Origin of the sequence: Paraburkholderia sp. RL17-381-BIF-C, assembly GCF_046026435.1 — a bacterium.
Taxonomy (GTDB): Bacteria; Pseudomonadota; Gammaproteobacteria; order Burkholderiales; family Burkholderiaceae; genus Paraburkholderia.
In genome coordinates this window covers 1-57671 of sequence record NZ_JARESX010000011.1, presented here as the reverse complement: position 1 = coordinate 57671, position 57671 = coordinate 1, and the positions used below count along the sequence as shown (strand labels likewise).

Sequence of the window (57671 nt, the reverse complement as noted above, 5' to 3'; positions counted from 1 at the left end):
CAATGCGCCGTGGATCGTCCTGTCGAATTCGCTCGGCGCCGATCTGTCCATGTGGGCGCCGCAAGTCGTGGCGCTGTCGAAACACTTTCGCGTGCTGCGCTACGACACGCGCGGCCACGGCCATTCGGAAGCGCCAAAAGGCCCCTATACGATCGAGCAACTCACCGGCGACGTGCTCGGCCTGATGGACACGCTGAAGATCGCCCGCGCGAATTTCTGCGGACTGTCGATGGGCGGCCTGACTGGCGTTGCGTTGGCGGCGCGTCACGCGGATCGTATCGAGCGCGTCGTGCTGTGCAATACGGCCGCGCGCATCGGTTCGCCGGAAGTGTGGGTGCCGCGCGCCGCGAAAGCGCGCAACGAAGGCATGGCCGCGCTGGCCGATGCCGTTCTGCCGCGCTGGTTCACGGCGGACTATATCGAGCGCGAGCCGGTGGTGCTGGCCATGATTCGCGACGTGTTCACGCACACCGACAAGGAAGGCTACGCGTCGAATTGCGATGCGATCGACGCAGCCGACCTGCGCCCCGAGGCACCCGGCATCAAGGTGCCCGCGCTGGTGATCAGCGGCACGCACGATCTGGCCGCCACGCCGGCGCAAGGCCGCGAACTGGCGCAGGCGATAGCGGGCGCGCGTTACGTGGAACTGGACGCCTCGCATATTTCGAATATCGAGAAAGCCGACGCTTTCACGAAGACCGTGATCGACTTCCTGACGGAGCAGAAATGAACGACGAAGACCGTTACGAAGCCGGGCTCGGTGTGCGCCGTGCGGTGCTCGGCAGTGCGCACGTCGACCGGTCGCTTGCGAACCGTACTGAACTGACGGAAGAGTTTCAGAATTTCATCACGCGCTATGCGTGGGGCGAAATCTGGACGCGCGACGGTTTGCCGCGCCACACGCGCAGCCTGCTGACCATCGCGATGATGGTCGCGCTCAACCGCAGCGAAGAGCTCGCCTTGCATCTGCGGGCCGCGAAGAATAACGGTGTGACGCGTGAGCAGATCAAGGAAGTGCTGCTGCAAACCGCGATCTATTGCGGTGTGCCGGCGGCGAATTCGGCGTTTCACCTGGCGGACAAATTGTTTCGTGAGGATGATGCCGCGGCCGCGCAGCCGTAAGCAATGCAATCAAGATGACGTGCCAGGCAGCGTGCGAATGCACGCTGCTTCCGAACATCGACGATGTTCGATTTCATCCGGCCTGCAACGGGCTGTGATACGGATACCTGGTATCCGGCGGGCGTTCGACATGAACGCCGCGCACTGCGGGATTCGGTCGCATTCCACTTCTCTCGATTTTTGCAGAAAATTCCTGCGCAGAAGTCGAATATTCCCGCAACCGTTTCTGACTTTCTTCTTTGCGCCTCATCATTTTCTAAGGTTTTAGTCGACCCAATTCGTTGACAATACGAATGCTGGTGAGCTTTCGGTTATTAATCTTTTGCACATTTTAGATGCGAATTTAACTACTTCAAGATAGTGATATTCGTTCGCGCGAGTTTGGCAAGACCGTAGGGTTATTCAAGAGCAATGGAGCAGGCACCGACTGGCGAAATCCCGGCAGGTTCATTCGTCGCCGCATGATTTGCCTCTTCGTTGACCGTTAAATCAGCCGGCGCTGTTCAAGGCGATCTGCCAATATGAGCTTTACCTATAAACACGATGGTCGCGAGGAATCTCATCCTCGTGCTCATTTTCGCGATCTTTTGTTGGTTCCCTGGCAGCAACGCCAGCTTATCGTCGCGCTAACCAGGCGGGATATATTGAGCCGATATCGCGGATCGGTAATGGGACTGGCGTGGTCTATCGTTCAGCCGTTGATCATGCTCGCCATGTACACGGTTGTTTTCGGCACGCTGTTGAAATCGCGCTGGCCAGGAACTGACACTAGTTTTCAGTTCGCGGTGATTCTGTTCGTGGGCCTCATTCTGTTCAATTTCTTCGCCGAGTGCCTGAATAGAGCGCCGACCATTATCACGACCAACGCGAACTACGTCACGAAGGTCGTCTTTCCTCTTGAAATCCTGCCGTGGATTACCGTCGCCTCGGCGGCATTTCACTTCATGACGAGTCTTGTCGTCTGGGTTGTCTTCGCGCTGTGCGTATACGGAAAGCTTCAATGGACGATCGTCTTTTTGCCGGCGCTCTTCATTCCGCTCGCGTTTGTCGGCGTGGGTGTGGGTTGGCTGTTCGCCGCCACCGGCGTCTACGTGCGTGACCTGACCTATGTCACCACGCTGCTTTCATCCCTGTTGATGTTCCTGTCGCCGGTTTTCTACGCGCTCGATACTTTGACGCCCGCTTTCAGGGCACTCATTCTGGCCAATCCGCTAACTTTCATCATCGAGCAGGCACGAGCGGTCATGATCGCGGGCGAGTTGCCTGACTTTGCGGGGATCGCGATCTATCTGCCATGCAGCATCGCTTTCGCGTGGATCTGTCTGGCCTGGTTCCAGAAGACACGCGAAGGATTCGCGGACGTTCTGTAAAGGCCGAAGCTCATGGAAATGAATCAGGTTGGCAAGCCTGAAACCACGATTCAGGTAACAGGTGCCTCGAAGCGTTTCGACATATACGAAACGCCGCTCGACCGTCTCAAGCATATCGTCTTCCCAAAACGCACCGGGTATTCGCGGGAATTCTGGGCGCTTCGGGACGTTTCGCTCTCGGTCACACGCGGCGAAACGGTCGGCATCATTGGGCGCAACGGGTCCGGCAAGTCCACGCTATTGCAGATAATTTGCGGAACACTGCGCCCCACCCAGGGTGACATCGCGATCAACGGTCGCGTGGCGGCGCTGCTCGAATTGGGAGCCGGTTTCAATCTGGAGTTTTCCGGTCGGGAAAACGTCTATCTGAACGCCGCCATGCTGGGAATGACTGCCGACCAGATCGATCGGAAATTCGCCAGCATCGAGCAGTTCGCGGAAATTGGCGATTTCATCGATCAGCCGGTCAAAACTTATTCGAGCGGCATGTATGTGCGCCTCGCGTTTGCCGTGGCCATTCACGTCGACCCGGCGGTCTTGATCATCGACGAAGCCCTTGCCGTGGGCGACGCGCGCTTCCAGGCCAAATGCTTCAACAAGATCAAGGAACTCAAGGAATCAGGCGTCACGATTCTTTTCGTGTCGCATGACGTCGGCTCGGTGCGAACCTTGTGTGAGCGTGCCGTCTGGCTCGATGGTGGGCGGGTTCGGATGGCGGGCAACGCGTTCGCCGTTACCGCGCAATACACGCAGTTCATGTCCGAAGGACTCGGCGAAAGCGGAGCGATCGGAGTGTCTGGTCAGTCGGCAGACAGCGCGGCCGGTGTTGAGGAAGAAGCGAAGCAGAACGATCAGGCCGCGGAAAGCGCGGGGCGGCTCGCCTCAACTGCCAGTGACGAACCGATCAACCATTGGGGAACGCACGTCGGATCGATCGTGTCTGCGCAGGTCCTGAACTCGGCCGGTCGGCACCAAAGCGTGTTCACGGCATTCGAGCCGATGATCATCCGCCTGGCGATCCAGATTCCTGGAGGCATCGATCGCCGCGCGCTGAGCGTGGCTTTCTCCATCAAGGATACGAAAGGCACGGATCTGATCGTCCGGACCACTCACGACGAGAAAGGCATCGACTTCGATTTCGAAGGCAGTGAGTTCGGCATCGAGTTTCGCCTGAGAAACCAGCTCAACACAGGCCGGTATCTGCTCGTGGCGGCCCTCGAAGACCGGTCTGCCGCAGTGCCGCAGTACTACGAGTACATCGAGGGCGCCTGCTATTTCTCTTCCTATGTTGAAAGCGATAGATACGGGCTGTTCCTGCCGGATATCACAGAAGAAATACGCATGGAAGAAACGCCTTCAGACAGGCGGTGACGGCATCAGAAAGAGCAATTGGAATAACGGCGACTCGAGAGGTTGGCCATGGACAGACAAGAAGCAATGCCAAACGTAATGCGGAGACAAAACCTCGCATCGGTCACGAAGCGGAGCACTTCGGTCTCCGATGCGGAGGCTCTCAGCACGCAACACGAGAAGATTGCAGAGGACCAGCGTCTCGCGCGCAGAGACCGGTACACACTGGCGAAGCGGTTGTCGGACGCGCTGTCGGAAATCCATAGTCTCAAGCGCTCGCTGAACGACGTGTCGAGCGAGCTTGTGCGCGAGGTTCGCGAGCGCGAGCGTGTGCAGGGCTCCCTTGGCGAAATTTTCGAAAGCAGTTCGTGGAAGTTGACCGCGCCAATGCGACGGATTGCGAGCGCGGTTTATGCGCTGGCGGCGCGCGGCAAGACGCAGACGCCGGCGGTTGCCGTTGTACCCATGCATGACGTCCTGCCCGTGGCCGGCGGAGACTACGAAGTCCATACACGCGCCCAGGCGGCGTACTTTGGGAACTACGCGAAGGAACCCTCGAAACAAAGAAGGCACCAGATCAGCCGCCTGCTTACGGCGCATCCGGACCGCCAAGGTGTGGTGCTGTGCCCGGTTGCCTACGACCTTTCGCTCAAGCAGCGTCCCGACCACCTCATGGCCGAGTTCGCAAAGGCGGGCTATCTTTGCGTGATGCTGGAGTACGGCGGGCCTTATCCCGTGATCCAGCCCAAGTCAAACAACCTGTACGTGTCCAACATGGTCGAGGATTTCCTCGGCTATTTTCAGGACGAGCCGGTCACGCTCTATCTTCACTGGCCGGGTTTCAAGTACGTCGCCGAAATCTGCCGTGCCGCACTGACGATTTACGATGTTCTCGACGACCTGACCATCTTCGCGAACTATTCCGACGTCATGCGTTGCGACCATGAGGTCTTGCTGCAGATCGCGAATGTGTGCCTGTTCTCGTCGAATCGGCTGTACGAGGCGAACCGCGCGAAGGTCACGAATGCGCTGCTGCTGGAAAACGGCGTTTATCCGGAAGACTTCGTTCACGGCGAGCGCGAGCGATGCGACGTACCGGCGAAGCTGTACGAGATGGTGGCGAACCGGAAGGTTGTCGGCTACCACGGTGCAATTTCCGAGTTGCTCGATTTTGATTTGCTCGACGAAATCGTGCGACTCGACGGCGTGGTGATGCTGTTCGTCGGTCCTGTCGTCGCTTTCGAGCCGCAATACAGCGTCGAGGTTCAGGAGCGCATGGCGCGTCTGAAGACGTTCGACAATTTCATTCACCTCGGCCCGAAACCGTATGCCGAACTGAAGCACTATCTCGCCTGGATCGATGTCGGTATTGTGCCGTTCGTTGTCAGCGAGAAAACCGATCCCGTTTCGCCGCTGAAGCTGTTCGAGTATCTGGCCGCCGGGAAACCGGTGATCGGCACGCCGACCCGGACCATCAGGGAATACGAACATGCCATTATCGTCGCCTCGGGAATCGACTTCGTCGACGCAGTGGCGAGCGGCCAGTGGTCCACCGCGTACACGGAGGCGTCCGCAGAGGTTGCGAACGCGCACGCCTGGCCGGTGCTTCACGCGCCGTTGCTCAGACAGGTCGACGCCGGGAACGTGACGAGGCTGACGGCTGCTTGCGCGCGGCGTACGGTGAAGGTGGACATCATCAACGTCAACTTCTACGACTGGAACGGCGAAACCGTCTATAAGGGCGGGGCGGAACGCTACGTCTACGACCTCGCAGTCGTGCTGCATGGCATGGGCTGCGAGGTTCGTCTGCTGCAGAACGCCCGCGAGCCGTTCGAGCGCGATTTTCGAGGCGTCAAGGTAGTCGGGATCAATGCCGCCGACAACCTGGATTTCGACGCGATGTCTGGCAAATACGCCCAATTCTGCGCGGATGTCGATCTCATTATCGCTTCACCGACTGAACTTGCCGCGTCGCTCGGGAAAAACAAGCGCGTCATCTCGATCAACCACGGCATTCATTGGGACGGAGCCTCCAATAACCTCGCCACATTTGACCGGGCACGCTATGAACCGTTGTTCCGCGCGCTGCGCAACAGCGACCAATGCGTGTGTGTCGATACGAATTTTATCAACTGGGTGCGAACCTATGACTGGGCGCTCGCCAATACACTCACGTACGTCCCGAACTACGTCGATCTCGAGTCTTTCAGGAGCCATCCGAAGAACTTCGAGACAGAGGAGTTATGCGTTCTGCTGCCGCGCCGGCTTTATGAAGCGCGCGGTCTCTATCTGACCATCAACGCGTTCGATCTTTTGTTTTCGCGGCGCCCGGATATCCGCCTGGTCCTGTGCGGTCAGGCGATCGACCACGATGCGCAAGCGGTGAAAGCGTTCATGGCGCGTCATCCGCACAGGGTGACGTGGATCGAATACGACATGGAGGACATGTACAAAGCCTATGTCGACAGCCATATCGTGCTGGTCCCGACCATGTATTCGGAAGGAACCTCCCTATCCTGTATCGAGGCGCTGGCGACCAATAACGCGGTCATAGCGACCAACGTCGGCGGACTGCCGAACCTGATCGTCGACGGGTACAACGGCAAGCTGATCCGTGCGGACTATATCGAGCTTGCGGCCGCTATCGAAGAACTGGCCGACGATCGAACGAGGCTCGCGAGACTCGCGGCGCACGGACTCGAGTCCTCGGCCGCGTTTGCCAAGCAGGAATGGGAAAAGCGCTGGCGCGAAGTCATCGAAAGCACGCTGACTGTCGACTAGGCATCTTTGCCCCCTATCGCGAACGTCCGCGCATTCGATCGAATGAGCAGACCAACAGGCCTTGTAATGACAGACATCAACTCAAAGCAATACTGGGACCATCGTTTTTCGACGGACTGGGTCTCTGCCGGCGGACATGGCCAAACGCGATTTTTCGCGACGATTGCGGCCACGCTGATGCCGGACTGGTTCAAGGACCTGGTGTTGCGCGAGCAATGGAAGATTTGCGACTGGGGTTGTGCGGAGGGGCAGGGCGTAGATGAACTGAGCAAATGGCTTGGCGTGAACTCGATCACCGGAGTCGATATTTCGGAAGTGGCGATCGAGAAGGCCCGGGCCTCTTTTCCCCATGGGTGTTTCAAAGCGCAGTCTCTCGACGAGCTAGACGACTACGACGTCATTTTTTCGTCGAATACGCTTGAGCATTTCGACCGCCCGTTCGATGTTGTCGCACGGCTTGCGGAGCACACCAGGCGTTTTCTGGTTCTGCTTCTGCCGTTTCAGGAATATGACCGGATCCCCGAGCATTTCTTCACGTTCGACCTGGCCAACATTCCCGTCTGTCCGGTGCCCGGTTTCGCCGCGGTGGCGTGCCGCGTCGTCGACACGGCGAGAATCAATATCAACTACTGGAACGGGAAGCAGATATTGCTCGTCTACGCGCGGCTCTCGGCGCTCGGAGACACTCGGCCCGATCTGCGCAATTTCTTTGTTGGCGACGATACTTACGAGGCATTTGCGCGAAAGCGCAGTGAAGGCATTGCCCAGATGCACGCCTTAGAGAGGGAGCAGTTCGCGGCACAGCTTGCTCAAACTCATAGCGAGCGTGCTGCGACGACCGCCCGTCTCGAATCGACAGAGAACACGCTGCAGCAAGTATGCGCAGAACTCGACGCAGAGAAGCTAAAGCTGAAGCGCTTGCAAGAGACGCTCTCCGAACGGGATCAAGCACTCGACGAATTGCAGCAAGCACTCAGCGAGCGGGAGCAGACAGTCCGCGAACTAACACGAGCAATCACCGAACGCGACCAGACAATGGGCGAAGCGAGCCAGGAACGCCGCGCTCTGTCTGCGGAGATTGCTTCGCTTCATGCGTGCATCGAAAAATACAAGATCGACGGCGAACATTGCGCGGCGCTTCTTACCGAAGTCCGAGCGCATGCGGACGCGGTCGAGAGGCAATTGAACACGACGCTGCGCTCGAAGACCTGGCGGCTCAGAAGCGCGATCCGCCGGTTGGTCGGTAGAGCCTGACCGTGCAAAAACACACCATCGACTGCGACTCCCCATCCTTTATCAAGTCCCCATACCGGAAAACGCCGTGAAAAAACGTAAGATCATCGTCACTATCGGAACGCGTCCCGAAGCTGTGAAAATGGCGCCGCTCGTCAAGCGGTTGCAGCGCGAAGAGTGGGCGGACTGCCGCGTCCTGGCAACGGCGCAGCATCGCGGCATGCTCGATCAGGTGTTGCGTCTGTTCGAGATCAAAGCCGATATCGACCTCGATATCATGCAACCCAATCAGTCGCTACCCATGCTGACTTCACGGCTCATGGTTCGCCTCGATGAGGTGCTTGCCGCCGAACAGCCCGACGTGCTGCTCGCGCAGGGCGATACGACCACTGTTCTGACGGCAGCGCTCGCATCCTTTTACCGGCGCGTGCCGGTCGGGCATGTCGAAGCCGGACTGAGAACCGGTGATCTGTCGAATCCGTTTCCGGAAGAAATGAATCGTGTGGTCGCAACCCGGCTTGCGCGCTGGCATTTCGCACCGACGGAGACCGCGAAACAGAATCTCCTCACAGAAGGCATCGATGCAGCGAGCGTGTTCGTCACCGGCAACACGGTCATCGACGCGTTGCTGGACGTGGCCGCGCGTTGCGATGGTGCAACGCCTTTCAAGGGCGATAGCCGGCTGATTCTAGTGACGTCGCACCGTCGCGAGAATTTTGGCGAGGCGTTTCAGAACATTCTTCGAGCAATCAAATCGATCGCCGATAACAATCCCGACGTTCATGTGCTCTATCCGGTTCACCCGAATCCGAACGTGCGTGAAACGGCCTTCGCCCATCTCGACAACCATCCACGGATCACGCTGTGCGAACCCCTGGATTACCTACCGTTCGTTGCGGCGATGAAGCAGGCCTATCTGATCCTGACCGACTCCGGTGGCGTGCAGGAGGAGGCGCCCGCGCTCGGCAAACCGGTGCTCGTGCTACGGCGCGAGACAGAGCGCCCAGAGGCGGTCGCGCACGAGGTCGTCAAGCTCGTGGGCACCGAATACGCCGACATTGTCTCGAACACGCAACGGCTACTCGACGACCCGGTCGAATACAAGCGTATGGCGCGAGGCGTGTCGCCTTATGGTGACGGTCACGCGTGCGGACGAATCGTAAGTGTATTGAGAGATCACTTTCAGGTGTAGCGCCATCTAGCAGCGGAGCGGTTATGCCTCGCTATTCTGGCTTGCCTCGTTCACCGCGACCGTGAGCGCCGCCGCATCCGGCGGCACGGGCAAACTCGACCTCACCGCGCGCAGCACCGTGTCCTTGATCACCTCGCACCAATGCTCGAGCGCCGCCTTTTCCATGAGCGGCTCGCCCAGAAACGCGCCCAACGTGTACTGATTGGCGTTATAAAAATACCCGAGCGAGGCGATCATCAAATACACATCGCGCGCTTTGACATCGGCACGGAACACTTGCTGCGCCTGACCCGCGTCCAATAACTTCTGCACCACCGAAATTGCATAGCCGGAAATCTCCTTAAGTTTGAGGGATTTCTTCGCGTGCTTGCCTTGATGCAGATTTTCGCTGGAGAGCAGCGTGACGAACTCGGGATGATCGAGGTAGTACTGCCAGACGAACTCGACCATCTGTTCGAGCCCATGCACCGGGTTGGCCAGGTCGAGATCGAGCTTGCTTTCCGCCTCGTTGAACTGCGTGTAGATCGTTTCCAGAACCTCGACGAACAACTGTTCCTTGCTGCCGAAGTAGTAATAAATCATGCGGTCGTGCGAGCGCGCCGCCTTCGAAATACTCTCCACGCGGCCACTCGCATAGCCCTGCTTGGCAAAGACCTTGATGGCCGCTTTCAGAATCTTGGCGCGAGTGTCCTGCGCCTGTTTCGCACGGATGCCGGTAGCGCCCGGTTTGCGGGCGGCGGTGGGACTCATGGCGGTCTCGGATCTCTTGTTAGCGTAGGTTGAACGGCACGCGCCGCAGCCGGCCAGGCACGGGCGCGCCTTCATCATACAGCCCGCATGGACGGTTGCGGGATGCGCTGCGCGATCATTCACTTCGGCGTAGATTGAAGCGTCATTCAGACGGTGATGTGGCGTTGCACCAATCACGCGCATGCCAGTAAATACGTTGCGCAGACTAAATTGATCGAGTAGATTTCTAACGAGTTTGGTGTAGCGGATACTACACGAACGGTGAGTGGCCGCAACATGGAAGTTGGCGGATCACGCGAAAGTGCCTTCAAACAAGGGCTATTCGTGAGCCGGAGCGGGACCGATTGTAATGTCGTCGTATGGGAACCCCACCATGACAGAACATACGAAGGTCGATTTCGGAGCGGAAAGCGTTGACGGTGAAACCGCCTCGACGCCGGGTCCGACCGTGCTCGAGAAGGCGGCGCCGCGCAGCGAGCGGATGGCGTCGAACAAGATTGAATGCAACGCGTGCCCGGTGCTGTGCCAGATATCCGCAGGGCGCACCGGCGCATGCGACCGTTATGCGAACGCCGACGGCAGGCTCATTCGTGTCGATCCGGTGGTGTTCCTGTCGCGCGCGCCTTTAACAGCCGAAGCGGGCGCAGGCAGTGCGAACGCCACGATCGAATTTGGTGCGGCTTCTGAAGTGCGCGACCCCGCAGCCGAACAGGCGTTGTTCGTGACCGGCGTCGGCGCATCCTCCACGTATCCCGACTACAAGCCGGCGCCCTTTATCGTTGCTTCGAAACTCGACGACGTCGACATGATCACGGTCGTCACCGAAGGCATTTTCAGCTACTGCAGCTTCAAGGTGAAGATCGACACCGACCGCTTCCTCGGGCCGGAGCAGTCGAACGTGCGTTGCCATGGCGAGATCGTCGGCCATGTGACGACGGCCGAATACGGTTCGCAGATGCTGAGCCTCGGCGGCGTGCATCATCTGACCGGCGGCAGCAAGAAAGAAGGCCGCGTGACGTGCGACATGATGCTCGCGCTCGGCAACAAGGAGGCGGTGGAACTGAGCATCGACGGCGGCGCGAGTCTGGTGATTCGCGCGGGCGCTGCGCCGATTGTCGACGGTGTCGAGGAGCAGCGCATGCGCGTGGGCTGCGGGTCCGCCACGATCGGCATCTTCGCTAAACAATGGTTCGGTCATGCGGACGAAGTGGTGGTCGTCGACGATCACATTACCGGCGTGCTGACCGAGCATCAGGCGGGTCGCTGTCTCGGCATGACGCGCTCAGGTCTGAAGATTCGCGGACGCAAGTCGACGCCGGGCCGTTATTTTCAGGTGGCCAATCCCGGCACGGGTTGGGGCGGCACCGACATTCAGGACCCGCTCGCGATTGTCGAAGGCTTCGACCCTGCCGTCGCCAGACCCGGCATGCGCCTGCTGATGGTATCGACTACCGGCGAGCACGCGCAGTGGTACGAACTCGATCAGGATCTCGTGCCGCGCATCGCGGCGATGCCGGAGGCGGTGCGCCGCACGGTCGAACGGATCGGCGAGAACTGCGAGCCGTCGCTGGCCACCGTGCTGTTTCTCGGCGGCGCGGGCGGCAGCCTGCGAGCGGGCGCCACGGAAAACCCGGTGCTGCTTACGCGCGCGATCAAACAGAAACTGGTCAATGTGACCTGCGGCGGCGCACCGGCTTACGTGTGGCCGGGCGGCGGCATCACGGTGATGGTAGATGTCTCGCGCATGCCCGACCGTTCGTTCGGCACGGTGCCGACGCCCGCCATTGTCGCGCCGATCGAATTCACCATGACCTATGACGCGTATCGCGATCTCGGTGGTCATCTCGAAGCCGTGCGCTCACTAGAGAGCATATTGGCCAACGGGCCGGAGCACACGGAAGGCGCGCCGCTCGCGCGCCGAACCGTGGCGCGCAATCCCGACAATCCGTGGCCGCCCGCCATGCCGCCGATGCTCGGCTAACGGTGCCGCCCGCGCCGATCTAAACAACCCAACGCACCTAAAAGACGCAACGCACGTAACGGACACGATGAACCCAACCCGCACCCGACTCGATGCGACCCGCTGGCACTGGCAGCATGGGCCGATCGATCTGATCCTCAGCGCGGACGGCACGCCTTCGGCGGTGCAGGCCGCGTATGAGGCGTGCTGGGCGCGTTTTGTCGACGTGTTGCCGGAGCTGGTGGGCGAGTTGCCGCGGCTTCGGCAGCCTGTGTCGGCCGACTCGACGTTGAACGGCACAGCGTTGCAAGGCGCGGTTGCCCGTCGCATGTGGTCGGCCTGTCATCCTCACCGGGCGCGCTACATCACGCCGATGGCGGCGGTGGCGGGCAGCGTCGCCGATGAATTGATCACGGCGTTTGCGCGCGAAGACATCTCGCGCGCATTCATCAACAATGGCGGCGACATTGCGCTTTATCTGACCGAGGGACAGCAATACCGCGTCGGCGTGTTCGCCGACCTCGCATCGTTCTCGCCCGTGCGGCTGTCACGCGATCAGACGCTCGACGCCAACCTGACGCTCGACGCGAACCTGCCGGTACGCGGCATTGCGACGAGCGGCTGGCGCGGCCGCAGCTTCAGCCTCGGCATTGCCGACAGCGTCACCGTGCTCGCGCGCAACGCCGCCGCCGCGGACGCCGCCGCGACGATGATCGCCAATGCCGTCGATCTGGATCACGCGGGGATCCTGCGGCGTCCGGCTTCGTCGTTGAAGGACGATAGCGACCTCGGCGACATGCTCGTCACAGTCGACGTGCCGTCCTTACCACAGCCGCTGATCGATTTCGCGCTGGCGCGTGGCGTCGAAGCCGCCCAGCACTTGCTCGCACAAGGCTTGATTGAAGGCGCCGCGCTATTCCTGCAAGGGCGGGTGCGCGTGGTTGGCATTCAGGACACAGGCGGGTTGCTCACGCAGCGCGCACAGATAAAAACGGAGGCTCCGTGTTCGAAATACGCCGCGTGCTGACGCACGTCGAAGACATCTTCCACGAGTTCGGGCCCGCGCCCGCGCAGCCGCTCAGGCGCGGCGCGATTGCCGCGGTGATGACGAACCCGTTCGCCGGGCGCTACGAAGCGAAAATCGAGCACGCAATGGAAGCGCTCAAGCCGATCGGCTTCGATATGGCGCAACGGTTGCTGGCGGCGATGGCGGTGCCGCATGCGTCGATTGAAAGTTACGGCAAGGGCGCGATTGTCGGCTCGCGTGGCGAACTGGAGCACGGCGCGTTGTGGCATGTGCCGGGAGGCTATGCGATGCGTGAGTTGCTGGAGAAGAACGGCGTGCCGACCAACGCCATCGTGCCGTCGACCAAGAAGGTCGGCGCGCCGTCCACCGCGCTCGACGTGCCGCTCACGCATGTCAATGCGAGCTACGTGCGCAGCCATTTCGACGCGATCGAAGTGCGCGTGCCCGGCGCGCCCGCAGCGGACGAGCTGGTGTATATCCTCGTGATGAGCACGGGGCAGCGCGTGCACGCGCGGGTGGGCGGCCTCGCGAAAGAGGCGATCGTGGGCAAGGACGGTTTGCGCTGAGCGCGCCTCGCTGGCGCACGGAAAATAACGCAGAGCAGGCATCGGAACTCGGAGAGCGAAATGGCAATCAAGCTTCGCAAGCTGGTCGTGCAAGTGGATGAAACACGCATTGAAATGGGCCAGGCCGTCGAGCCGCCGGCGCGCCGAGCCGTTGCAATTGCGGTGATCGATAACCCTTATGCCGGCCGCTTCGAAGCCAAACTCGACGCGCTGATCGAAGCGGGCGAGGAGTTGGGCGCGTTGCTCGGCAACAAGTGTGTCGAAGCGCTCGGCATCGCGCCGGGCGACGCGCAAAGCTATGGCAAGGCTGCTATCGTCGGCGAGGCGGGCGAACTGGAGCATGCCGCCGCGATCCTGCATCCGAAGCTCGGCGCGCCGCTGCGCGCGGCGGTGGAGAAAGGCGCGGCACTGGTGCCGTCCGCAAAGAAGATGGGCACGCTCGGCACCGCGATCGACGTGCCGCTCGGCCACAAAGACGCCGCCTTCGTGCGCAGTCATTTCGATGCCATCGAAGCGCGCGTGTCGGACGCGCCGCGTGCGAACGAAATTGTCGTCGCTGTCGCGGTAACGGCGTCAGGCCGGCCGCTGCCGCGCATCGGCGGGTTGCAGGTGAGCGAGATCAAAGGCGAAGACGGTCTGCGCTGAGTTTGCATTCGTTTATTTCGCTGTTACTGTCCTGCCGTTGACGCGTGCGTGCATGGTGCCGCACGCGCTGCAACGTCTGCTGATCGTGTCGAATGCGCGAGGCCGCGCACTCGCCGTTCAGCAAGCTGCCGAGGGTCGCGATGTTTTCGAATTTGCTGGTACAGCTGGTCAACGGACTCGCCGACGCGTCGACGCTGTTTCTCGTCGCCGCCGGTTTGTCGCTGATCTTCGGCGTGACACGTATCGTCAACTTCGCGCACGGCTCGTTCTATATGTTCGGCATCTATGTCGCGTATAGCATCGCGAGCCGTTTCGGGCACACGGCGGTCGGCTTCTGGCTGTCGGTGCTGGCTGCGGCGCTGGTGGTCGCGGTGCTGGGCGCGCTGGTCGAGATGGTGGTTCTGCGCCGCATCTACCAGGCGCCCGAGCTGTTTCATCTGCTCGCCACGTTCGCGCTGGTGCTGATCTTTCGCGATGCCGCGCTGTGGCTGTGGGGCCCGGAAGACCTGTTCGGTCCACGTGCGCCGCATCTGGCGGGCGCGGTCGATTTCCTCGGCCATCCGCTGCCTACCTACGACATTGCCTTGATCGTGATCGGTCCCGTGGTGTTGCTGCTGCTCTGGTACGCGTTGACCCGCACGCGCTGGGGCACGCTGGTGCGCGCCGCCACGCAGGATCGCGAGATGCTTGGCGCGCTCGGCATCAATCAGGCGTGGCTGTTTACCGGTGTGTTTTTCGTCGGCGCGTTTCTCGCCGGGTTGGGCGGCGCGCTGCAAGGGCCGCGCATGTCGGCGAATCTGTCACTGGATCTGGAGACGATCGGCAACGCGTTCGTGGTGGTGGTGGTCGGCGGCATGGGTTCGATTCCGGGTGCGTTCATCGCCGCGCTGATCATCGCGGAGATCAAGGCGCTGTGCATCGGTATCGGCCACGTGACGATCTTCGGCGTCGGTCTGTCGTTGAGCCGCTTCACGCTGGTGGCTGAATTCGTCGTGATGGCGGTCGTGCTGGTGGTGCGTCCGTGGGGTCTGCTCGGCCGCGCGAGCGCCGCGGTTCGTGGCATGGCGGCGCCGGAAACGCCTTTGCGTCCGGCGGGCAAACGGCTCAAATGGCTGGCCGCCATCGCGTTGCTGGTTCTCGTGCTGGCGCCGCTCGCGGCCAACGCATTTCCGTACATGCCCGTATTGCTGGTCGAGATCCTGATCGCCGTGCTGTTCGCGACCAGTCTGCATTTCATCATGGGACCGGGCGGCATGCATTCGTTCGGCCACGCCGCCTACTTCGGACTGGGCGCATACGGCGCCGCGCTGTTCCTCAAAGTATTGAATTTGCCGATGGAAGCCGCGTTGCTGCTCGGCCCGCTATTGGCGGTGGCCGGCGCGCTGGTGTTCGGCTGGTTCTGCGTGCGCCTCTCCGGCGTCTATCTCGCGATGCTGACGCTCGCGTTCGCGCAGATCGTCTGGTCGGTCGTATTCCAGTGGGACGACGTGACGGGCGGCAGCAACGGCATTCTCGGTTTGTGGCCGTCGAACTGGTTGTCGTCGCCGGTGGCCTTTTACTACGTGACGCTCGCCTGCGCCGTGGTCGGCGTGTGGCTGTTGCGCAAGATGTTGTTTTCGCCTCTGGGTTACGCCATGCGAGCCTCGCGCGACTCCGTGCTGCGCGCCGAGGCGATCGGCATCGACGTGAAACGCGTGCAATGGGCCGCGTTCGTGATCGCGTCGCTGTTCTGCGGACTCGCCGGATCGCTCTATGCCTTCTCGAAGGGCACGATTTCGCCGGAAGTGATCAGCGTGAGCCGTTCGGTGGACGGCCTCGTGATGGTGCTGCTCGGCGGCTTGCAGACACTCACCGGGCCGATTGTGGGCGCGGCCGTGTTCACGTGGCTGCAGGACACCGTCGCGCGGCAAACCGACTACTGGCAGGCGCTGCTGGGCTTCGCGATCCTGCTGTTGGTGATCGCGTTTCCGCAGGGGATCGTCGGCTTCATTCGCGAGCGTTTCGGCGACGATACCGCCGACCCGGCTGAAAAGAGCGCCGTCCCGCCTGCTCAGCGCGCGGCGATCAAGGAGGGGCTATGAGCTTGCTGCGCGTCAGCGGTCTCTCCAAATCGTTCGGCGGCCTCAAGGCGGTCGAGAACGTTTCCTTCGATCTCGAAGCGGGTCAATTGCTGGCCCTGCTCGGGCCGAACGGTGCGGGCAAGTCCACCTGTTTCAACATGGTCAACGGTCAGTTGACGCCTTCGTCCGGATCGATTCGTCTCGACGGTCATGAACTGGTCGGCATGCGTCCGCGCGACATCTGGCGGCTGGGCGTGGGGCGCACGTTTCAGATTGCCGCGACCTTCAACTCCATGACCGTGATCGAGAATGTGCAGATGGCGCTGGTCTCGCGCGAACGCCAGACCTTCGGGCTATGGAAGCCCGCCCGTTCGCGCTACGCCGACGAAGCCCTCGCGCTGCTCGACCAGGTCGGCATGGCCGCGGACGCGAACCGTGCGTGCGGCGTGCTCGCTTATGGCGATGTGAAGCGTGTGGAACTCGCGATTGCGCTGGCCAATCGCCCCAAGCTGCTGCTGATGGATGAACCCACCGCCGGCATGGCGCCGAAGGAGCGCAACGAGCTGATGGCGCTGACCAAACGTCTGGTCACCGAACACCAGATCGGCGTGCTTTTCACCGAGCACAGCATGGACGTCGTATTCGCCTACGCCGATCGCATGATCGTGCTCGCGCGCGGCAAGCTGATTGCCGAAGGCGACGCCGAGACGATCCGCAACGACCCGCGCGTGCAGGAAGTCTATTTCGGCACCGGCAAGACCTTCCAGCCGCACGCACCGCTGCACGACGCAGCCGGCGGCCATCAAGGCCAGGGAGCATTGCAATGAGCGAGCCGATGCTGAAAGTCTCCGGCCTCAACGCGTTCTATGGCCGCGCACATATTCTGTTCGACGTCGGCCTCGAAGTCGGCCGCGGCGAAGTCGTGGCGCTAATGGGCCGCAACGGCGCGGGCAAATCGACCACGATGAAAGCGGTGATGGGCCTGCTGCCGCGCCGTCACGGCGAAGTGAGTTTTCGCGGTCAGAACATCACGGCGTTGCCGCCGTACAAGATCGCGCGTATGGGCATGGGCTTCGTGCCCGAGGATCGTCGCGTGTTCGCGGATCTGACCGTGATGGAGAACCTCGACACCGGCCGTCAGCCGCCGCGCGAAGGCGCACCGCAATGGACGCCGGAAAAACTGTTCCGGCTCTTTCCCAATCTCGGCGAAATGCCGCAACGTCCGGGCGGCCAGATGAGCGGCGGCGAGCAGCAGATGCTCACCGTGTCGCGCACCCTGATGGGCAATCCGTATCTGGTACTGCTCGACGAACCGTCCGAAGGCGTGGCGCCTGTGATCGTCGAACAGATGGCGAACATGATTCTCGAACTCAAGCGTGAAGGGCTGTCGATCCTGTTGTCCGAACAGAACCTGCACTTCGCCGAGCTGGTCAGCGACCGCGCGTACGTGCTCGAAAAAGGGCAGATCCGCTTTAGCGGCACGATCGGCGAACTCGCGCAGAACGAAACAGTGAGGCGCGCTTATCTGAGCGTGTGAATCCATCGGCGCGTGCGAATCACACGCGGTCGCGCATCGCGGGCGCCGGACAGTCGTTGCGAAAGGAGAAGCAGATGGCAGCAGAGACGTTGACAGGCTTGTCGGGCAAGGTCGCGGTAACGAACATCGGGCTGCTGTTATCCGGCGATATCGACCAGCCGATTCTCGACGCGAACACGCTGGTGATCGACGACGGCGTGATCGTCGCGGTCGGCCGCGAAAAGGACTGCGATCTCGAAGGCGCGCGTACGACGGTCGATTGCAAAGGCACGACGGTTGCGCCCGGTCTGATCGACTCGCATGTGCATCCCGTTTTCGGCGACTGGACACCGCGCCAGAATCAGATGGGCTGGATCGAATCGAATCTGAACGGCGGCGTGACCACGATGATTTCCGCCGGCGAAGTGCATTTGCCCGGCCGCCCCAAAGACGTGCTCGGCGTGAAGGCGCTCGCCATTACCGCACAACGTTCGTTCGAGGGCATGCGCGGCGCGGGTGTCGGCGGCGGCGTCAAGGTGATGGCGGGCGCTCCGGTGATCGAGAAGGGTATGGTCGAGGAGGACTTCAAGGAGCTTTCGGAAGCGGGCGTCAGGCTGCTCGGCGAAGTCGGCCTAGGCAGTGTGAAGGGCGGCGAAGAAGCCGCGCAGATGGTGGCGTGGGCGCGCAAGTATGGCATTCAGAGCACGATTCACACGGGCGGTCCGTCGATTCCCGGCTCGGGCCTGATCGATCGTGACGTGGTGCTCGCCGCCGACGCGGACGTGATCGGCCACATCAACGGCGGGCATACGTCGCTGTCTTACCGGCATGTCTGCGATCTTTGCGAGCAGTCGAGCCGCGCGCTGGAAATCGTCCACAACGGCAATGAACGGATCGCCTTGCTGACCGCGCGCCATGCGATCGAATTGAAGTGTCCACACCGGATCATTCTCGGCACGGACAGTCCCGCCGGTTCCGGCGTGCAACCGCTCGGCATTTTGCGGATGATCGCGCTGATCTCAAGCCTTGCCGACGTGCCCGCGGAAATCGCCTTCTGCTTCGCGACGGGCAACACCGCGCGTCAACGTAATCTGCGCCAGGGGCTAATCGAAGTGGGCCGTCCCGCCGACCTCGTGTTCATGGACCGCGCGCAACACACTGCCGCCGATACGCTGCTCGAAAGCGTGCAGCTCGGCGATATTCCGGGCGTGGGCATGGTGATGATCGACGGGCTGATTCGCTGCCGGCGCAGCCGCAATACGCCACCGGCCACCGAAGTGCCGGTGGTGCTGTGAACGCCGATCGTACGGCTCGCGCAGCGGGGCTGGCACGCCCATGAACCGCCCGGCGCCTCTTACGCTGAACGTGAACGGCGCGACGCATCTCGTCAGCGCCGCGGCCGACACGCCGCTGCTCTATCTGCTGCGTAACGACCTCGCACTGAACGGTCCGAAATTCGGCTGCGGTCTCGGCGAATGCGGCGCGTGCACGGTCCTGCTCGACGGCATGCCGACGCGCGCGTGCGTTACCACGGCAAAGGTCGCGTTGGGCCGCGAGATCACCACGCTCGAAGGACTGGGTACGCGTGCCGCGCTGCATCCGGTGCAGCAGGCGTTTATCGAAGAGCAGGCCGCGCAGTGCGGCTATTGCCTGAACGGCATGATCATGACGGCCAAGGCGCTGCTCGATCGCGATCCGCATCCGAGCGTCGAGACGATCCGGCGCGAGTTGTCGCGCAATCTGTGCCGTTGCGGCACGCATGTCGAGATCGTGCGCGCGGTGCAGCGCGCCGCTGAATTGCTCGCGGCGCAATCCGCCGTGCATGAAGGAGCGCGTGCATGACCGGCCCGGACTTCAGCGTCGATCGACGCGCCGCGCCACCTTCGCGACAACAGCTCTATGACGCGCAGAGCGTGCTGATCGTCACGCGGCCGCCGCAGGCGCCGGTCAAGCCGGCAATCGGTCAGCCGGGTTCGCGTTCGTCGTTCGTGCCGACCGAGGCGGACCTGTTCCTCGTGGTGCGCGACGACGGCAGCGTGGTCGCGTTCAACGGTCACGTCGATCTCGGCACCGGCATCGGCACGGCGCTCGCGCAGATCGTCGCGGAAGAACTGGATGTGCCGTTGACACGCGTGTCGATCGTGCTCGGCCATACGCGTGAAGCGCCGAATCAGGGGCCGACGATCGCCAGCGCGACGATCCAGATATCGGCGGTGCCATTGAGACACGCCGCGGCGCAGGCGCGGCAATTTCTGCTGGCGGAAGCGGCGGCGCGGTTCAGCGTGAGCGTCGAGCAACTCGACGTACGTGACGGTGTGGTTTTTCAACGCGACGGCGATACTGCCGCGAAAGGCATCGGCTACGGCGATCTGGTGAGCGGGAAACGTGTCGAACTGGAGCTCGATACGAACGCGCCGCTGAAGTCGCCGGACACCTACAGAATCGTCGGCAGGAGTGCGCCACGCGTCGATATTCCCGCGAAGGCCACCGGCGAATTGAGTTTCGTGCATGACGTACGCGTGCCGGGCATGTTGCACGGTCGAGTGGTGCGTCCGCCCTATGCCGGTGTCGCGCAGGGCGACTTCATGGGCAACAGCCTGCTGCGCGTGGATGAAGATTCCGTTAGCGATTTGCCCGGTATCGTGAAGGTCGTCGTGATTCGCGACTTCGTCGGTATCGTGGCGGAGCGTGAGGAAATCGCGCAGCAGGCGGTGAAGCGGCTGCGGGTGCAATGGAAAGCGGTTGAAGGTCTGCCAGCGCTCGAGACCAGCGAGGAAGTGGAAGCGGCGTTGCGCGCGAACCCGGCCAAACGGCGCGATCTGGTGATCGAAGGCGACATCGATGCAGCGCTGGCGCAAGAGTCCGGTCGCAAGCTGGAACGCACTTACGTGTGGCCATTTCAGATGCACGCATCGATCGGACCTTCGTGCGCGGTGGCCGACTATCGCGAGGGCGCGTTGAAGGTCTGGTCGGGTACGCAGAATCCGCATTCGCTGCGCGCCGATCTCGCGTTGCTGATGAGCATGGACGAAGCGCACATCGAGATCGTGCGGATGGATGCGGCCGGCTGCTACGGTCGCAATTGCGCGGACGATGTCGCCGCCGACGCCGCGCTGCTCTCGCGCGCCGCCGGCAGTCCGGTGCGCGTGCAACTTTCGCGCGAAGACGAGCATGCGTGGGAGCCGAAAGGCGCCGCGCAATTGATGGACGTGCGCGGCGCGTTGAATGCCGGGGGCGAACTGGCCGCCTACGACTTTGCGACGCGCTATCCGTCCAACGATGCGCCGACGCTGGCGCTGCTCCTGACCGGCACGATCGCCGCGCAGCCGCAGGTGTTCGAAATGGGCGACCGCACGGCTGTGCCGCCATACGATTACCGCACCATGCGTATCGTTTGCGACGACACGCCGCCGATCGTGCGGGCGTCGTGGTTGCGCGGCGTGTCCGCGTTGCCGAACACGTTCGCGCACGAGTCGTTCATCGACGAACTCGCGGCGCAGGCGGGCGTCGATCCGGTCGAGTTTCGTCTGAAGCACCTGCGCGATCCACGCGCGATCGAGCTGGTCAAAGCCGTCGCGGAGAAAGCCGGGTGGCAGCCGCATAGCGCCGAACTCAAAGAGGCTGAAGGCGATATCGCACGCGGGCGGGGTTTCGCTTATGCCCGCTACGTGCATAGCAAATTTCCCGGCTTCGGCGCGGCGTGGTCCGCGTGGGTGGCCGATGTGGAAGTCAATCGCAAGAGCGGCGAGCTGGCGGTGACGCGCGTGGTGGTCGGCCAGGATACCGGCACGATGGTGAATCCCGACGGCGTGCGTCATCAGATACACGGCAACGTGATTCAGGCGACGAGCCGTGCGCTGAAAGAACGTGTGACGTTCGGCGAGAATGCGGTGACGAGCCAGGAGTGGGGCGCGTATCCGATCCTGACCTTCCGCGAAGTGCCCGTGATCGACGTGGTGATGATGCCGCGCCACGGCGAGCCGCCGATGGGCGCGGGCGAATCCGCGTCGCTGCCCGGTGCGGCTGCGATCGCCAATGCGCTCTTCGATGCCACGGGCGTGCGTTTTCGCCGGCCGCCCTTTACGCCCGAAACGATCCGCGCCGCGCTTGCCGACGCGCAAGCCGAAGACAAGGCGGCGCGCAGGAAGAAGCGCTGGCGATTGGGTTTTTTAGGCGCTTTCGCGGCGGGCGCAGTGGGTTGGCTCGGCGCATTTTCGCTCGCACCGCACGCTATCGCACCGATCACGCCGCCACTGGCGAGCGCGTTTCCGGCCGATCTCGTGGCGCGCGGCAAACTGCTGGCGTCGCTCGGCAATTGCTCGGTCTGCCATACCGCGCACAACGGCGTGCCGAACGCCGGCGGCAAACCGCTCGATACGCCCTTCGGCACCGTGTACAGCACCAACATCACGCCGGACGGGCTGACCGGCATCGGCAACTGGTCGCTCGAAGCGTTCATGCGGGCGATGCGGCAAGGCATCAGCCGCGATGGACATCGTCTCTATCCGGTCTTCCCGTACACCTCGTTCCAGAACACTTCCGACGACGATCTGAAAGCGCTCTACGCCTACCTGATGGCGCAAACGCCAGTGCGCTCGCGCCCGCCGGAAACGAAGCTGGCGTATCCGTTCAGCGTGCGACCGCTCATGGCCGCATGGAACGGACTCTTTCTCGGACGCACGGCTTTCACCGCCAGTGCGACGCAAAGCGCGCAATGGAATCGCGGCGCGTATCTGGTGAATGGGCTCGGCCATTGCAGCGCGTGTCATACGCCGCGCAATGCATTCGGCGCCGAGAAAGCCGGCGCGGCATTCATGGGCGGCGGTGTCGCCGAAGGCTGGGAAGCGCCTGCCTTGTCGACGCTTTCGAACGCGCCCGTGCCCTGGAGCGAGGACGAACTGTTCAGCTATTTGCGCTCCGGCCACGCACCGCTGCACGGCGTCGCGGCGGGGCCGATGGCGCCTGTGGTCGGCGATCTGGCGGCGCTGCCCGACAGCGATATTCGCGCAATGGCCACCTATCTCAGTTCGCTCAGCCCGGTGGAACCGAACGCGGATCCGGTCGCGGTCGCACGCCAGGTTGAACAGGCGAGCGCGATATCAGGCGCGCCGGCGGGCCTCGGCGCGCGACTCTTCGACGGCGCGTGCGCCGCCTGTCATCACACCGGTAGCGGGCCGCAATTGTTCGGCGCGCATCCATCGCTCGCGCTCAACACGAATCTGCACAGCGCGACGCCTGATAACCTGATTCGCGTGATTCTCGACGGCATCGGCTCGCCTGCGCGTCCCGAACTCGGTACGATGCCGGCTTACCGAGACAGTTTCAACGACGCCCAGGTGGCCGAACTCGTGTCGTACCTGCGTCAGCAATTCGCCGGTGGCAAGCCGGCCTGGCAGAACGTCACGGCGAGCGTCGCCCGGATTCGCGCGACGGCGCGAGCCGATTGAGTCGATTGAGTCGAGATGGGTCGAGATAAATCGCGAGCCGCTTGAACACCTGATAACAACGACCAGCATTCCCGCAATCCTTTTGATAACGGAGAAACGCATGACCACGCGCGCAGGATGGATTTCTCGCCTCATGGTGCCGACCGTACTGTCGTTCGCCGCTTTGAGCGCGAGCGCACAGCAGACCATCAAGATCGGCGAGATCAATAGTTACAAGGCGCAGCCCGCCTTTCTCGGGCCTTACAAGAACGGCTGGAATCTCGCGCTCGACCAGGTGAATGCCGCGGGCGGCGTGCTCGGCAAACAACTCGAGGTGGTATCGCGCGACGACAACGGCAATCCCGGCGACACGATTCGCGTCGCGCAGGAACTGATCGCGCGCGAGCAGGTGCAATTGCTGTTCGGCGGCTTCCTCTCGAACACCGGCCTCGCACTGACCGACTTCTCGAAGCAGAAGAAGATTTTCTTCCTTGCTGCTGAACCGCTGACCGACAAGATCGTGTGGGCCGACGGCAACAAATACACGTACCGTTTGCGACCTTCCACATATATGCAGGTGGCGATGCTCGTGCCCGAAGCCGCCAAGCTGAAGAAGAAGCGCTGGGCGCTGGTCTATCCGAACTACGAGTATGGGCAATCGGCGGTGGCGACTTTCAAGAAACTGCTGACGGCGGCGCAGCCCGATGTGCAGTTCGTCGCAGAACAGGCCACGCCGCTCGGCAATGTCGATGCGGGCGCGGTGACGCAGGCGATCGCCGATGCCAAGCCGGACGCGATTTTCAACGTGCTGTTCGGCGCGGACCTCGGCAAGTTCGTGCGTGAGGGCAATACGCGCGGACTCTTCAAGGATCGCAGCGTGGTGTCGCTGCTGACGGGTGAGCCGGATTATCTCGACCCGCTGGGCGCGGAAGCGCCGACCGGCTGGATCGTCACGGGCTACCCGTGGTATTCGATCGATACGGCCGCCAACAAGAAGTTCGTCGACGCCTATCAGGCCAAGTACCACGACTATCCGCGGCTCGGCTCGGTGGTGGGATATTCGGCGTTGATGTCGATTGCCGCGGGGATCAAGAAGGCCGGGTCGGTCGATCCGGATAAGCTCGCCGCCGCGTTCAAGGGCCTCGGCGTGGAGACGCCGTTCGGGCCGATCACCTATCGGGCCCAGGACAATCAGTCCACCATGGGCGCGTACGTCGGCGTGACGGGGTTGAAAGACGGCAAGGGCGTGATGACGTCCTACCGGTATATCGATGGCGCGAGCGTTCAGCCGTCGGATGCCGAGGTCAAGAAGTTGCGGCCCGCCGAGTGAGGTCGTGACGCCTGCGGCGCGCGGCGCCGCAGGCGGGTAGCGCGATGCACGACGTTCGAACTCGCGGCCACTTGCGGGTCGAGGCGGCCAGCGACCGCAGGTCTATGCGGCTACCCACGCGCGCGTCAACGCGGCCCCCAAGAGGCAACGCGCGGCGACAAGCGGAGAATCGGAGGACTACTCCTCCGCGTCGTGCTCGATCACGAATCGCTTCAGATAAGCCAGTACGGCGGCTTCGACCGCGCGATGATCCGCGGTGCTCTTGGAGCCCGCATTTTCTTCGTCGCCGAACAGGGTGGAGGGCGCATTGTGCACGTCCACTTCCTGGCCTTCGCGAAAGACGCGAATCTCATGGACGTCTTCGGCGTATTCGGCGATCCAGTGCACGCCTTCAATATGCGCGCCTGCGCGAACGGTAGGGATTTTCATGGACGTCTCCCGTCGGGCCGGACCACGCGCCAACCCTTGCCAATACCATACGCTGTCCAGCTGAGCGGCGCGAGTTCTGTCCGCCGGTTTCCTGATGTTTCGCCGCGATTCGGCGCATTCCTCGAATTTTTGCCATCGTTCGAGCTTCGCTTCGCAATTCCTTGCGCCGGGCGCGATGGCGCCGACTTCATCGCATGAGGGCGCTTTGATGGGAACTGGCCGGCGCGCCGCGCTGCGGCACACCCGTTGCTGCATGACATGGGCCACAACCAACCGGAGAATGTCATGCCCGAACAGAAAACCCTCAAGCGTGCCCACGCCGACAAGCGCGCGGGCAAGTCGTCGAGCACCCAGGCCGGCGAATTCGTCAAGGAACAGGTCGACAAGGTGCGTGCCGGCAAGCACGGCGTCAGGTCGGCCAAGCAGGCGATTGCGATTGGGCTCTCGGAAGCGCGGCGCGCGGGCGTCGCCGTAAAGTCGCCCAAGAAGGGCGCTGCGAGCGAGTCCACGCGCAAGAAAGCCGCCACGGATAAAGCCGCGGGTCAGCACAAGAGCACCACGAAGAAGAGCGCGGAGTCGACGGCGAAGCGCTCGCGCGCCGCCACCAATGCATTGAAGCGTGAGGGAAGCGCCGGCGCATCGCGCACGGCGCTGTCGAAACAGACAAAGACGGCCGCGGCCAAACGTCCGGCGGCGAGCCGTTCCGCTGCAGCGAAGAAGGCCGCCGCGACGAAGGGTGCTGCGGGCCGCTCTGCGGCGGCCAAGAAGGCGGCCCATACGAGGGCTTCGCGCGCGCACCATTGATAGCGCGCGTTCGGGGCGCATCTGGCGCGCGTTTGCCAGGCATTTGCCGATCAGGCGGCGCACACGATGCGCGCCGCCTGATCGAGTGCTGGATTACTGCACCGTAGCCAGCACGTCGCCCACGGTCTTGAAGATGTGCGCAATCTGCTCTTCGTTGATGATGAGCGGCGGCGAGAACGCGAGGATATCGCCCGTAAAGCGCACCAGCACGCCCGCTTCGAAGCATTTGACGAACGCCTCGTAAGCGCGCGCGCCCGGTGCGCCGTCGCGCGATTCGAGCTCCACGCCGGCGATCAGGCCGAGGTTGCGCACGTCCTTCACATGCTTCGCGCCGCGCAGCGAGTGGGCGGCCGCTTCGAACGTCGGCGCGAGCGTCGCGGCGCGTTCGAACAGACCCTCGCTGCGATACAGGTCGAGCGTGGCAATCGCGGCTGCCGTGGCGGCCGGGTGAGCCGAATACGTATAGCCGTGGAACAGTTCGATCGCGCCTTGCGCGCCGCTGTTCACGATCGTGTCGTGGATCGTGCGGCTTGCGGCCACCGCGCCCATCGGGATCGCAGCATTGTTGATCGCCTTCGCCATCGTGATCAGGTCCGGCGTGACGCCGAAGTATTCGCTCGCCGTGGCCTTGCCGACGCGGCCGAAACCGGTAATCACTTCGTCGAAAATCAGCAGGATGCCGTGCTTCGTGCAGATCTCGCGCAGCTTTTGCAGATAGCCTTGCGGGGGAATCAGCACGCCCGTCGAGCCGGCCACCGGTTCGACGATCACGGCGGCGATCGTGGATGCATCGTGCAGCGTGACGATGCGCTCCAGTTCTTCGGCGAGATGCGCGCCCCAGGCCGGCTGGCCTTTCGAGAACGCGTTCTGTTCGAGGTTATGCGTGTGCGGCAGGTGATCGACTGCGGGCAGCAGCGCGCCCGAGAAGGTCTTGCGGTTCGTGGCGATGCCGCCGACCGAGATGCCGCCAAAGCCCACGCCGTGATAACCGCGCTCGCGGCCGATCAGGCGGGTACGCTGGCCTTCGCCGCGCGAACGGTGGTAAGCCAGCGCGATTTTCAGCGCGGTGTCGACCGATTCCGAACCCGAGTTCGTGAAGAAGATGCGATCCAGACCTTCCGGCATCAGTTCGGCAACTTTCGTGGCCGCTTCGAAGGCGAGCGGGTGGCCCATCTGGAAGGTCGGCGCGAAATCCAGTTTGGAGAGCTGCTGGGTAATCGCAGCGATGATTTCCTCGCGACCGTGGCCGGCATTCACGCACCACAGACCCGCGCAACCGTCGAGCACTTCACGCCCATCCGAGCTGCGGTAATACATGCCCTTGGCCGATTCCAGCAGGCGCGGCGCGGCCTTGAACTGGCGGTTGGCGGTAAAGGGCATCCAGAAAGACGACAGATCGTCGATGACGGGGCGCGAAGTCATGTGTGTTTCCTCGAAAGTGGATCCCCAGGGAGACTTCCTTTGGGGCGTAGCAAAACTGTAGCGTTCGCGGTTTAATGGCGGCATAAACAGTTGACGCAGTGTGGCGCTAACTGTGTTGGTGGATTCGCACTAACTGTGTCGATGCGCGCCGGACCGGGGGTCGGGCTCCGTCATTCGCCCGTACAGCCGCCCGCCGCGGCCCGTTTTTCGTCCTGACCATGATCGAACTAGAACTCGAGCGCGACCGGCGCGCCGCTCCCACGCTCGTCGAGCAGGTGGTGCAAGGCTTCGCGCGCGCCATCGAGGCGCAGTCGCTGCGCGCCGGCGCGCTGCTGCCGTCGGTGCGCCAACTGGCGCAAAGCCACGACCTGAGCACCTTCACGGTCACGGAGGCGTACAACCGGCTCGTTTCGATGGGGCTTGTGGTCGCGCGCCGCGGTTCCGGCTATCGCGTGGCGGCGCGCTCGCAATCCACGCGGGTTGCCGCCACCGACTGGCAGCCGCCGAGCCTCACCGCAACCTGGCTCCTGTCCGACGTGTTCGCCGACCATTCCGTGCCGATCAAGGCGGGCGGCGGCTGGCTGCCGAACGAGTGGATCAACGAAACCGGTTTGCAGCACGCGTTGCGGGCGGTGAGCCGGGTGCCGGCGGCGCGCCTTGGCGACTACGGGCATCCGTATGGATTCGCGCCGTTGCGCGAACGGATCGCCGAGCAACTCGACCGGCGCGGCTTGCCCGTGGATGTCGCCAATGTCCTGCTTACGCAAGGCGCGACCCAGGCGCTGGATCTGATCGTACGCACCTTGCTGCGCGCGGGCGACGCCGTGATCGTCGAAGATCCCGGCTATTGCAATCTGCTGCAGATTCTCAAGCTGGCGGGCCTCGAAGTGCATGGCGTGCCGCGCACGCCGGCGGGCGTCGATACGGACGTGCTCGAAGCGCTGGTCGCGCAGCACAAGCCGAAGGCGATCTTCGTCAATACCACGCTGCAGAATCCGACCGGCGCGACCTTCGGCATGTCGGCTGCGTTCCGCTTGCTGCAGATTGCCGAGCGTCAGCGCATGTGGGTGATCGAAGACGACGTGAGCCGCGAACTCGCGCCATCCGGCGCGCCGCTTTTCGCGGCCATGGAAGGCTTACAGCGCGTGCTGTACGTTGGCGGCTTTTCGAAGACGGTGACGCCGGGGCTGCGCTGCGGCTATGTGGTCGCCGAACGCGCCGTACTGCGTGAGCTGGCGCGTACGAAGATGGCGGTGGGTTTGACGTCGTCGGAGGCGATCGAGCGGATCGTCGACAAGGTGTTGCTGGAGGGGCGCTACGCGCGTCACGTGGAAGCCGTCAACGAGCGTCTCAAGCTCGCGCATGCGACCGTTGAGGAGCGGCTCGATTCGCTCGGTCTGGAGCTGTTTCACCGGCCGCGCGCGGGGCTGTTCCTGTGGGCGCGCTTGCCGGTCGACGCGGAGCGGGCCGGCGAAGTGGCGACGGCCGCGCTTTCACACGGCATCTGGCTTGCGCCGGGCTCCTACTTTCGTCCCGACGATGCCCCGAGCGCCTGGTTCCGCTTCAACGCGCCATATTCAACTGACGACGCGTTGTGGCGCTTCATCGAGCGGGTCGGGCAGGGCGCGTTATAGCTGTCGGGTTCACGCGCTCTGGCCGAGCAGCTTCAGCGCGATCGGATACAGCGACAGCACCAGCAGCAGCGCCATGGCCACATTGAAGATACGCAGCCGCTTCGGGTCCGATAGCACCTGCCGCATGGCGGTGCCGAAACCTGCCCACAGGCAGATGCACGGAAAGCCGATCACGTAGAAGATCACCGCCATGGCGATGGCGTTCATGCTGTAGCTCTCGCTGAGGTGGATCGTCGTGGCGGCGGTCAGCACCATCATCCATGCCTTCGGATTGACCCACTGGAAGGCGATGGCTTCGTAGAACTTCATGGGCCGTCGCTCGCCTTTCTTTACCTTCAACTCACCCGAGGTGCCGATCTTCCACGCGAGGTAGAGCAGGTAAGCGACACTCGCAACTTCGAGCACGGTGTACAGCACGGGGAAATGGACGAAGGCTTCCCCCAGACCGATGCCGACCGACAGCATCAACAGCACGACGCCGGCGCTGATGCCGGACAGATGCGGCAGCGTGCGGCGAAACCCGAAGTTGACTCCGGAGGCCAGCAACATGGTGTTGTTCGGACCGGGCGTGATCGTGGTGACGAGCGCGAACAGGATGCCGGCGGGCAGCGCACTGAGACTGAGATAAGACATGAAATGCTCCGCTGTCGGACGAAAGGGGATGGGAGCATTCTAGCGATCGTGGCCGGTACAGTACCTGTACGGTTATTGAGATGGTGTCCGGTACGGGCGGCGGCGATGATGGAGTTTGGGCGATCGCCGTTGTTCAAATGCAATGATAAGTCGTCGCTTATTCGTCAAGTTGATTGCTTGGGCCATCGCCACGTTGGATCGGAAAGATGCTCGGCAAAGTAATCGGACAGCGCCGCCACCTTCGCGGGCCGCGCACGCGCCGACGGCGTGACGAAGTAAAGGCCGCCTCTGGTCAGCGACCAGTCGGTGAGGATCGCTTCGAGTCGGCCATCGGCCAGATACTCGCCGGCGATGAATTCAGGCAGTTCGGCAATCGCCAGGCCGTCGAGCAGCGTGGGCAACAACGCATCGGAATTCGTCACGCGCAGCGGGCCGACGGGCATCACCGGCTCCTCCTCGCCCGCGTCGTTCGTGAAGCGCCAGACATCGCTGCGCGCGCGATACGCGTACGAGAGACATGGCCGATCCACCAGCTCGCGCGGATGCGCGGGCCGCCCTTCGCGCGCCAGATATTCGGGCGACGCCACCACGTATTGCGTCACCGCGCACAGCCGCCGCGCCACCAGCGACGAATCGGGTAACGCGGCAATACGCAACGCGGCGTCGAAGCCATCGGCGACCAGATCGACCGATGCATCCGATAGATGCAGGTCGATCGACACTTCCGGGTACGCGCGGAAGAAGCCCGGCAGCAGCGGCGCGACCCAGCGCAGCCCGAACGACATCGGCACGGCCAGGCGCACCAACCCGCGCGGCTGCACCGACATCTCTCGCGCCGCGCTTTCCGCCTCCTCGGCCTGACGATAGATATCGCCAGCCTTCTCGCAGATCGTCCTGCCGAACTCGGTCAGCGACAGCTGCCGCGACGTGCGGTTAAAGAGCCGCGCGCCCAGACGATCTTCGAGGCGGGCCACGCCGCGCGAAACCGTCGCCACCGACACCCCCACCGCGCGGGCCGCAGCCGCGAACGATCCCTCCTCAGCGACCTTCGCGAACATCGCGAGTCCCTCGAAATCCGGCAGCCTCGCCATTTCCCCTCATCTTTGCATTTATGCAACGTTAGATTGCAATCAATTCTATTTAGAAAATACCCGGCCGTCGATATTCTCCTCACATCGCAGCACGCAACACCGAACCAGCCAACACCCACTTCCACTGAACGAACCGAAAGGAGCAAGACCATGGCACGCAAACTCGACAACAAGATCGCACTCGTCACCGGCGCAACCAGCGGCATCGGCCTCGCCACCGCGCAGCGCTTCGCCGCCGAAGGCGCGCACGTCTACCTCACGGGCCGCCGTCAGGCCGAACTCGACGCCGCCGTGAAAAGCATCCGCGAAGCGGGCGGCCAGGCGAGCGGCGTGCGTGTCGACTCCACGAAACTGAACGAGCTCGACGCGCTGTATGCGCAGATCAAGGACGAACAGGGCCGACTGGACGTGCTGTTCGCCAACGCCGGTGGCGGCTCGATGCTGCCGTTCGGCAACATCACCGAAGAACACTTCGACGACACCTTCAACCGCAACGTGAAGGGCGTGCTGTTCACGGTGCAAAAGGCGCTGCCGCTGCTGGCCAAGGGCGCGTCGGTGATTCTCACGGGTTCGACGGCGGGTAGCGCGGGCACGGCGGCGTTCAGCGTGTACTCGGCTTCGAAGGCTGCGGTGCGCTCGTTTGCACGCAACTGGATCCTCGACCTCAAGGACCGCCAGATCCGCGTGAACACGATCAGCCCGGGCGCGACCCGCACGCCGGGCCTGCTCGACCTGGCCGGCGACGACGCCGCCCAGCGCCAGGGTCTCGCCGATTACCTGGCGGCGCAGATCCCGATGGGACGTCTGGGCGAACCGAACGAAATCGCAAGCGCCGCACTGTTCCTCGCCTCGGATGACGCGAGCTTCGTCAACGGCATCGAACTGTTCGTCGATGGCGGTCAGCAGCAGATCTAAGCGTGGCCCGGCGCATGGATGCGGTTCTACGCGCCCCATGCGCCCGAACGGAGGTTCATCATGATCGAACATCGTCCTTTTCATTCGCTCGGCGCGATCAGGCGCGACTGGCTCGACGCGCGGCTGCATTTCGGCGTGGGCGTGAGCGGGCGCGCCGATCATCCGCCACTGGGTCCGCTTTACCTGTGGAATGACGATGAATTCGCACCGCGCTCGGGTTTCGGCCTGCATGTGCACCGGGACGTCGAGATCGTGACCTGGGTGCGCTCGGGCGCCATCACGCACGAAGACGACGCGGGCAATTGCGCCCGGCTGGTCGCCGATTCTGTGCAGGTCATAAGCGCGGGCGCGGCGATCTATCACGCCGAGCGCAATGAGGAACATGTGTCCGCGCGGCTATTCCAGATCTGGCTGCGTCCGCGCACGACGGGCGGTACGCCGCGTTGGGCGACGCGCGTCTGTTCGCGCGAATGTCGTGAAGGCTGCTTTATCACACTGGCAAGCGGCAATGAGGATGATGTCCGCGCGGGCGCGCTGCCCGTCAATGCCGACGCACGCGTGCGTATCGCGACGCTGCGCGAAGGCATGACAATAAAGCACGAGTTGCCGATGCCCGGCTCAGCGTATCTTGTTGCGGATCACGGGCGGCTCGATGTGGGATCTATCCAGCTCGCTGCGCGCGACGGTGCAGCCGTCCGGGATGAGGCGAAGCTAGATCTGATAGCGCATGACGATACGGATGTGATGATCGTCGAACTTTTGGGCTAAGGCGAATGAACCTTGTTGTTGTGTGCGACTGTCACCGACCATATCTCGGCCGTTCGAGCCTCCGACCAAAATCGTCAACAATCGAGAACCGAAACCGAAGACAAAAACGAAAACAGAAACGGGCCATGAGTGCCGGGCGGCAGTCCTATGGGATATTCATGTGCGGTCGAGACAAGATGGAAAACGAGCGCCGCTGAGTGGTGGAAATACGTTTGCCTTCGTGAAGCGGGAGATGTCATGCGTAATCTTCAGCGTACCAAATGCGCCAGATCCTTTCGCATGCACGCGCCGCTCCGGGATATTGGTAAAGCAATGATCGATCAGCTCGCCAAACCTATACCTAAGTATCGGTCAGTGAGGCGACACTGACGATTTTTTCAGCGAGGCATCAGTGCCTCTTGAAAGTGTTTCATCGGAAATCGTATAGAGCCCGGCGCCAACCTTCTCTATGCTAAATCGCGGGTAATTGCTCTGTTGCAATTCAATCCGCGAAACAGTCAATACAATTGGAGTCTGGAATGAAGAGGACGATCGCATCAGTCCTTTGTATCGGCTATTTCGCTTTCGGCGTCGCGGCACATGCTGCCGATTCCGGCAACACGTGTCCTGGGCGGATTAGTCGAAAGGACGCGTCGTCGAGAGTCATTGGTCATTCCTTGCGGGAATAGCGGTTAGCACTCCGGCCGGACTTCACGGGATGTCGAATGCCGCGCAAAGTTCGTTCCGCGCGCTCTCACGCTCGAAGAAATTCCCGGCGTGATCGAAGAATTGCGTCGCATTGCGGCGCTTGCGAAACCGCGCGGGCTTCCTGTTCGAGGTGCTCGATGCCATCGGTTCGGTTTGGGACGCTGGCCACATCGCGGTGCGTCTTTCGCCCGGAAGCTCGTACGGCACGATGTCCGATAGCGATCCGCATGCCACGTTCGGCTATGTCGCGCGTCGTCTGGATGCCTATGGGCTCGCGTATCCGCATGCAGTCGAGCCGAGAGTGCGCGGTAACGATGACGTGGCCGCGGCGGCCTCGGCTAGAGACTTGCGTCGCGTCTTCAAAGGCACACTCATCGCGGCGGGTGGCTTTACTGCGGATAGCGCGCAGCGCATCATTGAAGCAGGCGACGCCGATCTCGTCGCGTTCGGGCGCCTGTTTATCTCCAATCCGGATCTGCCGGAGCGACTGCGCGTCGCGGCGCCATTGAACCACTACGACCGCTCGACGTTCTATGGCGGCGATGCGCGCGGTTACACCGATTATTCCTTCCATAGTGCAGCGCCGGTTATCCAAGGAGGGAGCGAGCATCGTAACCGGCCCCGCCCCAGGATCGCCTGCCGCGGGGCCGAGTTGTTCCTGCGGATTGCGTTGACAGAGACCGATCGGCAACGGCAATTTCATCGACCAGGTTCTGGCGCGATAGACTTCCAACTGAAAACATCTTAGCCACTATACGGACTTCACGATCCTTCAAGGAAAAGCAGCCACATGGACCGGATGGCAGCAATGGAAACTTATGTCAGTGTCGTGGAGGCAGGTTCATTCTCGGCGGCCGCAAAACGGCTTAGGCTCGGGCAGCCGGCCGTCTCGAAGTCGATCGCGCAACTCGAAGAGCGGCTCGGCGTGCGACTCCTGCTGCGCTCCACACGCGGCCTGACACCCACCGATGCCGGTCAGCGGTTCTACGAGCACGCGCGGCGCGCAATCGAAGAAGTGGATGTTGCTGAACAGGTGGTGCGCGACGCGTCTACCGGACTGTCGGGCGTGCTACGCATCAGCGCCGCGGTGACGTTTGCACGCCTGCACATCCTGCCGGCGCTCAAGACCTTTATGAACCGCCACCCGAATCTGCAGATTGATATCGTGCTGGACGACCGCACCATCGACCTGCTCGAACAAGGCGTGGACGTTGCATTGCGCATGGGCTCGCTCGACGATTCGGCCATGACCGCGCGTCGCATTGGGCGGAGCCGGAGGCTGGTCGTCGGCACGCCCGGCTACTTCGCCGAAGCAGGCGTGCCGAAATCGCCCGCGGATTTGAGCCAGCACCAAGCCGTGGTTTATTCGTTGCGCGGCGGGGGCGAATCCTGGGCGTTCAGCCAGCACGGCAAGGAAGTAGCAGTGGTCGTGTCAGGACGCGTCAGTGTCAGCGCCGCCGAGGGCATCCGCACGACGGTGCTCGGCGGCATGGGTCTCGCGATCGCATCGGAATGGATGTTTTCTCCGGAACTTGCCGATGGTACGGTCAAAGCGGTGCTGACCGACTGGGAATTGCCCCTGATCGACCTTTGGGCGGTATTCCCTGCCGGACGCCTGGTGAGTGCGAAGGCGCGCGCCTTCGTCGCTTTCGTGGAGGAGGTACTGGGCGTCGCGTCTGCCGGCAATGCCGGTACGCCCTCAGAACCCTAGCTTGCCAATCGACGCGCCGCCGTCGACGTACAGCGTCTGACCGGTCATGAAGGCGGCTATGTCAGAGAGCAGAAACGCGATCGTCCCGGCAATTTCACCGGGCTTGCCGAAGCGGCCCATGGGCACTGCGGACAGATAGCGCTGCTCGCCCTCGCTTCCCGATGGGTTGTTCGCTCGGAACAGTTCGGTCTCGGTCGGACCGGGCGCGACGGCATTCACCGTGATGCCCGTGTCGGCTAGTTCCAGCGCCCAGGAACGTGCAAAGCTCACCAGCGCCGCTTTCGCCGCTGCATAGGCAGTGCGCTGCGTCATGCCGAGAATCGTCAGGCTGGAAATGTTCACGACCCGTCCCCAGCCCCGGGCTCGCATACCGGGAAGCAACGCCTGAACGGTCTGGACCGCCGGATGGAGGTTCAGCGCGAGGACGTCGTCGAGATCGTCGAGCGCGACTTCACCCAGACGTTGTGGCCTGACCAGCGCAACATTGTTCACCACGCCGTCAAACGAATGCCGGCGCACCAGATCCCGGAGCACGGCGGCGGTTGCATCACGATCGGCGAGATCGACACGGACCAGTTCACCCGGAAAATCGCTTGCTTCACGCGCGAGGCCAACGACACGGTGGCCGTCGCCAATCAGGCGCTCTGTCAGCGCGAGACCGATGCCTTTGGTCGCGCCGGTAACGAGAAAAGTACGCTGTGTCATCAAATGTCCTTTAAGAACAGGAAGGAATCGAAAAGCCGCGGCGGGTTCTCCGGCGCGGCGTAGTGACCGGTTAGCCTTTAGCGCTGAGCAGCAAGGCTCAGGCGTTGGCGGTCGCTTTTTCCAGAATCGGGAACATATGCGACGGGTCGGGACGACGCGTGTAGTCCGGATTGACCTCGGAATACAGCACGATGCCGTCCTGTCCGATGACATAGCGCGCCGGCATCGGCAAGGTCCAACTGGGATCGTTGTTGAACGTCGGCAGATCGTTCTTCAGGTTCCTGTAAAGCTCGACCAGATAGTCGGGCAGCGTGAAACGCAGCCCGAACTCGGCGCCCGTCTGACCGTTCACGTCGCTCAGCACCGGAAAACCCAGTTCGTTGGTGCGCACCGACTTGCGGCTATTGACCGGCGTCTGCGGTGAGATCGCCACGACGTTCGCGCCATATGTCTGAATCTGCGGCAGCACTTCGTTGATCGCCTGCAATTCGATGTTGCAGTACGGGCACCAGACGCCGCGATAGAACGTCACGACCAGTGGCCCCTTCACGAGCAGCGCTGCGGAAGACACGTCGTTGCCATCCTGATCTTTCAGGTTGAAATGCGGAGCGCGGTCGCCGGCCTTAATGGCTCGGGCAGCCTGCCCGCTCGCAATCAGTTCTGCCGTGGCGCGTTCCATCACCGGATGAATCGCCGGCGGTGCGTTGAACGGCGGCTTGCCCGCCTTGAAGTCGGCCCTGAATGCGTCGAGTTTGTCCTGCAGTGACATGAGTGTTCTCCGTCGAGAGAAATAGAGGAATTGAGGAACCAACGAGCCGGTGGCTTCAGGCTACGTTCTGCGCTGCCGCAATGCGCGCCACTTCGGCCGCAGTGATACCTTCGAGCGCCAGGCCGTAGCCGATGCCTTCGTCGATCACGCGACGCAGCCGCTGGGTCAGGCCGATGCGGGTGTATTTGGTGGTGAGCGGGGGCTGCTTTGCGATAGTCGCGGCGATGGCATGCGCGCGATCCAGCAGTTGATCCGCAGGCACGATCTCGTTGACCACGCCCAGCGACTTCGCTTCCGCAGCAGCGAGTTTTTGCTGCGTGAGCACGAAGTACCGGCCGCGAATGCTGCCGATCATTTCCGGCCAGAGTAGATGGATACCATCGTTGGGAGCGATGCCAAAGGCGGCATGAGGCATGTCCTGGAACACCGTCTCGGGTGTCGCCACCACGATATCGCACAACAGGACGTATTCCGAATGCAGCAGGACCGGGCCGTTCAGCGCGGCGATCATCGGGACTTCGATGTCCAGGATATTCATCAGGATCTTGCGACCTTCGCGGAAGATCTTGTCATAGCCACGCGGCGTAAAGAAATCAAAACCTTCCGGCGAGATCGCGTCCATGAATGCGTCGCCGCTACCTGTCAGGATGACCACGCGGTTATCTGGGTCTTCGCCGATCTGGTGGAACATGTCGGTGAACTGTTCATGCGTATGGCCGTTGAAGACGAGCTTCGCGCCGTCGGTATGGAAACGCACTTCGAGCACGCCGTCCGACGTACGGGTCAGTTTGGCGTTGGGGTAAGCGTCTTTATAGCGGTCGAACGTGGACATGGCTGCTCCTGGGTGAACTTCGGTATGGGGCTAGACGGGGGGCCGCGAGGGGCTCCCCGAGACGGCTTAGGCAGCGACCGGTTTGGTCCACTCGTTACCGGCCATGAAGCCATCGAGTTCGGTGTGGACGATGTGGTTCGTGTAGTTGCTCATCACTTTGGTTGCCACGCCGAGAATGACTTCAAGGACGTTTTGACGGGTGTAGCCGGCGGCCAGGAATGCGTCGACATCTGCGTCAGGGACGAAGCCGCGCTCACGCACTACGAGCGTCGTGAAGCGATGCAGCGCTTCGAGCTTTGCATCCGGCAGCGGCGTTCCGGCGCGCAGCGCTGCGATCACGCCCGCGTCCATCTTGATCATCTTCGCCAGCGTGCTGTGACCGGCCATGCAGTAGTGGCAGTTGTTCTCGAAGTTCGATGTGAGGTAGACGACCTGCTGTTCGTGCGGCGTCAGCGTGCTTTTCGAGAACAGGTCCCACAGCGCCGAGTAACCGGCCAGCAGCGCCGGCGCTTCCGCCATATGCGCCTGAAGGTTGGGGACGAAGCCAAAGGCGCGCTTCGTGTCTTCGAGGCTGGCCTTCGAAGCGGCCGGTGCGTTATCGATCGTGTAGGTTTGGAAGTTGCTCATCGTTTTGCTCCTGCTGGTTGACGGTGAGCAAATGATGAAGGTCAGCGTTTTTTCGAAGAAGGCAGGCACCGTCGATAACAGTCATTCCTGGCAGGCATATAGCAATGGTTGAAGTGCTCACGCCTGAGAGGACAGATGGTCTAACGCAACGGGATGGATCGTTTGAATCTGGTCGACGGGTTTTGATCAATCAACTTTGAGGTGGGACCGACCGCTCCAGCTTTAAAGGCGGCCACACAGGTCGCGTGGGAGCAATTGAACGCTCGGGGTCGACTTTTGCCTTTCGGTTCCGACAAAAAAAAGAGGCTCTGTGAGTTCCGGAGCCTCACGCGATGACAAGGCGTCAGCGTCGTTTTCACTACGCCATCGAGCGCTGTCTAGCGATCTTCGCGCCATCCGTTGTCCGTCGTGACCATCGAGAGTTTGCCGGCGAAGTTCTCTTCGATGCTGTCCGCGTACTGCTCGACGGCTTCGTTACCGTTGAAGAAGTTATCGAGCAGCGACGAATTGACGTTGGGGCAGGTTTGCCGCATGGCACGTTCCATCGCGGCCTTTGCAGTTCGCGGGGCACCTTTCACGAGTTGATCGCCGCCGAGAAGCAGCGGCATGACCTTCTGATAGTCGGCCCAGCCGTCCTGATGGGCGACTTCGTATGCGCTCGCATCCTGGCCGGGGTTGGTCTGTATCCACGCTTGCTCTGCGGTCTTTCATGCGTTTTCGACGTCATGTGCGTGAGCGACTTGCTGCTTCAGATTGTCGACCTCCTGCGCATATTTTTCACCGGCATATGCCTTGATGTCGGGCGTCGGCTTAATCTTGATCGTATCGACCCTTCCGTCCAGGATACATGTTGGCTAGGCAGTGGCACCCGATTGTCGGGCGATATCGTGCATCCGTAAAATATCAACGTTCTGAGGAAGCGCCCAGATACGTTCCGGGGATTTTTGTGTAAAAAAATGACCTGATGTACCCGTCTTCTTCTGGTTGACTGTATTCGCCTTTTGACAGGATTTGACACTATACCGACATGGCGCTGGCTATTGATTCGGGTAAGATCGCGCGCATGGTCAATACGGTAATTGCGTCGCCTGATTTTAATTTTATGCGACATGGGTAATCGAAGTTGAACGGATATAAGTTTCAGGTTTGTCTTTTCCGTTTGGGTGGATTTAACGACACCTCCGATGCCCGAAGGCCATGTCTTTCAGAGTAGTCAATAGCGAAGTAAAGCAGGCTGCCCCGCATTGAGTGGCGGCCGTATGCGTTTTCCATACACGGGGTTCGGCATGGCTTACGAAGTGCTGCAGGGTGCGCTGCGCGCCGGATATACGCAGGTGGGTCGGCTGAACAGGCTCGACACGCCGCTCGGCGAGGACTGGCTCGTACCGATGTACGTGAAAGGTTCGGCCCGCCTTGGGGGCAATTTCGAATTCACTGTCGATGCCGTGTCGGCGTATGGCGAAAAGATCAAGCTTGGCGCGCTCGTGCTGAAGGCGGTCACACTGTGGATTCAGCAGAACGACGGCAGCTATATGTCGATCCACGGTTACGTGCAGCATGCCCGTCGTCTGGGAAGCGATGGGCCAATGACGTATTACCAGATTCAGTTTTCATCATGGCTGAGCTTTCTCAAGCTCAGCAGTGACTGCCGCGACTGGCAGGAAGCTGACGGCAGGCAGATTCTCGCCGATGTGTTCGCCAAGACCCCGCAGGCGCAGGGCCAGTATCGCTTCGATCTGCGCTCGCCGATCCGCTCGTATTCGCAACGGGTCCAATGGGAAGACGACTGGAACTTTGTCTACCGTAGCATGGAAGAGGTCGGTATCTTTCCGCGCTTCGAATTCGCGAAGGATGGCAAATCGCACACCGTCGTCATCATGGACGATCTGTACTTTGTTCCGCCGTTGCCGGAACAGGTGGTGAAATTCAGCCGTTCGGGTACGAGCGAGGAATTCGATGGCCTGACACAGTGGAGTGAGCAGCAGGATACGCAAAGCGAAGCGATTACGACGAACACGTTCGACTACATGCGACCTGACCTGCCGAAGGAGGTTAGCTCCCCCGCGTTCAATCAGGACGAACTGCCCGCGCAGGGTGAGAAGTACATCTATACCGGCGGGTACTCGTGGTCGGACAGCGAGATGGGCGAGACGCAGGCGCGCATTCGCGCCGAGGAAATGGCAAGCCGCTCCAAACGGTACTTCGGCGTCGGCAGCCTGCGGTGCGCACTGCCTGGCTACTGGTACAGGCTCGACGGCCACCCCGCTCACGACAGCGAACCAGCAAACGAACGTGAGATGGCGATCATTGCCGTCGACTGGCTGATCCAGAACAACGTGCCAGGTATCGAGGCCCTCGCGCGGTTCCCGCGGAGCCTGCGCGCCGAAATCGAGCAGGCGCGCGCAGCGGGCGCGGGATCGACCGTTCGCCACACGGACGGCAGTGCGGGATTCTTTCAGGTAGAGATTGAAGCACAGCGTCGGCGCGTACCGTTCCGCAGCCCACTCACACATCAAAAGCCCGAGATGCATCTGTACACCTCCGCCTTCACCCGTCTCCGGCATCCGTGTGCGCGATTCAGCAAACGGAAAGGTTATCGGACTGCTGCCGACAGGCTCTGAACTGATTGTCTCCACGACGGAAAAGTCGGAGAAGCCCGGCTGGGCGAAGATCGCGACGATCAGGAGCGGCACGCCGGTTGGGGCGGCAGCGGGTCAACCGGCGTCGCCACACGTGCCGTATGGCTGGGTGTATGTCAATGAACTGGACGTCATGATTGACCCGAAGCCGCTCGATCAGGTGGTGGTGCTCAAGACGCCATTCGCCGTGACGGCGGGGACGGTGGTCGGCTATCTTGGCCAGTATCAGGACTACAGCGATTCAAGTTCCCTGCCGCCGGGACGCACGCACCCCATGCTGCATCTGGAAACGTTTGCCGGACCGGATCTGCAGGACTTCATCAGCAGGAGTCGGGAACGGGTCAAGCAGTTGCCGGAGTCGAAAGCGTTCCTTGAAATTTCGCCGGGTGCACTGCTGGTGACGGATGTTCCCGAACCCGACCAGACTGACGCAGACTGGCCTGCATCTGGTGCCGCTCGCTGATGCGCAAGGCTCACGCTGGGTCAGGGTGCAGCCGAAGATCGCCCCCCCAGCGACGCCGACTGCATCGGCGCAGGCTCCGCACGGTCATCCCGGCGGCCATCATGGACACCATCCGGCACCGCCGCTCCAGAATGCCGGAACGCCGCTATGGATCGATGCGAGCCAGGCGAACCAGACGACGACAGGGGTCGTCAAAGGCTGGAAAGACTTTCCATTGAAGGTCGCGAACGCAAAGGGACCGGGCGCAGATTTCCGCGACGTGTTCCGCCGTGTCGACCTCGACAAGCTTGGCGCGCAGAACGTTGCGAAGGATGACAAAGGCCAGCGCTGGTGGAACATCACGATCGGCACGAAGGACGGCGCAACCCGTCAGGGCTGGGTGTGTGAGAAGGACCATCCGCTTACCCGCATGTGTGGTCCGTGGGACTGGCCTGGCTTTGACCTGATCGACAGCAGCAGCATCAAGCCTGTCGACATGCTCAAGCGTTACCTGCATGTCACACAGCAATTAATCGAAGGCGAGGACAAGTCGGAATTCGAATCGAGCGCGTCGCTCGTGAACGGTGGTGAACTCATCACGAAGCTGGAAAAGGCAGTCGATACGAATCACGACGGCAAGATAACGGCGCAGGAATTGAGGCAGGCCCAGCAGACACCGTGGCTCGCCGAAGCGCTTTCGCATCTGGTGGTGCGTTGCGAGAGCGAATGGGGTGGCGGCCCCGGCAAGTGGGAAACCCTGTCTCCGTTGATGAAACAGTTGCTATGGCTCTGGAAAAGCGAGCTTGAGCGGATCAACAAGCTGCAATGGTGGGAACAGGTGTCAGGCGTCGAGGGCTTCCCGAAGGAGCCCACGCCTTGGCATTTCCACCCGATCGGATTGATCGGCAATTTCAATCATGCGACGAGCGGACTAGACGAGCTTATCAAGAAAATAGGCGACGCCATTTCCGACGGCGAGGGTGGTTACGAATCGTACAATACGGGAACCAAGAACGTTCCGGGGGGAGGCGTTGGCCATTCATATATGCATCCTCCAGCAGGAACGGTTACCTCAAAAACAATCGATGAAATCTTGGCGACAGACCCACTCTCGGGTACTGATCCCAACCGGATGTTTGCGACAGGGAAATATCAAACAACTTTAAGCACACTTAGGTCTGGCAAGGCGGCTTTGGGATTGACCGGGAGTGAAAAATACGATGCAGATATGCAAGAACGTTTCTTCAGGGACTTTCTCTTCAAGAAGGCCGGCGGCGGCGCATTGGCTGATTTTGTGAAAAACGGGAAGGGAACTGTAAGTCAGGCCCAGTATGCAGCGGCGCAGGAGTGGGCTTCGATCTCCGTCCCCCAAGGTCTTCCTATTCAAGACGGTAGAGTATCGAACGGCCACATGTCGTATTATCAAAGTGCGGCGAACACGAATAATGATGGGTCCACCGGAAAGTTGGTGGCAATTCTCAAACAAATTGAAGGGATGAGGTGATAAGCGTGAGGCCTAATTTTTCTTTGAAATATAATTTTTGTGCGTTGCTGCTCGTTTTCTCCGGCTGCGTCCTTGCTGATTCAAGTGTTAACGCGCTGAATGTTCCTGCCATAAAAATAGAGACGCCCTACGGCAAGGTCCGTGAAATCATGTTGGCGCATGGATGGACTCCCTATCATGGTGCCAATGCTCTACCGTGTGCTCCTGAAGACGAAAGGTGCAAAGGGCGTCCCGAAATGCAGGCTTGCTCCGACGTCGGAGTCGGCCAATGCTCCTGGTTATGGAAGAAGAAGGGGAAGATCGTTCTTATCAAAACGCAAGATGACGACTTGTTTTATGGCGTCACTAGGTATTATGGGCAATGAAACAGATCGGACGCGCGGATGGTTGATTGATTGAAATGATGTGTAAGGTCGAATCGCCAAACATGTCAATGAGCAATCCATGGATATTAAACTCAATCCGTATTGGTTTTTCGCGTTAGCTGCCCTAATGTTTTCGCAGAGCAGTTACGCTCTGTCCGGCGGATGCCAAAACGAATTGAGGGAATTGATAGTTCCTCCGCTTCAACACGTCTTCATGAAGAAGAAAGATATCCGCGTCGAAATGGAAGACCATGCGCGTGGCGTCTACAGTGTGAGGTTATTCGTCCCAGCCGATAGCCCAGACAATCTTGATAAACAGGTTTCCATCGGCTGGGTCAAGCTGGATACGAACACAATGCAGGCACTGGACGTGACGAGAGACCCTGATCATCCTGATGTGCTGAAGGTGGACGGAGATAAATATAAGAACTTCGTCTCGATGTGCCTCGCCGATGTGCCAAAAACTGGCTCAGGCTGCGAACAACTCAATGCTACTGCCTCAAAGAATGGAAGCCAGATTCCCGGCGGCGCGTCCGGAAGGACTGTGGTGGGGAAAGGACGGCTTCAGTTCTACTCCGCCCCCGATCTGTCTTGCAAGATGAGCGGTGTATTCATTGTAGAAGCTGACTCAGTTGACGCCTATACCGACTATGGAAAATTCACTTCCGTTACCTATCGGAATTCGAAGTCCCAAAAAATAGTAAATGGGTGGGTCGAATCTGATCGATTGAAACCCAACGGCTCGGGGATTGCGCCCGTCAACCGTAATTCCAACATAGAGCGACATCGCTGATAATGATGAACCTGATCCGCGTTGACGATGACACCGACCATGGCGGCAAGGTGATAACCGGCTCGCCAACTATGCAGTTCGAAGGGCGCTTCGTCGCGCGTAAGGGCGATTGTGTTTCGTGCCCACAACATCCTGACGTGTCGCCGAATGTGATCGAGGAAGGCGACGCCTCAATGACCGATGACGGCATCCCGATCGCGCGGCACGGCCATCGCGCCACATGTGGCTGCCACCTGATTTCGAGCTTGACTTGACTGCGATTATTGGGGGATGTCCAGATCGACGATCATAAGCGCGCCGGAACGAAGTGGCACGTTGAATTGAAGGTCGCAGTTTCGTTAAAGCAAACCATCGTGTTCGCGCCCTGTCATGCGCGACTGAGGGCGATCCCGTGTCGGCAATTGGAGTGGTGAAACTATACGGAGCTGCATGGAGCGTGTATGTGCGAATCGCTCGGCTGGCTCTGGAAGAGAAGCGGGTCAACTACGACTTGGTTGAGGTAGACGTGTTCGCCGAGACCGGCGTTCCGCAGGAACATTTGAGCCGCCACCCATTCGGCCGTGTTCCAGCATTCGAGCATAACGGTTTCCACCTCTACGAGACAAACGCGATCGTGCGCTACATTGACGACGCTTTTCCGGGATGCAAGTTGCAGCCCACTGATCCAAAAGCTCGCGCCAAGGTAAATCAGATCGTCGGGATACTGGATGCCTACGCTTATCAAACACTCGTTTGGGACATTTACGTTGAACGAGTGGTTGCAGCTCGCGACGGCCGGTTAGCAAATGAGCAGAAGGTCGCAGCCGCGCTGCCGCGCGCGACTGTCTGCTTATCTGAGTTAAACAGGTTGATGGACGACCAAGGGTTCCTGATCGGCGGTAGCGTGACCTTTGCCGATCTGTACGCCGCGCCAATCTTCGCATGCTTCATGCAAGCGCCCGAAGCTGCTTCACTAATGGAAGGGTGCGAAAAACTGATCTACTGGTGGCAACGATTCGCCATACGCGACAGCATGTTCCGGACGCAGCCGTGATCAGCCGCGTGCGGCACGCAACGGCCAAGAGGGGACCCTCGGTATTGATCCGCAGGTGACTGGTATGGGATGTCTGACAGACAAATTGGCTGAACAAGCTCTGACGCGCTTTCGTCGTTCGCGGTTCGAAGTGACGCACTGGAAACAGCCGGTCTAGGCAGCTGGATTTGCGCCTCCAGGACCGGGATCTTCGACACTGGCAGCGTGCAGGCGATCAAAATCAAGAATAACGATCTCCCCGAATTTTAGATCGACGATACCCTGACTCTCAAGGTTCTTGAGTAGCTGGTTCGTCGTCTGCCGAGTAAGCGAAACCATCGAGGCCAAGGTATCTTGCGAGAGCTTTATCCTGCTCCGTTCAGCATTAATCCCTCCGTAGCCACCAGCGATCAGCAATAAGCGACTTGCCAGGCGCTGAGCGGCGGGCAACAGTATCATGGCTTCGTTGTTCTCAAAGGAGATCCGGATTTTTTGCGCCATCAACAAGCCAAAGTTCCGCCAGTAAGCAGGGTGAGTTCTAAGCAGGCTTTCCAAAGCGGGACCGGGTACGTGAAGCACGAGAGTCTTACTTATTGCCGACGCATCGTGCGGGCGAGGCAGCCCGTCGAACATCGAGACTTCCCCGATCCAGGCGGTCGGGCCAAGTACGGCGAGCAACGCTTCTTTTCCATCCGCTCCGACGGTGCCGATCGACAATGCACCATCGAGAATCGCGTACAGGCCGAACGACTGTTCGCCGCGCCGATAAAGCTGTTGCCCCTTCTTTAATCGGAGCAGGTCGGAACGAGCGACAAGATAGTCCTGAAGCTCGATCGGTAAATCTTTGAACCACGGTGTTGTTAGAAGTTGTGGTCGATAGCGTTGTACATCGGAATTCATAGGGTGCCAATCTGTCGGGTAGCTGATAGATATTAGCCGGTTTTGACGACATGATCGGGGCTCATATCTGACGACGCGGGAAGGTCATCGCGGGCGTCAGCCCTGTTCGAGCGGCACGAGTGGCAGCGATGGCAAAATGTCTGGCCTGCCGCCCCACGCGAGCTGAACGAATGACTCCTTCGAGGTACACAGTCGTGGAACATAAACACATTCCGGGTCTTGTCGATGTCATCAAGGTGGATCAGCCTGGTGGCATTCTTGAAATCGCACGTGACAGCACGCTTGACCGCGCCTTTGGCTCTGGTAAGCCATTGCTCAACAGTCTGTTGGTCCGCCGCATACTTGGGGTGCTGTCCTACAATGGACATCGATTCCCAACGATGAGCGCGAGAAAGGCAATCGGTCGCGAGATTCAACAGGACGCGTTGTGGCAGAAACTCAACGCAGCCGCACCGGATATCCGCGCGGCTCCCGCCGACCTGGAGCCATTGGCAGAGTGGGTGCGCGGCTCGAACCCCGACGTCGCAGTCGGCCCGCTCGTGCAGCAGGTCATTGGTCGCCTATTCAGTCCCACTTTCGAAGCTGGCGAGGCCACCTGGGCCGCTGCGCAAGTGATTGCTGCGGCGCTAGCGCCGGGTAATGCGCTGCGTAAATTGGCCTGGCAAGTGACGGGCAAGGTGACACGCGCCAAGGCGTTACTCGCTTCGATGGTCGGTGGAGACCTTGCAGGCGTCCATGCGGTCAGTGTAGCAATACACAATGTCGTAAGAGGCCTGAATCAAATGCGCGGCCTTTATCTCGACACCTCGGTGCGGCAGACACTCACTCCCAAGATGGCCAGCCAACGCTGCCTCTTTGCCCCGGGCGTGGTCCTTCGTCAAGCGACATCGAGTGGCACGGTGGGGGGCTGCCCCTACGCCGCGGGTACGCTGCTGTTATTGGAGCTGGAGAAGGCCCGGCAGGCGAGTGGTGACGAATCGATGATTTTCCTTGCCGACACATGGAGTCGCTGCCCGGCCGAGCAATGGGTACCGGCGATGCTGGAAGGCGTATGGAGGCGAGCCACAAACGCTCACGGAAAATAAGATCCGCTTCGTTTGGCTCGTAGCTTGTGTGTACACGTTGAGCAAGCATATCGGAGGTCGAGCCATTCTCTTGACCAATCGGCCGTTGGTCTTTGTGGAGAGCAAGTGGGATCAGCAGGCTCGTGACTTGTTTGGCACAGCTTGACTCGGTTTTGCTCTCGACGTTATCCCCATCACATCCGACGGTGCCTGTGATGAGGGCAAACGAGAGCTGCGACGGCATTCCAGGTGCGGTAGTTCGAAATCGAAGCGCAAATTACCGCTTGCCGCCGCTCACAACCGGCCCCCCGGCGATTTTTGACGCTCGTCTCTTAAGGGGCGTTAATGGAAATTCCGCGCGGAGATTGGATGGGTGACTGGCGGGTGGTGGCAGAATTTCCGGGTTCGACCATCAAGCGTCATTCGATGGCTCCGGAGTTCGGACATTGACGCATCCGGTCCCCTGCTGGAAGCGGTCTTACCCAGAACGGCACACGTGAGCTGACCGCGCCGAGCAGCTACCGCGGGCGCCAGTGCAGAAAATCTTTCGGTTCCCAAAAATGCCAATTTCCTCCTACGATACGCACTGTTAGTGATCGCAGACATATCGGGACCATTGCACCGGTCGATCAAGGGAGGGGCAAGGAAGTGGAAAGTTTTCAGATACTCGATCACATCACGGACGGCGTCATGGCGCTCGACCGGGAGTGGAAGTTTCGGAACATCAACCGGACCGCTGCGCGGCTGCTGAAGCGTCGGTCCGAGGACCTGCTGGATCGCGAGATCTGGGCCGAATACCCCGACCTCATCGGGTCTAGCTACGAAGCAGCCTATCGGCAGGCGGCCGAGACCGGTATGCCCAGCACCGCGACCGACTTCTACCGGCCGCTAGGTACCTGGTTTGAAGTGCGGGCGTTCCCATGCGACGAAGGTATCGTCGTGCTGGTTCGCGATGTCACCGAAGCGCGCGCAATCTCCGAACGTTTGTCGCGCCAGGCCACGCATGATGAACTGACCGGCCTCATCAACCGCCGGGAACTGCTGCTGCGCCTGAACAGGCTCGTCGACGAAGGCGCGGCCGCTTCCGTCGATCTGCTCTTCATCGACCTTGACCGCTTCAAGGATATCAACGACTCGTTTGGCCACGCGGCGGGCGATGAAGTGCTGCGCGCCATCGGCGAGTGTCTTTCCGACATGTTTACCCATGGCGCCCATGTCTCGCGCATCGGCGGTGACGAATTCGTAATTTTCCTCGTCGACGCCCCCGAGGGCGAGGCCGCGCGCGTCGCGCGCGACGTCACAGTACGCATGCGCGAGCCAATTCAAACGCCGTGGGTGCGGGCCTCGGTGGGCGCGAGCATCGGCGTGGCGCGCTACCCCGTCTCGGCCTCAAGTGCGGGCGAGCTGCTGCGTAATGCGGACATCGCGATGTATCACGCGAAGCGCGCGGGCGGTTCGCATGTGTGGTCGTTTGGCAAGGAGGATGCGCAGCGCCTCTCGCATCGCCGGCGGCTACGCGCGGATCTGCAGAGCGCGAGCGCCACGCGTCAGTTCGAACTGCACTACCAGCCACAACTGGACCTGCATACTGGCCGCGTCTACGGAGCCGAGGCGCTTCTGCGATGGAACCATCCGCAACTGGGGCTGCTCACGCCGGCCGACTTCCTCGACGTGCTGCTTGAATCGCCGGCCTACGAGGCGACGGGCGACTGGCTGATTCGCCTTGCGTACCGCCAGGCGGCAAAATGGCAGGCGGCGAACCGCGTGCCGTTCAAGGTCGCAGTCAATCTCTCGGCCACGACGATCCAGAACTGCGATCTCGCCGCACTGGTTTCGGAGGCGGCCAAGGCAGCCGGTGTATGCACTTCCGCACTCGACATCGAGGTGACAGAGACTGTCGTCATGAGCGACTTCGCCGCCGCCTCGCGTGCGCTTTCAGCTGTACGAAGGCTCGGCGTGACTGTCTCGCTCGACGATTTTGGCACCGGCTACTCCAGCCTCGCATACCTCACACGGCTGCCTGTCGATCGCATCAAGATCGACAAGTCGTTCGTGCAAGAGCTCACTGTTAAGGAGACCAGTCACCAGGCACGCGCGATGGTCGAAGCGATGGTGGCGCTCGCGCGCGCGCTGGGCATGAGAACGGTCGCGGAAGGCATCGAGACCGAAACGCAATTCGCCCTCGTCAAAGAGCTCGGTTGCGATGCCGTGCAGGGATATTTCATTGGCAAGCCGGTATCGGCAGCGCGCATCGAACCTTACGCCGAGACACGGTTCGGGGCGGCTGGAGCTTCGTCGTTGCACGACGCAGGAAGCGGATCACGCTAGCGGTCAACACGCACCCCTCGGCGGCTTCGTTAGCGTGTCATCAGTGCGGTCGTGAAAGACCGTTTGTGAACCTGGATGCGCGCTCCGGAGCAACATAGGACGGTCGGCCCCTGTGGGTCGCCTGCCGCCAATCGCCGCCTTACGCGCAATACGAATGAATGCCCCATGCATGAGACAGCAAGCGGCCAACAGGAAGGAGGCCCAGCTTCGTTCAAGATAGCAATTCGTCTCCCTATGCAAAGTCCCGGTATGGCTTGCAAAGGCGTAAAGAGTTGCATATGTTCATACGTAAGCCACCGATCACGAATCTGGAATCTCGCTGGCCGACCATTCACGTGAATGATCACTACCTCTGGAGAGCATCGGTCATGGTCGAGCAAAGGCGGATTCATGCTGTGATCCTCGCCGCAGTGATCGCCTCGGTTGCGCCGACCTGTCAGTCGGAAAACACCACGGACTGGCTGGCGAACACCTATGGCACCCTCGCCGCCCACGTGGGTAACACCGCGCGTTCCATGTGGGTCGCGCCCGAAGGCGTCATCTACACGGCTTCAATGTGGGACGAGTACGAGGGTGGCGTCGCTGTCTACCAGGCCGGCAAGAGCCTCGGCTCGATTGGAGCGCACGGAGAGTTTCAGGGCGGCGCGATCACGGGCAGCGCGACGTCGATCTTCGTGGCACTGCAGCCCGGCGGGACATACGGAAGTGGCGCGGTGGGTCGGTACAACCGCACCACCAGGACTCGCGATCTCCTGATTCAGGTCAGCGCATTTAACAACCTGCCCCGGGTCGACGTCGTCACTGGATTGGCCACGGCGGCCTCGCTCCTTTATGCGAGCGACTTCTATGGCAATCGCGTGCGGATATTCACCACCGACGGTGTCTGGAAGCGGGACATCAACGTCACGGGCCCGGGCGCCCTCGCGGTAGATGGCGCGGGCAACGTCTGGGTCGCACAGAAAGGCGAGGGCTCGGTCGTCGGGTTCAGTCCAACCGGCGCGCTGTTGAACACGATCCAGATGCCGGGTGGGGCGCGGCCATCGGCACTTTATTTCGATGCGTCATCGGGGCAACTCATGGTTGGGGACGAAGGCCCCGATATGAACATCAAGCGCTACAAGCTTTCGGGCACGCCAGCGCTGGCCGGTACATTCGGTATTCAGGGCGGTTATCTCGATTCCACGACGGGAATCAAAGGGCAGGTTGGTGACAAGCGCTTTACCCGCGTCACTGGCATCGGCAAGGACACCGCAGGCAACCTCTATGTGCTCAACAATCCGTGGGGTGGAAGCTGGGATCTCGGCCGCGACGGCGGCACTGACATTCACTCTTACAGCAGTTCTGGTCGGCTGCAATGGAAGCTTCAGTCTCTCAACTTTGAGGGGATCGCCGCTGCGGACCCGGGTACTGACGGCGTCTACTTCTATGGCGGCACCGACGTCTACACCGGCACCGCAGGGGGAACCTTCGTAGCGAACACTGTCGATCCGTTCGAGTATCCATCCGACCCGCGAATCAACATCAACGATCGCTCGCGGGACGAGCATTTCGGTCAGCTTGCCACCGTCGGCGCAAACCGCATCCTCGTTGCATCCGGCCAGAATCCCGATACCTATTACTTCTTTCACTTCAATGCTGCGAATGGCTACATCGCAATACCGGACGCCACGCTTCCTGGTGCGGCGTTCAAGACGACCGCAGCGGTCAGGGCGGGCTTTTGCATTGACAGCAAAGGAGGCGTGTGGGCTGGCCTGGACAAGACCGGTTACATCTACCACTATCCGCTGATCGGCTTCGACGCCAGCGGCAAGCCAGCATGGGGGCCCGGCATCCCCATTCGCATTCCCGAGAGCATCAAGCCGTTGACGCGCATCGTCTACCTCGCAGATAGCGACACCATGATTCTCGGACAGGGGATTGTTGGGAGTACGGACTGGACGTCGATAGGTACGCGGATTGAGGTGTATCACGGCTGGAGCGCGGGCAACACCACGACACCCAATCCGGTGATCAACCTCTCCCACGCTGGCGCCAAGTCGATTGACGCGGCCGGCAGCTATCTGTTTGTCGGCTACTGGTTCGGTAGCGGACAAGCTTTGCCGAACATCGACGCCATCAATCTCGCTACTGGCAACCTCGACACCACACTGGTCAACACCGGTACAGGTACTGTTGACGCCAGCAGCGCCATCGATTCGATGTACGGCGTCAGGGCATACCGTCGGTCGACGGGCGAATACGTGGTCACGAAGAACAACGTCAAAGGTTCCAGCATTACCGTTTATCGCTGGACGCCCTGATCCTGCGTTTCGTTAGTGAGAGTGCGGCTTGTTATGACCGTTTCTGCTCTGCAGAGCAGACTCACGGGTGAATGGCTACGGTGGTGAGAATCAAACGGCCGCTGGGGTCGACCTGCGGTGTTCATCATCTAGCTGAGTGCGGCCAGCTTGAATCATTCACTAGTGTCCGCTTTGGGTGTCTCTGATGAGAGAGGATAGCCATCTATTCCGGACTGTTAAACTGGCAGGCGCTGGCTGAATTCTCACACCATGGATACTCACGAACAAAACCGCCCATTGTCTGCATCCGAGATGTCGCTCGCTCGTTGGATGCTTGAGCACGGCGAGCCGAAAGCGCGAGAGTTTTTCGAACAACTCGCAGCGGCCGAGGTCACGCCATGGCGCTGTCCGTGCGGCTGTGGGTCCATCAATTTCCAGATCAAGGACCGCGGACCTGCATCACCGGGCGTACATATCCTCGGGGACTTTATTTTCGGCCCAGACGATGAACCAGCCGGGATATTCATATTCGAGAGCGGCGGTTTGTTGAGTGGCATCGAGGTCTACGGGCTCGCGGGCGATGCTCCTGCAGAACTGCCCCGAGAAGACGCGCTTCGGCATTTCTCTCCCGGCGACGGCGAGTCATCGTAGGTTCTGGCCCGTAGCAAAACCACACAAATGGCGCGGGCAATTCGACGGACCGCTTTACGGCTGCGAGTCTCGTATCCGATACTTCCCCTCCGGGGCATTCACGGACCTCCGTTGGCGCAGGTCACATCTTGCGGTGCAGAGAACAACAATTTCGGACATCAGGCGCAGCGCAACGCGTGGACTCCGAAGAGTATCATGTCACCCGTTGGGCACACCCTTGAGCCAAAGCGTCGTACCATCTCGACACGTCGCTACTCGCGCTCGAACCGCACGGCTACGATCTGGGACACTGTGGCCCATTCAAACACACCGTGCCACGCGTCAAATTTGCGAAGTTTGTCTTTGCCGCATTGTCGGCGATGGTTGAAGAAAAGCGCTTTTTGTAAGTCCTGGAGACCAGAACAAAGGGGAATGCCATGGCCAAGTGCGATCGCAATCACGAGGTTCTCTTCAACGAAGGCCGTCGGCAGTTTCTCGGCTACACCGGCGCCGGGGTGCTCGCGGCGGTGCTGCCCGGCTGCGGTAACAACGACATCCATTCGGCGCCTTATCAGCAGACCATTGCGCTCGGCCAACAGATGATCCAGCAGGCCGTCAGTGATCCAACGAATCCCGTTGCGGCAATCTCGGTCGCGATGGTCAAGGGCAGCACGGTGGTCTGGCAGCAGGCGTTCGGGTTGGCGTCGGTGCCGGGGCAGATCAAGGCAACGCCGCAAACGCGTTTTAACATCGGTTCGGTCAGCAAGTTGTTTCCGGCGCTGGCGGCGACGATCCTCGTCGATCGCGGGCTGATCACGCTCGACACACCGATCGTCAAATATCTACCGACCTTCACGATGTTGTCGCCGGAATACGCGCAGATCACCACGCGTCATCTGCTGTCGCATGCGTCCGGTCTGCCTGGCACGAATGGGCGCAATCTCTTCACGTTTCAGCCGGTCGCCGGCTACGCGGCCGACACGCAAGCCGAACTCGCCAACACGCACCTGAAGCATCTCCCTGGTGAGCTGGCCGTCTATTGCAACGACGGCTTCACGATGGTCGAGCAGATCGTGCTTGCCATGACGGGGCAGAGCTTCGCGGACTTCGTCCAGTCGGCGATTCTCGCGCCGCTGAAAATGACCCAATCCAGCTATCTGACGAGCGTGCCGTCCAGCGGATCGTTCTCGCTGCCGTACGTGAACGGCACGCAGCATCAGGAATTCGTCAATGCGTACGCAACCGGCGGACTGAGCTCGACGCCCACCGACATGATGAATCTCGCGCAGATGATCTACGGCGGCGGCGTGTTCCAGGGACAGCGCATCGTGTCTGCAGCGGGCATCGCGCAGATGGGTATGGATCAGACAAAAAGCCTGACGATCAACCCGTCGCCGGAATGGCGCTGGGGTCTCGGCTGGGACACGGTCGTGCAGCCGGCGCTCAACGCCGCAGGCGTACTGGGCTGGGAAAAGGACGGCGGCACCGCGTTCTACTCGACCGAATTTTTCGTTGTGCCCAACTCGCAGTTCGCGCTACTGGTAACCGGCAATGCGGGCTACAACGCCCGCGCGATTGCCGAAACGCTGGTGCTGTCGGCGTTGAAGGAAGATGGCACGATTCCGTCGCTGCCAGCGAAGCTCGGTACGACGGCGCCGCCGGTCGCATCGGGGCCGGGCATTGCGAGCGGAGCGGGCATCTACGGCAATTCCGATTCGCCGTACCAGGTGCTCGCCAACGCGGACGGTAGTCTGCAGATCAACCAGTGGGACGCCGATACGCGAGGCTGGGCGCAGATCGGCGCATACCGGTATCGCAGCGACGGCTGGTGGTGGAGCGATACCGATACGGCGTCGTATCGCTTCGCCGTCGTGTCGGGCAACGACAGTGAAGGAAGTGCGTTCAGCTTTCGCTATCTGATGAAGCGGGTCGTGCCGGGCGCGGGCTATGCGTATCTGACGCTGCCGGTCGGTCAGCAACTCGCACCGCTGGCGGCGCTCGACAGCGCGTGGCAGCAACGCGTCGGCACGCAATGGACATTGACCAACGATTCGCCTAGCGCGGTGCCGATTGCCGTTCTTGGCAATCCGCCGGCGTTTTTCGCGACACTCGCCGAGCTTCCGGGCTACGTGCTGTACGGCAACGAAGATCTTCGCTATCAACTGTTCGTGCCGGTGAGCGATACGCTCGGCGGCATGTCGATTAAAGTGCCGGGCAATTTTGGACGCGACCTTTACGAAATCCGTTTCGCGTCGACCACCGCGACGACGCTGACGATCGGCAGTTCGATCTACGCGCGGATCTGATGGGGAGACGTGAAGCGACCGGGAATGGTTGTCTGGACGACGATTTATCAGTCCCGGCGGTGCTGTCACGTTGCTGGGTTGGTCGAGTCAGTGTCCGCCCTCGGGAAATTTGTTTGATGCTGATATTCTTCGAGTTACTGATTAATCAGTGAATGTTTTTTTCGAGTCAACGGATTTGTCCGGCTTCGGTTTGATACAACGTTGATCGAATTGCGTCGGGTTCTTGCAAGGGTGATTTGGTTCCGGCTTTGTCCTGCAATGTGGTTGAATGGCGACGAGCGCTTCGGCTCGCCGTCGACTAGCGGCACTTACCAAGGCATCTCATACTTAACGCACAAGCGCGACCGGCCACGGCCCGGACTCACGGCATCTCGGACGCTCGCGCCAATGCTTGTGTGTCGACATATTCCCGAATGATCGTCGGCTTGCCATTTTGAACAGTAATGGCGAAGACCCAATGATCTTCCCATGTCCTCTTGGTGGCCTTAACCCTTCCCTTAGCAAACCCGATCACGAGCACCCGGTCTCCCTGCGCGACGAATTCACGTGTCTCCACGAATGAAGTCTCCATTGGTTCGGATTCTTTCTGGAGAAGATCTTCCAACCCGTCGTGCCCGCGGCGCGTGCCTGCCAGCGGCCAGTCTTCGCCGGGAATGATCCATTCAACATCTCCGGCACACAAGGCCAGCAGACTTTGCATATCACCGCGGCCGACTGCCGCAAAAAAGTCCTTTACGATCTGGACATTCTGATCGACGCTCATCCCGATGTCTCCCTTCTCTTATCTCCGGCCGTGTCCGCTCTGACTGGACACGCTATCGGCCCGCCGATGAGAACGTGACGTCGCTGATTCAGCCGATATCGACCTTCAAGGCGATGTCCCAGGTGCCAGCGCCGTTTTTGGCCAAGCCGATCATCATCAGGCCGAGCGCCTCAAGCGTCTGGGCCATCTGCAGGCCTCCGACATCGAGCGGACGCAGCCCGATAGTTTCGAGGAAGGTCGAGACACGCGCCTTGGCTTTTGTGTCGTCGGCTGCGATAAACGCGTCGAGGCGTCCACCCTTGGCGAGTACGTGACCGAAGATGGTATTGAAGGCCTTCACGACATGGGCGCCGGCGGGAAGGCCCTTGGCGGTCTCCTGCGCACCGGAACTGCCGTGCGGAGTCACGAGGCCCGAAAGGTCGGGCGCAACCGGGTTGGTGATGTCGACGATGACTTTGCCGTCGAGCGCCTTTCCGAAGTCGGCCACCACCGCCGCCGCGCTGGGGTATGGCACGGCGAGAATGACGATGTCGCCCGCCGGCGCGGCGCCGTACTTCCCTGTGATCGCTCCGGACGCGAGCTGGTCGGCCAGTGCCTGCGCCTTTGCGTTATCGCGGCTGATCACCTCGACAGCCTGTCCAGCCTTGGCGACGCGGCCAGCGATCGCAGTGGCCATCGCTCCTGTTCCGATAATGCTGATAGTGCTCATGTGCAGTTTCCTCGTTAGTTGGGGCATTGCTGTCTGCGGGCTCGTTCCGACCCGGCTCCCTGCCGTCGGCCCAGTTCAGCCGGCGGGGAAATAATGACCGTTGCCCATGTCCTCGAGCAGGCCTGGCTGAGCAGGCTCCCAGCCGAGAGCCTTGCGCGTGATGGCGTTGGACGCCGGGAAGTCGCCCGTGACCACAGCCGAGAGGAACCCGAAGTAGCCGGGCACCATCAGTTCGTCAGCGGGAATGCTCACGGCGGGCACGCTCAGGCGAGCGGCGATGGCCTCAGCAATCTCGCGGAACCGGATACCCTCGTCGGCAACAGCGTGCCAGGTCTTGCCGGCAGCACCTTTCTCCAATGCCAGTCGGAACAAAGAGGCCAGATCGCGGATGTGCACGGCAGGCCACCGGTTCTCGCCGTCTCCGGGGTAGCCAATGACGCCTTTCTCCTTCGCAAGCCCGATCAGGATCTGGAGGAAGCCGACGCGATCGGCCGTGCTGTGTGCGATGAGGGGAATCCGCACGACCGAAGACCGCACGCCTTGCTCGGCAAGGCCGACGACAGCGGTCTCCACGACGTTGCGAGCCCGCAGGGTGCCTGCGTCCAGGGGCCTGCTGGGAAGGGCGGGGTCATCCTCTGTCGCCGGTCGGCCCAGGCTGACCGGCGCGACAATAGGGGCCTCCCGACCCACGTTCGTGGGCGCGCCGATGCTGCCTGCGACGACCAGCGGTTTACCGGTCCCCGCCAGCGCCTCGCCGAAAGCGAGCACGATTGAGAGCTCCGAATCGCCCAAGGCGGCGATCCCACCGGCTTGAAGCAGGTCAGCCCGGTATCCGACGTGGATGACGCCGTCGGACTCGGCCGCTGCCGCTTTGAGCCCATCGAGGTCGCTAAGATCTCCGCGACGCGCCTTGGCGCCGAGAGCGGACACCGCAGCAGCCGACTCGTCCGTTCGCGCCAAGGCGGTGACCTCGTGGCCAGCCGAGACGAGGTCGGGGATGATGTGCGAACCGGCGTGGCCGGTCCCGCCAGTGATGAAAACGTGCATAAAACTCCCCCTTGTGGGTGATGTGATGAGATGAAGTGGCGACCTTGAACTGGAGCGGTAGCCAGGACAACATGAGAGAACTGGGTGTTGAACGCCTTAAAAACATCCGCATAGGCAGGCGCCGCCTTAACGATCTCCCTCGCGCCGAAACTGCCCTCTGGAGTCACAAATCCCCTGAAGCCCGAGTCGATGGGATTAGTGATGTCAATGACGAGCTTGCCTGCTAGCGTTTTGCGGTACTGCTTCACTACTTCGAGACCGGCGGCGTAGCGACCCGCCAGGACAACGAGGTCGCCCGCCGGTGCGGCGCCGAACGTCCTGGTCGTCGCACCAGCACCGAACTGGCGGGTCAGGGCCTGCGCCTTATCGCGACTCATCACCTCAATAGTGTGTCCAGCCTTGACTGCAAGGCGACCGATCGCTGCGGCCATACTGCCCGCGCCGATGATGCTGATCGTGCTCATGTGCAGTCTCCTGGTGAGTTGACTGGTGCCTGCACCGCTGCAGACCATGCTAAACACATCACTTGCAAAAAACAAGTAAACGATTGAAATTCACTTGTCATATGCAAGCGATGTTAAGATGTAGCCATGAAGACAGCACGTAAAGAAGATGTTCGATCCCACTGCGCGGTGAACTACGGCGTGGAGATCTTTGGCGACCGCTGGTCGCTCCTGATCATTCGCGACATCGTTTTCAACGGTAAAAAGACGTATGGCGAATTCCTGAAATCGGAAGAGGGAATCGCGACCAATGTCCTCGCGTCCCGCCTTGCCTTTCTTGAGGAGCAAGGCATTCTCTCGAGGGCGCCCAATCCCGACGACAGGCGCAAGGACTTCTACACGCTGACAGAGAAAGGTCTGGACCTTATTCCGGTTGTAGTCAGTGTAGTGATATGGAGTGCGAAATATGATCGGAAATCGTACGTGCTGCGCGATAAGGAGTTCAGTGCTCGGTTAGCTGCGAATCCCGCCCAAGTGGGCGAAGAGCTGAAGGCGCTGGTCCGCGATGGCGGATGTCTGTTTCCTGAGAGCAAGGGCTGAGCAGGATCGCAAATGCGCTTCGTCACGTCAAACGAGTAACTCGACAGTCCGCGGACTGAAAGGTGCATCGAATAGTGTGACCGACGTCCGAAATGGGTCCGTCATCCGCCATTGATGATTGCCCAACGCCTGCGGCCGCTCAGGGTCGAGCCAGGTCAATGACCTTCCGGAGCAGTTCGGCCCGGACGAACCTTTCGACGTCACGCCAGCCTTCGCCAGCCATCCAGCGCACGTGTAACGCACAAAATGGTCGAGCGTCCGGCCGACCGAATCAGCACGATGCACTTGGGGCGCCGTCATCAAGGCCCATTCGAAAATTCGCTCAACTCGTGCCGCGCACCGCCGTTAACCTAGACGACATCCCACACCAATTCGACGAGACACGTCGCCTGCTACGCGAGTCACTCTTTCGAATCGTCAGGGTCCGGACTGCAAGCTTGCCAGTGTTGGCAACACCGCACTATGCGCGCCTGTGTTGCACGGCGTGCGATC

At 61.2% G+C, this 57671-nt stretch carries 48 protein-coding genes and 4 pseudogenes (1 of these 52 running past the window's edge); 37 read left to right on the top strand and 15 right to left on the bottom strand.

Annotated features, from left to right (window positions below):
- The 8 genes from pcaD to wecB form a co-directional block, all read left to right on the top strand.
- A protein-coding gene (gene pcaD, locus P0D70_RS09850) for a 3-oxoadipate enol-lactonase (protein ID WP_408184300.1) crosses the window boundary here: on the top strand, positions 1–730 show its 3' portion. Its footprint begins 62 nt before the window's first position; the window shows 730 of its 792 coding nt (coding positions 63–792); the start codon falls outside the window, past its left edge; the stop codon is at positions 728–730.
- Positions 727–1122, top strand: a complete 396-nt coding sequence (pcaC, locus tag P0D70_RS09845) for a 4-carboxymuconolactone decarboxylase (RefSeq protein WP_091806734.1) — start codon at positions 727–729, stop codon at positions 1120–1122. Before pcaD ends, pcaC begins: the two co-directional genes overlap by 4 nt.
- Positions 1123–1185: 63 nt before the next feature.
- Positions 1186–1407, top strand: coding sequence for a hypothetical protein (locus P0D70_RS09840; protein ID WP_408184299.1), 222 nt, complete (start codon positions 1186–1188; stop codon positions 1405–1407).
- Positions 1408–1643: 236 nt separating this feature from the next.
- A complete protein-coding gene (locus P0D70_RS09835) occupies positions 1644–2492 on the top strand; it encodes an ABC transporter permease (RefSeq protein ID WP_408184298.1) in 849 nt (282 codons plus the stop codon).
- Positions 2493–2504: 12 nt separating this feature from the next.
- Entirely contained in the window at positions 2505–3863 is a 1359-nt protein-coding gene (locus P0D70_RS09830; RefSeq protein ID WP_408184297.1) for an ABC transporter ATP-binding protein, read from the top strand.
- Positions 3864–3941: 78 nt separating this feature from the next.
- The gene (locus tag P0D70_RS09825) at positions 3942–6623 is read left to right on the top strand and encodes a glycosyltransferase (protein ID WP_408184296.1); all 2682 of its coding nucleotides are present in this window, start codon (positions 3942–3944) and stop codon (positions 6621–6623) included.
- Positions 6624–6689: 66 nt separating this feature from the next.
- Positions 6690–7877, top strand: coding sequence for a methyltransferase domain-containing protein (locus P0D70_RS09820; RefSeq protein WP_408184295.1), 1188 nt, complete (start codon positions 6690–6692; stop codon positions 7875–7877).
- A 67-nt stretch (positions 7878–7944) separates the two neighbouring features.
- Entirely contained in the window at positions 7945–9048 is a 1104-nt protein-coding gene (gene wecB / locus P0D70_RS09815; protein ID WP_408184294.1) for a non-hydrolyzing UDP-N-acetylglucosamine 2-epimerase, read from the top strand.
- 21 nt (positions 9049–9069) lie between these two features.
- Here wecB and P0D70_RS09810 read toward each other — a convergent pair whose 3' ends face one another.
- A complete protein-coding gene (locus P0D70_RS09810; protein ID WP_408184293.1) occupies positions 9070–9798 on the bottom strand; it encodes a TetR/AcrR family transcriptional regulator in 729 nt (242 codons plus the stop codon).
- A gap of 373 nt (positions 9799–10171) precedes the next feature.
- Here P0D70_RS09810 and P0D70_RS09805 point away from each other — a divergent pair, with 373 nt between their 5' ends.
- The 11 genes from P0D70_RS09805 to P0D70_RS09755 all read left to right on the top strand — a co-directional run bounded on the left by P0D70_RS09805 (position 10172) and on the right by P0D70_RS09755 (position 24328).
- A complete protein-coding gene (locus tag P0D70_RS09805; RefSeq protein ID WP_408184292.1) occupies positions 10172–11779 on the top strand; it encodes a 6-hydroxynicotinate reductase in 1608 nt (535 codons plus the stop codon).
- Positions 11780–11846: 67 nt separating this feature from the next.
- Positions 11847–12785, top strand: coding sequence for a UPF0280 family protein (locus P0D70_RS09800; RefSeq protein ID WP_408184291.1), 939 nt, complete (start codon positions 11847–11849; stop codon positions 12783–12785).
- The gene (locus P0D70_RS09795; RefSeq protein ID WP_408184290.1) at positions 12761–13351 is read left to right on the top strand and encodes an amino acid synthesis family protein; all 591 of its coding nucleotides are present in this window, start codon (positions 12761–12763) and stop codon (positions 13349–13351) included. Before P0D70_RS09800 ends, P0D70_RS09795 begins: the two co-directional genes overlap by 25 nt.
- A gap of 60 nt (positions 13352–13411) precedes the next feature.
- Positions 13412–13996 carry an amino acid synthesis family protein gene (locus P0D70_RS09790; RefSeq protein WP_408184289.1) on the top strand — a complete coding sequence of 195 codons (585 nt, stop codon included), beginning with the start codon at positions 13412–13414 and terminating at the stop codon, positions 13994–13996.
- Between the two features lie 140 nt (positions 13997–14136).
- Positions 14137–16077, top strand: coding sequence for an ABC transporter permease (locus P0D70_RS09785; protein WP_408184288.1), 1941 nt, complete (start codon positions 14137–14139; stop codon positions 16075–16077).
- Positions 16074–16883, top strand: coding sequence for an ABC transporter ATP-binding protein (locus tag P0D70_RS09780; protein ID WP_408184287.1), 810 nt, complete (start codon positions 16074–16076; stop codon positions 16881–16883). The genes P0D70_RS09785 and P0D70_RS09780 overlap by 4 nt, the downstream gene beginning before the upstream one ends.
- Positions 16880–17593, top strand: coding sequence for an ABC transporter ATP-binding protein (locus P0D70_RS09775; RefSeq protein WP_091806776.1), 714 nt, complete (start codon positions 16880–16882; stop codon positions 17591–17593). The genes P0D70_RS09780 and P0D70_RS09775 overlap by 4 nt, the downstream gene beginning before the upstream one ends.
- Before the next feature lie 74 nt (positions 17594–17667).
- Positions 17668–18867 carry an amidohydrolase family protein gene (locus P0D70_RS09770; RefSeq protein WP_408184286.1) on the top strand — a complete coding sequence of 400 codons (1200 nt, stop codon included), beginning with the start codon at positions 17668–17670 and terminating at the stop codon, positions 18865–18867.
- 40 nt (positions 18868–18907) lie between these two features.
- Complete coding sequence (locus P0D70_RS09765) at positions 18908–19414, top strand: (2Fe-2S)-binding protein (RefSeq protein WP_408184285.1); 507 nt, start codon at positions 18908–18910, stop codon at positions 19412–19414.
- Complete coding sequence (locus P0D70_RS09760) at positions 19411–23019, top strand: molybdopterin cofactor-binding domain-containing protein (RefSeq protein WP_408184284.1); 3609 nt, start codon at positions 19411–19413, stop codon at positions 23017–23019. The genes P0D70_RS09765 and P0D70_RS09760 overlap by 4 nt, the downstream gene beginning before the upstream one ends.
- A 100-nt stretch (positions 23020–23119) precedes the next feature.
- Positions 23120–24328, top strand: a complete 1209-nt coding sequence (locus tag P0D70_RS09755; protein ID WP_408184283.1) for an ABC transporter substrate-binding protein — start codon at positions 23120–23122, stop codon at positions 24326–24328.
- 177 nt (positions 24329–24505) lie between these two features.
- Here P0D70_RS09755 and P0D70_RS09750 read toward each other — a convergent pair whose 3' ends face one another.
- Complete coding sequence (locus P0D70_RS09750; protein ID WP_007178046.1) at positions 24506–24757, bottom strand: hypothetical protein; 252 nt, start codon at positions 24755–24757, stop codon at positions 24506–24508.
- 285 nt (positions 24758–25042) lie between these two features.
- Here P0D70_RS09750 and P0D70_RS09745 point away from each other — a divergent pair, with 285 nt between their 5' ends.
- On the top strand, positions 25043–25561 hold the full coding sequence (locus tag P0D70_RS09745) for a DUF6496 domain-containing protein (RefSeq protein ID WP_408184282.1): 519 nt from the start codon (positions 25043–25045) through the stop codon (positions 25559–25561).
- Positions 25562–25654: 93 nt separating this feature from the next.
- On the opposite strand, the gene aptA is transcribed toward P0D70_RS09745, so the two are convergent.
- Entirely contained in the window at positions 25655–26983 is a 1329-nt protein-coding gene (gene aptA / locus P0D70_RS09740; RefSeq protein WP_408184281.1) for an omega-aminotransferase AptA, read from the bottom strand.
- A 218-nt stretch (positions 26984–27201) separates the two neighbouring features.
- Here aptA and P0D70_RS09735 point away from each other — a divergent pair, with 218 nt between their 5' ends.
- Entirely contained in the window at positions 27202–28617 is a 1416-nt protein-coding gene (locus P0D70_RS09735) for an aminotransferase-like domain-containing protein (protein WP_091806794.1), read from the top strand.
- A gap of 9 nt (positions 28618–28626) precedes the next feature.
- On the opposite strand, the gene P0D70_RS09730 is transcribed toward P0D70_RS09735, so the two are convergent.
- Both P0D70_RS09730 and P0D70_RS09725 read right to left on the bottom strand, forming a co-directional pair.
- Complete coding sequence (locus P0D70_RS09730) at positions 28627–29250, bottom strand: LysE family translocator (RefSeq protein ID WP_091806795.1); 624 nt, start codon at positions 29248–29250, stop codon at positions 28627–28629.
- Positions 29251–29414: 164 nt separating this feature from the next.
- A complete protein-coding gene (locus tag P0D70_RS09725) occupies positions 29415–30341 on the bottom strand; it encodes a LysR family transcriptional regulator (RefSeq protein ID WP_091806797.1) in 927 nt (308 codons plus the stop codon).
- A gap of 150 nt (positions 30342–30491) precedes the next feature.
- Here P0D70_RS09725 and P0D70_RS09720 point away from each other — a divergent pair, with 150 nt between their 5' ends.
- Positions 30492–31256 carry an SDR family NAD(P)-dependent oxidoreductase gene (locus P0D70_RS09720; RefSeq protein WP_408184280.1) on the top strand — a complete coding sequence of 255 codons (765 nt, stop codon included), beginning with the start codon at positions 30492–30494 and terminating at the stop codon, positions 31254–31256.
- 60 nt (positions 31257–31316) lie between these two features.
- Positions 31317–32024: a pirin family protein gene (locus P0D70_RS09715; RefSeq protein WP_408184279.1), complete on the top strand. Its 708-nt coding sequence runs from the start codon at positions 31317–31319 to the stop codon at positions 32022–32024.
- 204 nt (positions 32025–32228) lie between these two features.
- On the opposite strand, the pseudogene P0D70_RS09710 reads toward P0D70_RS09715, so the two are convergent.
- A pseudogene (locus P0D70_RS09710) lies at positions 32229–32324 on the bottom strand (catalase); the annotation flags it as partial.
- 487 nt (positions 32325–32811) lie between these two features.
- On the opposite strand from P0D70_RS09710, the gene P0D70_RS09705 reads away from it, so the two are divergent.
- Both P0D70_RS09705 and P0D70_RS09700 read left to right on the top strand, forming a co-directional pair.
- Entirely contained in the window at positions 32812–33459 is a 648-nt protein-coding gene (locus tag P0D70_RS09705) for an oxidoreductase (RefSeq protein ID WP_408184278.1), read from the top strand.
- A 42-nt stretch (positions 33460–33501) separates the two neighbouring features.
- On the top strand, positions 33502–34422 hold the full coding sequence (locus P0D70_RS09700) for a LysR family transcriptional regulator (protein WP_408184277.1): 921 nt from the start codon (positions 33502–33504) through the stop codon (positions 34420–34422).
- Here the strand turns inward: P0D70_RS09700 and P0D70_RS09695 are convergent.
- From P0D70_RS09695 to P0D70_RS09680, 4 genes are all read right to left on the bottom strand, one after another.
- The gene (locus P0D70_RS09695; protein WP_408184276.1) at positions 34411–35127 is read right to left on the bottom strand and encodes an SDR family oxidoreductase; all 717 of its coding nucleotides are present in this window, start codon (positions 35125–35127) and stop codon (positions 34411–34413) included. The two genes, P0D70_RS09700 and P0D70_RS09695, sit on opposite strands and share 12 nt — an antisense overlap.
- A 97-nt stretch (positions 35128–35224) precedes the next feature.
- A complete protein-coding gene (locus tag P0D70_RS09690) occupies positions 35225–35896 on the bottom strand; it encodes a peroxiredoxin-like family protein (protein ID WP_408184275.1) in 672 nt (223 codons plus the stop codon).
- Positions 35897–35951: 55 nt separating this feature from the next.
- Positions 35952–36728, bottom strand: a complete 777-nt coding sequence (locus tag P0D70_RS09685; RefSeq protein ID WP_408184274.1) for an enoyl-CoA hydratase/isomerase family protein — start codon at positions 36726–36728, stop codon at positions 35952–35954.
- Between the two features lie 66 nt (positions 36729–36794).
- A complete protein-coding gene (locus tag P0D70_RS09680) occupies positions 36795–37355 on the bottom strand; it encodes a carboxymuconolactone decarboxylase family protein (protein WP_091806807.1) in 561 nt (186 codons plus the stop codon).
- Positions 37356–37687: 332 nt separating this feature from the next.
- Here P0D70_RS09680 and P0D70_RS09675 point away from each other — a divergent pair, with 332 nt between their 5' ends.
- The 6 genes and pseudogenes from P0D70_RS09675 to P0D70_RS09650 all read left to right on the top strand — a co-directional run bounded on the left by P0D70_RS09675 (position 37688) and on the right by P0D70_RS09650 (position 44131).
- Positions 37688–38254 (top strand): hypothetical protein, encoded by a 567-nt coding sequence (locus P0D70_RS09675; protein WP_408184273.1) that lies wholly within the window; start codon positions 37688–37690, stop codon positions 38252–38254.
- Between the two features lie 387 nt (positions 38255–38641).
- Positions 38642–39898 (top strand): annotated as a pseudogene (locus P0D70_RS09670) (phage late control D family protein); the annotation flags it as partial.
- Positions 39891–41940 (top strand): annotated as a pseudogene (locus P0D70_RS09665) (EF-hand domain-containing protein); the annotation flags it as partial. The pseudogenes P0D70_RS09670 and P0D70_RS09665, both read left to right, overlap by 8 nt.
- A gap of 444 nt (positions 41941–42384) precedes the next feature.
- The gene (locus P0D70_RS09660; protein ID WP_408184272.1) at positions 42385–43098 is read left to right on the top strand and encodes a hypothetical protein; all 714 of its coding nucleotides are present in this window, start codon (positions 42385–42387) and stop codon (positions 43096–43098) included.
- Positions 43099–43100: 2 nt separating this feature from the next.
- A complete protein-coding gene (locus P0D70_RS09655; RefSeq protein WP_408184271.1) occupies positions 43101–43352 on the top strand; it encodes a PAAR domain-containing protein in 252 nt (83 codons plus the stop codon).
- 137 nt (positions 43353–43489) lie between these two features.
- Positions 43490–44131 (top strand): glutathione S-transferase family protein, encoded by a 642-nt coding sequence (locus P0D70_RS09650; RefSeq protein WP_408184270.1) that lies wholly within the window; start codon positions 43490–43492, stop codon positions 44129–44131.
- A gap of 153 nt (positions 44132–44284) precedes the next feature.
- On the opposite strand, the gene P0D70_RS09645 is transcribed toward P0D70_RS09650, so the two are convergent.
- A complete protein-coding gene (locus tag P0D70_RS09645) occupies positions 44285–45010 on the bottom strand; it encodes a Crp/Fnr family transcriptional regulator (protein WP_408184269.1) in 726 nt (241 codons plus the stop codon).
- A gap of 194 nt (positions 45011–45204) precedes the next feature.
- On the opposite strand from P0D70_RS09645, the gene P0D70_RS09640 reads away from it, so the two are divergent.
- The 5 genes from P0D70_RS09640 (at position 45205) to P0D70_RS09620 (ending at position 53617) form a co-directional block, all read left to right on the top strand.
- Positions 45205–46095 carry a hypothetical protein gene (locus tag P0D70_RS09640; RefSeq protein WP_408184268.1) on the top strand — a complete coding sequence of 297 codons (891 nt, stop codon included), beginning with the start codon at positions 45205–45207 and terminating at the stop codon, positions 46093–46095.
- A gap of 627 nt (positions 46096–46722) precedes the next feature.
- Positions 46723–48402 (top strand): putative bifunctional diguanylate cyclase/phosphodiesterase, encoded by a 1680-nt coding sequence (locus P0D70_RS09635; protein ID WP_408184267.1) that lies wholly within the window; start codon positions 46723–46725, stop codon positions 48400–48402.
- A gap of 368 nt (positions 48403–48770) precedes the next feature.
- Entirely contained in the window at positions 48771–50702 is a 1932-nt protein-coding gene (locus P0D70_RS09630; RefSeq protein ID WP_408184352.1) for an SMP-30/gluconolactonase/LRE family protein, read from the top strand.
- Positions 50703–50951: 249 nt separating this feature from the next.
- Positions 50952–51332, top strand: coding sequence for a hypothetical protein (locus P0D70_RS09625; RefSeq protein WP_408184266.1), 381 nt, complete (start codon positions 50952–50954; stop codon positions 51330–51332).
- 416 nt (positions 51333–51748) lie between these two features.
- Entirely contained in the window at positions 51749–53617 is a 1869-nt protein-coding gene (locus P0D70_RS09620; protein WP_408184265.1) for a serine hydrolase domain-containing protein, read from the top strand.
- A gap of 361 nt (positions 53618–53978) precedes the next feature.
- Here the strand turns inward: P0D70_RS09620 and P0D70_RS09615 are convergent, their stop codons facing one another.
- From P0D70_RS09615 to P0D70_RS09600, 4 genes and pseudogenes are all read right to left on the bottom strand, one after another.
- Positions 53979–54380: a nuclear transport factor 2 family protein gene (locus tag P0D70_RS09615; RefSeq protein WP_408184264.1), complete on the bottom strand. Its 402-nt coding sequence runs from the start codon at positions 54378–54380 to the stop codon at positions 53979–53981.
- A gap of 88 nt (positions 54381–54468) precedes the next feature.
- Positions 54469–55116, bottom strand: a complete 648-nt coding sequence (locus P0D70_RS09610; RefSeq protein ID WP_408184263.1) for an NADPH-dependent F420 reductase — start codon at positions 55114–55116, stop codon at positions 54469–54471.
- A 48-nt stretch (positions 55117–55164) separates the two neighbouring features.
- Positions 55165–56136, bottom strand: coding sequence for an SDR family oxidoreductase (locus P0D70_RS09605; RefSeq protein WP_218157150.1), 972 nt, complete (start codon positions 56134–56136; stop codon positions 55165–55167).
- Positions 56137–56339: 203 nt separating this feature from the next.
- Positions 56340–56600 (bottom strand): annotated as a pseudogene (locus P0D70_RS09600) (NAD(P)-binding domain-containing protein); the annotation flags it as partial.
- A gap of 126 nt (positions 56601–56726) precedes the next feature.
- On the opposite strand from P0D70_RS09600, the gene P0D70_RS09595 reads away from it, so the two are divergent.
- On the top strand, positions 56727–57179 hold the full coding sequence (locus P0D70_RS09595) for a winged helix-turn-helix transcriptional regulator (protein ID WP_408184262.1): 453 nt from the start codon (positions 56727–56729) through the stop codon (positions 57177–57179).
- The last annotated feature ends 492 nt before the right edge of the window (positions 57180–57671 follow it).

Coding starts and splice junctions, on each gene's coding strand:
- P0D70_RS09595 (WP_408184262.1), top strand. CDS start 56,727: ATGAAGACAGCACGTAAAGAAGATGTTCGATCCCACTGCGCGGTGAAC.
- P0D70_RS09750 (WP_007178046.1), bottom strand. CDS start 24,757: ATGAAAATCCCTACCGTTCGCGCAGGCGCGCATATTGAAGGCGTGCAC.
- P0D70_RS09760 (WP_408184284.1), top strand. CDS start 19,411: ATGACCGGCCCGGACTTCAGCGTCGATCGACGCGCCGCGCCACCTTCG.
- P0D70_RS09755 (WP_408184283.1), top strand. CDS start 23,120: ATGACCACGCGCGCAGGATGGATTTCTCGCCTCATGGTGCCGACCGTA.
- P0D70_RS09630 (WP_408184352.1), top strand. CDS start 48,771: ATGGTCGAGCAAAGGCGGATTCATGCTGTGATCCTCGCCGCAGTGATC.
- P0D70_RS09655 (WP_408184271.1), top strand. CDS start 43,101: ATGATGAACCTGATCCGCGTTGACGATGACACCGACCATGGCGGCAAG.
- P0D70_RS09770 (WP_408184286.1), top strand. CDS start 17,668: ATGGCAGCAGAGACGTTGACAGGCTTGTCGGGCAAGGTCGCGGTAACG.
- P0D70_RS09685 (WP_408184274.1), bottom strand. CDS start 36,728: ATGTCCACGTTCGACCGCTATAAAGACGCTTACCCCAACGCCAAACTG.
- P0D70_RS09615 (WP_408184264.1), bottom strand. CDS start 54,380: ATGAGCGTCGATCAGAATGTCCAGATCGTAAAGGACTTTTTTGCGGCA.
- P0D70_RS09730 (WP_091806795.1), bottom strand. CDS start 29,250: ATGTCTTATCTCAGTCTCAGTGCGCTGCCCGCCGGCATCCTGTTCGCG.
- P0D70_RS09745 (WP_408184282.1), top strand. CDS start 25,043: ATGCCCGAACAGAAAACCCTCAAGCGTGCCCACGCCGACAAGCGCGCG.
- P0D70_RS09735 (WP_091806794.1), top strand. CDS start 27,202: ATGATCGAACTAGAACTCGAGCGCGACCGGCGCGCCGCTCCCACGCTC.
- P0D70_RS09645 (WP_408184269.1), bottom strand. CDS start 45,010: ATGAATTCCGATGTACAACGCTATCGACCACAACTTCTAACAACACCG.
- P0D70_RS09610 (WP_408184263.1), bottom strand. CDS start 55,116: ATGCCCCAACTAACGAGGAAACTGCACATGAGCACTATCAGCATTATC.
- P0D70_RS09805 (WP_408184292.1), top strand. CDS start 10,172: ATGACAGAACATACGAAGGTCGATTTCGGAGCGGAAAGCGTTGACGGT.
- P0D70_RS09765 (WP_408184285.1), top strand. CDS start 18,908: ATGAACCGCCCGGCGCCTCTTACGCTGAACGTGAACGGCGCGACGCAT.
- P0D70_RS09840 (WP_408184299.1), top strand. CDS start 1,186: ATGTTCGATTTCATCCGGCCTGCAACGGGCTGTGATACGGATACCTGG.
- P0D70_RS09720 (WP_408184280.1), top strand. CDS start 30,492: ATGGCACGCAAACTCGACAACAAGATCGCACTCGTCACCGGCGCAACC.
- P0D70_RS09800 (WP_408184291.1), top strand. CDS start 11,847: ATGAACCCAACCCGCACCCGACTCGATGCGACCCGCTGGCACTGGCAG.
- P0D70_RS09715 (WP_408184279.1), top strand. CDS start 31,317: ATGATCGAACATCGTCCTTTTCATTCGCTCGGCGCGATCAGGCGCGAC.
- P0D70_RS09660 (WP_408184272.1), top strand. CDS start 42,385: ATGGATATTAAACTCAATCCGTATTGGTTTTTCGCGTTAGCTGCCCTA.
- P0D70_RS09605 (WP_218157150.1), bottom strand. CDS start 56,136: ATGCACGTTTTCATCACTGGCGGGACCGGCCACGCCGGTTCGCACATC.
- P0D70_RS09690 (WP_408184275.1), bottom strand. CDS start 35,896: ATGTCACTGCAGGACAAACTCGACGCATTCAGGGCCGACTTCAAGGCG.
- P0D70_RS09820 (WP_408184295.1), top strand. CDS start 6,690: ATGACAGACATCAACTCAAAGCAATACTGGGACCATCGTTTTTCGACG.
- P0D70_RS09620 (WP_408184265.1), top strand. CDS start 51,749: ATGGCCAAGTGCGATCGCAATCACGAGGTTCTCTTCAACGAAGGCCGT.
- P0D70_RS09835 (WP_408184298.1), top strand. CDS start 1,644: ATGAGCTTTACCTATAAACACGATGGTCGCGAGGAATCTCATCCTCGT.
- P0D70_RS09810 (WP_408184293.1), bottom strand. CDS start 9,798: ATGAGTCCCACCGCCGCCCGCAAACCGGGCGCTACCGGCATCCGTGCG.
- P0D70_RS09725 (WP_091806797.1), bottom strand. CDS start 30,341: ATGGCGAGGCTGCCGGATTTCGAGGGACTCGCGATGTTCGCGAAGGTC.
- P0D70_RS09775 (WP_091806776.1), top strand. CDS start 16,880: ATGAGCGAGCCGATGCTGAAAGTCTCCGGCCTCAACGCGTTCTATGGC.
- P0D70_RS09825 (WP_408184296.1), top strand. CDS start 3,942: ATGCGGAGACAAAACCTCGCATCGGTCACGAAGCGGAGCACTTCGGTC.
- P0D70_RS09830 (WP_408184297.1), top strand. CDS start 2,505: ATGGAAATGAATCAGGTTGGCAAGCCTGAAACCACGATTCAGGTAACA.
- P0D70_RS09695 (WP_408184276.1), bottom strand. CDS start 35,127: ATGACACAGCGTACTTTTCTCGTTACCGGCGCGACCAAAGGCATCGGT.
- P0D70_RS09790 (WP_408184289.1), top strand. CDS start 13,412: ATGGCAATCAAGCTTCGCAAGCTGGTCGTGCAAGTGGATGAAACACGC.
- aptA (WP_408184281.1), bottom strand. CDS start 26,983: ATGACTTCGCGCCCCGTCATCGACGATCTGTCGTCTTTCTGGATGCCC.
- P0D70_RS09625 (WP_408184266.1), top strand. CDS start 50,952: ATGGATACTCACGAACAAAACCGCCCATTGTCTGCATCCGAGATGTCG.
- P0D70_RS09675 (WP_408184273.1), top strand. CDS start 37,688: ATGACAAGGCGTCAGCGTCGTTTTCACTACGCCATCGAGCGCTGTCTA.
- P0D70_RS09680 (WP_091806807.1), bottom strand. CDS start 37,355: ATGAGCAACTTCCAAACCTACACGATCGATAACGCACCGGCCGCTTCG.
- P0D70_RS09785 (WP_408184288.1), top strand. CDS start 14,137: ATGTTTTCGAATTTGCTGGTACAGCTGGTCAACGGACTCGCCGACGCG.
- pcaC (WP_091806734.1), top strand. CDS start 727: ATGAACGACGAAGACCGTTACGAAGCCGGGCTCGGTGTGCGCCGTGCG.
- P0D70_RS09700 (WP_408184277.1), top strand. CDS start 33,502: ATGGACCGGATGGCAGCAATGGAAACTTATGTCAGTGTCGTGGAGGCA.
- P0D70_RS09780 (WP_408184287.1), top strand. CDS start 16,074: ATGAGCTTGCTGCGCGTCAGCGGTCTCTCCAAATCGTTCGGCGGCCTC.